Origin of the sequence: Streptococcus sp. HF-2466 (genome assembly GCF_015594645.1) — a bacterium.
GTDB classification, from domain to species: domain Bacteria; phylum Bacillota; class Bacilli; order Lactobacillales; family Streptococcaceae; genus Streptococcus; species Streptococcus anginosus.
In genome coordinates, this window is the sequence record NZ_JADNQU010000009.1 from 1 (window position 1) to 57,671 (window position 57,671).

The 57,671-nt window shown below is 40.5% G+C and carries 51 protein-coding genes, 9 tRNA genes and 1 pseudogene (1 of these 61 running past the window's edge); 53 read left to right on the plus strand and 8 right to left on the minus strand.

What is annotated here, in order from left to right; translation table 11 throughout:
• Window positions 1-51: 51 nt before the first annotated feature.
• The 23 genes from IYQ91_RS07465 to purH all read left to right on the plus strand — a co-directional run bounded on the left by IYQ91_RS07465 (window position 52) and on the right by purH (window position 17,798).
• Window positions 52-125 (plus strand) — tRNA-Pro (locus IYQ91_RS07465).
• Between the two features lie 6 nt (window positions 126-131).
• Window positions 132-205 (plus strand) — tRNA-Met (locus IYQ91_RS07470).
• A gap of 14 nt (window positions 206-219) precedes the next feature.
• Window positions 220-293, plus strand: a tRNA-Ile gene (locus IYQ91_RS07475).
• 14 nt (window positions 294-307) lie between these two features.
• Window positions 308-397 (plus strand) — tRNA-Ser (locus IYQ91_RS07480).
• Between the two features lie 12 nt (window positions 398-409).
• A tRNA-Met gene (locus tag IYQ91_RS07485) sits at window positions 410-483 on the plus strand.
• Between the two features lie 6 nt (window positions 484-489).
• Window positions 490-562: transfer RNA gene (locus tag IYQ91_RS07490), tRNA-Phe, on the plus strand.
• A gap of 15 nt (window positions 563-577) precedes the next feature.
• A tRNA-Gly gene (locus IYQ91_RS07495) sits at window positions 578-648 on the plus strand.
• Between the two features lie 35 nt (window positions 649-683).
• Window positions 684-757 (plus strand) — tRNA-Ile (locus tag IYQ91_RS07500).
• Window positions 758-767: 10 nt separating this feature from the next.
• Window positions 768-855: transfer RNA gene (locus tag IYQ91_RS07505), tRNA-Ser, on the plus strand.
• Between the two features lie 94 nt (window positions 856-949).
• A complete protein-coding gene (mreC, locus tag IYQ91_RS07510; RefSeq protein WP_022526466.1) occupies window positions 950-1,756 on the plus strand; it encodes a rod shape-determining protein MreC in 807 nt (268 codons plus the stop codon).
• Between the two features lies 1 nt (window position 1,757).
• On the plus strand, window positions 1,758-2,258 hold the full coding sequence (gene mreD / locus IYQ91_RS07515; protein WP_195673496.1) for a rod shape-determining protein MreD: 501 nt from the start codon (window positions 1,758-1,760) through the stop codon (window positions 2,256-2,258).
• A 109-nt stretch (window positions 2,259-2,367) separates the two neighbouring features.
• Complete coding sequence (gene pcsB / locus IYQ91_RS07520; RefSeq protein ID WP_022526464.1) at window positions 2,368-3,594, plus strand: peptidoglycan hydrolase PcsB; 1,227 nt, start codon at window positions 2,368-2,370, stop codon at window positions 3,592-3,594.
• Window positions 3,595-3,726: 132 nt separating this feature from the next.
• Window positions 3,727-4,695, plus strand: coding sequence for a ribose-phosphate diphosphokinase (locus tag IYQ91_RS07525; RefSeq protein WP_003027164.1), 969 nt, complete (start codon window positions 3,727-3,729; stop codon window positions 4,693-4,695).
• A gap of 151 nt (window positions 4,696-4,846) precedes the next feature.
• Window positions 4,847-6,034, plus strand: coding sequence for a pyridoxal phosphate-dependent aminotransferase (locus tag IYQ91_RS07530; protein WP_195673497.1), 1,188 nt, complete (start codon window positions 4,847-4,849; stop codon window positions 6,032-6,034).
• Complete coding sequence (recO, locus tag IYQ91_RS07535) at window positions 6,012-6,785, plus strand: DNA repair protein RecO (RefSeq protein ID WP_126466345.1); 774 nt, start codon at window positions 6,012-6,014, stop codon at window positions 6,783-6,785. The genes IYQ91_RS07530 and recO overlap by 23 nt, the downstream gene beginning before the upstream one ends.
• Entirely contained in the window at window positions 6,782-7,780 is a 999-nt protein-coding gene (gene plsX, locus IYQ91_RS07540; protein WP_195673498.1) for a phosphate acyltransferase PlsX, read from the plus strand. The genes recO and plsX overlap by 4 nt, the downstream gene beginning before the upstream one ends.
• A complete protein-coding gene (locus IYQ91_RS07545) occupies window positions 7,777-8,022 on the plus strand; it encodes an acyl carrier protein (RefSeq protein ID WP_003036910.1) in 246 nt (81 codons plus the stop codon). The genes plsX and IYQ91_RS07545 overlap by 4 nt, the downstream gene beginning before the upstream one ends.
• Before the next feature lie 158 nt (window positions 8,023-8,180).
• Window positions 8,181-8,888: a phosphoribosylaminoimidazolesuccinocarboxamide synthase gene (purC, locus tag IYQ91_RS07550; protein ID WP_195673499.1), complete on the plus strand. Its 708-nt coding sequence runs from the start codon at window positions 8,181-8,183 to the stop codon at window positions 8,886-8,888.
• Between the two features lie 51 nt (window positions 8,889-8,939).
• Window positions 8,940-12,665, plus strand: coding sequence for a phosphoribosylformylglycinamidine synthase (locus IYQ91_RS07555; RefSeq protein ID WP_195673500.1), 3,726 nt, complete (start codon window positions 8,940-8,942; stop codon window positions 12,663-12,665).
• Between the two features lie 90 nt (window positions 12,666-12,755).
• Window positions 12,756-14,219, plus strand: a complete 1,464-nt coding sequence (purF, locus tag IYQ91_RS07560; RefSeq protein WP_195673542.1) for an amidophosphoribosyltransferase — start codon at window positions 12,756-12,758, stop codon at window positions 14,217-14,219.
• A gap of 41 nt (window positions 14,220-14,260) precedes the next feature.
• Entirely contained in the window at window positions 14,261-15,283 is a 1,023-nt protein-coding gene (gene purM / locus IYQ91_RS07565) for a phosphoribosylformylglycinamidine cyclo-ligase (protein ID WP_195673541.1), read from the plus strand.
• A gap of 175 nt (window positions 15,284-15,458) precedes the next feature.
• Window positions 15,459-16,010: a phosphoribosylglycinamide formyltransferase gene (purN, locus tag IYQ91_RS07570; RefSeq protein WP_195673501.1), complete on the plus strand. Its 552-nt coding sequence runs from the start codon at window positions 15,459-15,461 to the stop codon at window positions 16,008-16,010.
• A 240-nt stretch (window positions 16,011-16,250) separates the two neighbouring features.
• Window positions 16,251-17,798: a bifunctional phosphoribosylaminoimidazolecarboxamide formyltransferase/IMP cyclohydrolase gene (purH, locus tag IYQ91_RS07575; RefSeq protein WP_195673502.1), complete on the plus strand. Its 1,548-nt coding sequence runs from the start codon at window positions 16,251-16,253 to the stop codon at window positions 17,796-17,798.
• Window positions 17,799-17,856: 58 nt separating this feature from the next.
• Here the strand turns inward: purH and IYQ91_RS07580 are convergent.
• A pseudogene (locus IYQ91_RS07580) lies at window positions 17,857-19,790 on the minus strand (GBS Bsp-like repeat-containing protein).
• A gap of 196 nt (window positions 19,791-19,986) precedes the next feature.
• Here IYQ91_RS07580 and purD point away from each other — a divergent pair.
• From purD to purB, 7 genes are all read left to right on the plus strand, one after another.
• Window positions 19,987-21,252 carry a phosphoribosylamine--glycine ligase gene (gene purD, locus IYQ91_RS07585; RefSeq protein WP_195673503.1) on the plus strand — a complete coding sequence of 422 codons (1,266 nt, stop codon included), beginning with the start codon at window positions 19,987-19,989 and terminating at the stop codon, window positions 21,250-21,252.
• Window positions 21,242-21,676 (plus strand): DUF523 domain-containing protein, encoded by a 435-nt coding sequence (locus tag IYQ91_RS07590; RefSeq protein WP_195673504.1) that lies wholly within the window; start codon window positions 21,242-21,244, stop codon window positions 21,674-21,676. Before purD ends, IYQ91_RS07590 begins: the two co-directional genes overlap by 11 nt.
• A 237-nt stretch (window positions 21,677-21,913) precedes the next feature.
• On the plus strand, window positions 21,914-22,402 hold the full coding sequence (gene purE / locus IYQ91_RS07595; RefSeq protein WP_117645129.1) for a 5-(carboxyamino)imidazole ribonucleotide mutase: 489 nt from the start codon (window positions 21,914-21,916) through the stop codon (window positions 22,400-22,402).
• Window positions 22,389-23,477, plus strand: coding sequence for a 5-(carboxyamino)imidazole ribonucleotide synthase (purK, locus tag IYQ91_RS07600; protein WP_195673505.1), 1,089 nt, complete (start codon window positions 22,389-22,391; stop codon window positions 23,475-23,477). The genes purE and purK overlap by 14 nt, the downstream gene beginning before the upstream one ends.
• A gap of 11 nt (window positions 23,478-23,488) precedes the next feature.
• Complete coding sequence (locus IYQ91_RS07605) at window positions 23,489-23,710, plus strand: hypothetical protein (RefSeq protein WP_022526448.1); 222 nt, start codon at window positions 23,489-23,491, stop codon at window positions 23,708-23,710.
• A gap of 14 nt (window positions 23,711-23,724) precedes the next feature.
• Complete coding sequence (locus IYQ91_RS07610) at window positions 23,725-24,576, plus strand: hypothetical protein (RefSeq protein ID WP_195673506.1); 852 nt, start codon at window positions 23,725-23,727, stop codon at window positions 24,574-24,576.
• Window positions 24,577-24,597: 21 nt separating this feature from the next.
• Window positions 24,598-25,893 carry an adenylosuccinate lyase gene (gene purB, locus IYQ91_RS07615; protein WP_195673507.1) on the plus strand — a complete coding sequence of 432 codons (1,296 nt, stop codon included), beginning with the start codon at window positions 24,598-24,600 and terminating at the stop codon, window positions 25,891-25,893.
• 205 nt (window positions 25,894-26,098) lie between these two features.
• On the opposite strand, the gene IYQ91_RS07620 is transcribed toward purB, so the two are convergent.
• The 6 genes from IYQ91_RS07620 to dhaS all read right to left on the minus strand — a co-directional run bounded on the left by IYQ91_RS07620 (window position 26,099) and on the right by dhaS (window position 32,764).
• Entirely contained in the window at window positions 26,099-26,878 is a 780-nt protein-coding gene (locus tag IYQ91_RS07620; RefSeq protein WP_022526445.1) for a sulfite exporter TauE/SafE family protein, read from the minus strand.
• 145 nt (window positions 26,879-27,023) lie between these two features.
• Complete coding sequence (locus IYQ91_RS07625; protein ID WP_022526444.1) at window positions 27,024-28,481, minus strand: glycoside hydrolase family 1 protein; 1,458 nt, start codon at window positions 28,479-28,481, stop codon at window positions 27,024-27,026.
• Between the two features lie 11 nt (window positions 28,482-28,492).
• Window positions 28,493-29,878: a PTS transporter subunit EIIC gene (locus tag IYQ91_RS07630; protein ID WP_195673508.1), complete on the minus strand. Its 1,386-nt coding sequence runs from the start codon at window positions 29,876-29,878 to the stop codon at window positions 28,493-28,495.
• A gap of 146 nt (window positions 29,879-30,024) precedes the next feature.
• Window positions 30,025-30,906 (minus strand): MurR/RpiR family transcriptional regulator, encoded by an 882-nt coding sequence (locus tag IYQ91_RS07635; protein ID WP_022526442.1) that lies wholly within the window; start codon window positions 30,904-30,906, stop codon window positions 30,025-30,027.
• A 325-nt stretch (window positions 30,907-31,231) separates the two neighbouring features.
• The gene (gene dhaQ, locus IYQ91_RS07640) at window positions 31,232-32,218 is read right to left on the minus strand and encodes a DhaKLM operon coactivator DhaQ (RefSeq protein WP_195673509.1); all 987 of its coding nucleotides are present in this window, start codon (window positions 32,216-32,218) and stop codon (window positions 31,232-31,234) included.
• 9 nt (window positions 32,219-32,227) lie between these two features.
• Entirely contained in the window at window positions 32,228-32,764 is a 537-nt protein-coding gene (gene dhaS / locus IYQ91_RS07645; RefSeq protein ID WP_195673510.1) for a dihydroxyacetone kinase transcriptional activator DhaS, read from the minus strand.
• Window positions 32,765-32,920: 156 nt separating this feature from the next.
• On the opposite strand from dhaS, the gene dhaK reads away from it, so the two are divergent.
• The 5 genes from dhaK to IYQ91_RS07670 all read left to right on the plus strand — a co-directional run bounded on the left by dhaK (window position 32,921) and on the right by IYQ91_RS07670 (window position 36,135).
• Window positions 32,921-33,910 (plus strand): dihydroxyacetone kinase subunit DhaK, encoded by a 990-nt coding sequence (gene dhaK, locus IYQ91_RS07650; protein WP_195673511.1) that lies wholly within the window; start codon window positions 32,921-32,923, stop codon window positions 33,908-33,910.
• Between the two features lie 10 nt (window positions 33,911-33,920).
• Complete coding sequence (gene dhaL / locus IYQ91_RS07655; protein WP_003027194.1) at window positions 33,921-34,502, plus strand: dihydroxyacetone kinase subunit DhaL; 582 nt, start codon at window positions 33,921-33,923, stop codon at window positions 34,500-34,502.
• Entirely contained in the window at window positions 34,499-34,873 is a 375-nt protein-coding gene (dhaM, locus tag IYQ91_RS07660) for a dihydroxyacetone kinase phosphoryl donor subunit DhaM (RefSeq protein ID WP_195673512.1), read from the plus strand. Before dhaL ends, dhaM begins: the two co-directional genes overlap by 4 nt.
• 12 nt (window positions 34,874-34,885) lie before the next feature.
• A complete protein-coding gene (locus tag IYQ91_RS07665) occupies window positions 34,886-35,599 on the plus strand; it encodes an MIP/aquaporin family protein (RefSeq protein WP_126466364.1) in 714 nt (237 codons plus the stop codon).
• Between the two features lie 98 nt (window positions 35,600-35,697).
• Window positions 35,698-36,135 (plus strand): bacteriocin transporter, encoded by a 438-nt coding sequence (locus IYQ91_RS07670; RefSeq protein WP_195673513.1) that lies wholly within the window; start codon window positions 35,698-35,700, stop codon window positions 36,133-36,135.
• 122 nt (window positions 36,136-36,257) lie between these two features.
• On the opposite strand, the gene IYQ91_RS07675 is transcribed toward IYQ91_RS07670, so the two are convergent.
• Window positions 36,258-36,974 carry a GntR family transcriptional regulator gene (locus IYQ91_RS07675; protein WP_003027201.1) on the minus strand — a complete coding sequence of 239 codons (717 nt, stop codon included), beginning with the start codon at window positions 36,972-36,974 and terminating at the stop codon, window positions 36,258-36,260.
• A 169-nt stretch (window positions 36,975-37,143) separates the two neighbouring features.
• Between IYQ91_RS07675 and IYQ91_RS07680 the strand changes: the two genes are divergently transcribed.
• The 18 genes from IYQ91_RS07680 to IYQ91_RS07765 all read left to right on the plus strand — a co-directional run.
• A complete protein-coding gene (locus tag IYQ91_RS07680) occupies window positions 37,144-38,931 on the plus strand; it encodes a glycoside hydrolase family 35 protein (RefSeq protein ID WP_195673514.1) in 1,788 nt (595 codons plus the stop codon).
• Window positions 38,928-39,404, plus strand: a complete 477-nt coding sequence (locus IYQ91_RS07685) for a PTS system mannose/fructose/N-acetylgalactosamine-transporter subunit IIB (RefSeq protein ID WP_106382618.1) — start codon at window positions 38,928-38,930, stop codon at window positions 39,402-39,404. The genes IYQ91_RS07680 and IYQ91_RS07685 overlap by 4 nt, the downstream gene beginning before the upstream one ends.
• A gap of 22 nt (window positions 39,405-39,426) precedes the next feature.
• Window positions 39,427-40,317, plus strand: a complete 891-nt coding sequence (locus IYQ91_RS07690; protein ID WP_126468017.1) for a PTS mannose/fructose/sorbose/N-acetylgalactosamine transporter subunit IIC — start codon at window positions 39,427-39,429, stop codon at window positions 40,315-40,317.
• Window positions 40,304-41,131 carry a PTS system mannose/fructose/sorbose family transporter subunit IID gene (locus tag IYQ91_RS07695; protein ID WP_049517244.1) on the plus strand — a complete coding sequence of 276 codons (828 nt, stop codon included), beginning with the start codon at window positions 40,304-40,306 and terminating at the stop codon, window positions 41,129-41,131. The genes IYQ91_RS07690 and IYQ91_RS07695 overlap by 14 nt, the downstream gene beginning before the upstream one ends.
• 17 nt (window positions 41,132-41,148) lie before the next feature.
• Window positions 41,149-41,553 carry a PTS sugar transporter subunit IIA gene (locus IYQ91_RS07700; protein WP_195673515.1) on the plus strand — a complete coding sequence of 135 codons (405 nt, stop codon included), beginning with the start codon at window positions 41,149-41,151 and terminating at the stop codon, window positions 41,551-41,553.
• Window positions 41,554-41,719: 166 nt separating this feature from the next.
• Entirely contained in the window at window positions 41,720-42,889 is a 1,170-nt protein-coding gene (locus IYQ91_RS07705; protein WP_195673516.1) for an SIS domain-containing protein, read from the plus strand.
• Between the two features lie 10 nt (window positions 42,890-42,899).
• Entirely contained in the window at window positions 42,900-43,901 is a 1,002-nt protein-coding gene (lacD, locus tag IYQ91_RS07710; RefSeq protein ID WP_126466369.1) for a tagatose-bisphosphate aldolase, read from the plus strand.
• A gap of 42 nt (window positions 43,902-43,943) precedes the next feature.
• A complete protein-coding gene (locus IYQ91_RS07715) occupies window positions 43,944-44,981 on the plus strand; it encodes an aldose epimerase family protein (protein WP_195673517.1) in 1,038 nt (345 codons plus the stop codon).
• A 159-nt stretch (window positions 44,982-45,140) separates the two neighbouring features.
• On the plus strand, window positions 45,141-46,139 hold the full coding sequence (gene ruvB, locus IYQ91_RS07720) for a Holliday junction branch migration DNA helicase RuvB (protein ID WP_195673518.1): 999 nt from the start codon (window positions 45,141-45,143) through the stop codon (window positions 46,137-46,139).
• Between the two features lies 1 nt (window position 46,140).
• On the plus strand, window positions 46,141-46,704 hold the full coding sequence (locus IYQ91_RS07725) for a nucleotidyltransferase family protein (protein WP_195673519.1): 564 nt from the start codon (window positions 46,141-46,143) through the stop codon (window positions 46,702-46,704).
• A gap of 236 nt (window positions 46,705-46,940) precedes the next feature.
• Window positions 46,941-47,369 carry a low molecular weight protein-tyrosine-phosphatase gene (locus IYQ91_RS07730; RefSeq protein ID WP_195673520.1) on the plus strand — a complete coding sequence of 143 codons (429 nt, stop codon included), beginning with the start codon at window positions 46,941-46,943 and terminating at the stop codon, window positions 47,367-47,369.
• An 8-nt stretch (window positions 47,370-47,377) separates the two neighbouring features.
• Complete coding sequence (locus tag IYQ91_RS07735; RefSeq protein WP_195673521.1) at window positions 47,378-47,791, plus strand: MORN repeat-containing protein; 414 nt, start codon at window positions 47,378-47,380, stop codon at window positions 47,789-47,791.
• Window positions 47,781-49,598, plus strand: a complete 1,818-nt coding sequence (locus tag IYQ91_RS07740) for an acyltransferase family protein (protein WP_195673522.1) — start codon at window positions 47,781-47,783, stop codon at window positions 49,596-49,598. The genes IYQ91_RS07735 and IYQ91_RS07740 overlap by 11 nt, the downstream gene beginning before the upstream one ends.
• Before the next feature lie 360 nt (window positions 49,599-49,958).
• The gene (adhE, locus tag IYQ91_RS07745; RefSeq protein ID WP_195673523.1) at window positions 49,959-52,610 is read left to right on the plus strand and encodes a bifunctional acetaldehyde-CoA/alcohol dehydrogenase; all 2,652 of its coding nucleotides are present in this window, start codon (window positions 49,959-49,961) and stop codon (window positions 52,608-52,610) included.
• Between the two features lie 423 nt (window positions 52,611-53,033).
• The gene (locus tag IYQ91_RS07750; protein ID WP_195673524.1) at window positions 53,034-54,185 is read left to right on the plus strand and encodes an iron-containing alcohol dehydrogenase; all 1,152 of its coding nucleotides are present in this window, start codon (window positions 53,034-53,036) and stop codon (window positions 54,183-54,185) included.
• A 626-nt stretch (window positions 54,186-54,811) separates the two neighbouring features.
• Window positions 54,812-55,516, plus strand: coding sequence for an N-acetylmannosamine-6-phosphate 2-epimerase (locus tag IYQ91_RS07755; protein WP_195673525.1), 705 nt, complete (start codon window positions 54,812-54,814; stop codon window positions 55,514-55,516).
• Window positions 55,517-55,561: 45 nt separating this feature from the next.
• Window positions 55,562-56,887, plus strand: coding sequence for an ABC transporter substrate-binding protein (locus IYQ91_RS07760; protein ID WP_037596356.1), 1,326 nt, complete (start codon window positions 55,562-55,564; stop codon window positions 56,885-56,887).
• Between the two features lie 111 nt (window positions 56,888-56,998).
• On the plus strand, window positions 56,999-57,671 hold the 5' portion of the coding sequence (locus IYQ91_RS07765; RefSeq protein ID WP_003074939.1) for a carbohydrate ABC transporter permease. The gene runs 215 nt beyond the window's last position; the window shows 673 of its 888 coding nt (coding positions 1-673); the start codon lies at window positions 56,999-57,001; its stop codon lies beyond the right edge, outside the window.

Consider the following 57,671-nt stretch of genomic DNA (forward strand, 5'->3'; position numbering starts at 1 on the left):
CTAGGGTGCATAGAAAAGAAGTCTCCTAGGACTTCATTTTTTCTATCCATACGGGAAGTAGCTCAGCTTGGTAGAGTACTTGGTTTGGGACCAAGGTGTCGCAGGTTCGAATCCTGTCTTCCCGATACTATGGCGGTGTAGCTCAGCTGGCTAGAGCGTCCGGTTCATACCCGGGAGGTCGGGGGTTCGATCCCCTTCGCCGCTATAATTGATCTTGTTGGACCTTTAGCTCAGCTGGTTAGAGCTCTCGGCTCATAACCGAGTGGTCGTAGGTTCAAGTCCTACAAGGTCCATTTTGTTATATTGTGGAGGATTACCCAAGCCCGGCTGAAGGGAACGGTCTTGAAAACCGTCAGGCGTGTAAAAGCGTGCGTGGGTTCGAATCCCACATCCTCCTTAGTAGGAATAGCGCGGGATGGAGCAGCTAGGTAGCTCGTCGGGCTCATAACCCGAAGGTCGTAGGTTCAAATCCTGCTCCCGCAATAGGTAGGCTCGGTAGCTCAGTTGGTAGAGCAATGGATTGAAGCTCCATGTGTCGGCGGTTCGATTCCGTCTCGCGCCATTTTTGAATAATTAAGCGGGTGTAGTTTAGTGGTAAAACTACAGCCTTCCAAGCTGTTGTCGCGAGTTCGATTCTCGTCACCCGCTTTGAACGGAGATGTTCACACCAAGTTTTTGAACTTGGGCGCGTAGCTCAGGTGGTTAGAGCGCACGCCTGATAAGCGTGAGGTCGGTGGTTCGAGTCCACTCGTGCCCATAATATTTTTGGAGAATTACTCAAGAGGCTGAAGAGGACGGTTTGCTAAATCGTTAGGTCGGGTAACTGGCGCGGGGGTTCGAATCCCCCATTCTCCGTATGTAAGGAGTGTAGCGATAGCTATCTCCTTTTCTGTTATCTGTGAATCTTGTGTGATAGATATTGTATCTATTTTGGAGTAGAGTGAATCATATGAAAAAATCCAAATTTCTTATTATGACTGCTGTTTTGATAATAATAACTTCTGTACTTTTGGTTACTACTCGTTCTTTAGGTGTGGTGAATGCAACTTCTAATGTTGTTTCTATTTTGGATAATATTATTTCAAAACCATTTAATTTTTTGGTGGATGTTAAATCAGATTTGACTGATTTATCACGGACATATAAAGAAAACAAGCAATTAAAAAAAGCTTTATTTAAAGCAGAAGAACAATCTGCTGATTCAGCTTCATTAAAAGATGAAAATGCTCAATTAAGACAACTATTAGAAATGAGAAATCTTTATGAGTCAAAAAAAACGGTTTCATCTGATGTTATCACGCGTATGCCTGTTTCTTGGTTATCTGAATTAACTGTCAATGCTGGTCGTCAAAATGGAATTCAAAATACAATGCTCGCGGTGGCAAACGGTGGCTTGATTGGTAGTGTGAAAGATGTCGCTTCTCATTCTAGCCAAGTAAATCTTTTAACAAATAATAAAAATGTTGATAATATTTCAGTAAGAATTCAAACGGAGACAAGCACAATTTATGGTGTGATTGTTGGCTACAGTAAAGAAAAATCTGCTTTTATTATCAGTCAGTTAAATAGTTCGGATACCATTAAAAAAGGTGAGAAAGTTGTGACCAGTGGTTTAGGAACGTACAACATTCCTAATATTCCGGTTGGAACAGTCCTTTCTGTTACTGAAAAATCGGACCATTTAACAAAAGAAGTCTTTGTAAAACCAAGTGCGGATTTATCAGATATTCGTGTGGTGACATTAGTAGGAAATTGATATGAAATTTTTTAAAAGCTACATTTTACCCTTTTTGGTTTTATTTGTTGTGATGTTAGTAGATGGCCATCTTTCAAATCTTTTAACTAATTTATTTCCAAATAATATCCACTTACTAAGTCATCTTTTGCTTATCTTTATTTTGTATATTTCGATAAATCTTTCAGAAAATACTAATTTTATCATGTTGCTGTTAATTGGTTTATTGTATGATGCGTATTATTTTCATATTATCGGCATTTCGACACTATTGTTGCCTTTAGTGGGGATTGTTATTAGTAAATATAATTCTGTTTTGATGTCTAATCGAGTTAGTCGTTTTTTAACAGTTGCCATTTTAGTATTTTTCTTTGAGGTGGCTATGTTCGCTTTGGCAAATGTTACCCATCTAGCTCAAATGTCTTTTGCAGATTTTGTCGTTTATACAATTGCTCCGACAATGGTCTCAAATTTACTATTCTTTTTGTTGCTTCAACCAATTTTGGAGAAGATATATTTATGATAAGATTTTATGATGAATTGGAAATAGAAATGTAACAAAGGCGTAACATACTCAGCGCCTTTTTTTGTTATACTTATAAATGTCTTATCGAATAGGAGTATAATTGTTTATGAAGAAAAAATTACTTACGTCAATCTTATTAAGTACAATGGTTTTTGCACAGGGAGCATCTCTTGTAAATGTACATGCAGATTCTACTGATGACAAAATCGCTGCACAAGATAGCAAAATTAATAGTTTGAATGATCAACAAAAATCAGCTCAAGCTCAAGTAGATCAAATTCAAGCTCAAGTTTCATCTATTCAATCTCAACAAGAAAAATTGAAAGCTGAAAACGAAAAACTTCAAGCTGAATCAACAAAATTATCGGCTGAAATCGAAACGTTGTCTAAGAATATTGTAGCGCGTAATGAATCATTGGCTAATCAAGCACGTAGTGCTCAAACGAGCGGTACAGCTACAAGCTATATCAATACAATTGTAAATTCAAAATCGATTACAGAAGCTATTTCACGTGTTTCTGCGATGAGTGAAATTGTTTCAGCAAACAATAAAATGTTGGAACAACAAAAACAAGATAAAAAAGCTATTTCTGAAAAACAAGTAGCAAATAATGAAGCGATAAATACTGTTATCGCAAATCAACAAACACTTGCAAATGATGCAAAAACATTGTCTACTAAGCAAGCTGAACTAAAAGCAGCGCAGTTGAATCTTGCTGCAGAAAAAGCAACTGCTGAAGGTGAAAAGAACTCATTGTTGGCACAAAAAGCAGCAGCACAAAAGGCAGCTGAAGAGGCAGCAGCACAAGAAGCAGCGTATAAAGCACAGCAGGCAGCGCAAGAACAAGCTGTAGCTTCTTCTGCTAATACAAGTTTTGCAGCCCAAGTACAAGCTGTAAACAACAATAGTGGTACAGCATCTACGCCAACTCAAACAAATGTGACGCAGCAAGCAGCAACAACTACTACTAGAACTGTGAGCCGTCCTACATATAGTTCATCTGCTTCAACTTATCCAGTTGGTCAATGTACATGGGGAGCAAAAACATTAGCTCCGTGGGCTGGTGATTATTGGGGCAATGGAGCTCAATGGGCAGCAAGTGCGGCTGCAGCTGGTTTCCGTACAGGTTCAACACCTCAAGTAGGTGCGATCATTTCATGGAACGATGGTGGTTATGGACACGTTGCTGTTGTAACAGCTGTTCAATCAGCTACAAGTATTCAAGTATCTGAAGCAAATTATGCAGGTAATCAAGCTATTGGAAATTACCGTGGTTGGTTCAATCCAGCTGCTGCAGGACAAGGCTCATTTACTTACATCTATCCAAATTAATGAATATAAAGATAAAAAGCGCATCTTGCGTTTTTTATTTTTAATTGAAAAATTCACTAAAAAGGGTTACAATGTTAAGTGGAGAAATTTGTAACTGACTTACAAAGAAACGAATATATACTGGAGGAAATCATGTCGTTTTCTGATTTAAAGCTTTTTGCTCTTTCATCTAACCAGGAACTGGCTAAACGTGTTGCTCAAGAGATTGGTATGGAGCTTGGAAAGTCAACTGTGCGTCAATTTTCTGATGGGGAGATTCAAGTAAATATCGAAGAATCTATCCGCGGAAAACATGTTTTTATCTTGCAGTCAACGAGCTCGCCCGTCAATGATAATTTGATGGAAATTTTAATCATGGTGGATGCTTTAAAGCGTGCAAGTGCTGAATCAATCAATGTTGTAATGCCTTATTATGGCTATGCTCGTCAAGACCGAAAGGCACGTGCTCGTGAGCCAATTACTTCAAAATTAGTTGCAAATATGTTGCAAGTGGCTGGTGTTGATCGTTTGCTGACAATTGATTTGCATGCGGCTCAAATTCAAGGATTTTTTGATATTCCAGTAGATCATCTTATGGGGGCTCCTCTCATTGCGGATTATTTTGAACGTCGTGGGATGACAGGTAGCGATTATGTAGTTGTTAGCCCTGACCACGGTGGTGTGACGCGCGCTCGTAAATTAGCTGAATTTTTGAAAACACCGATTGCTATTATTGATAAGCGCCGTAGTGTAGATAAGATGAATACGAGTGAGGTGATGAATATCATCGGTAAAGTAGAAGGCAAAACTTGTATTTTAATTGACGATATGATTGATACAGCTGGGACAATTTGCCATGCTGCTGATGCGCTTGCTGAGGCAGGTGCGGTAGAAGTTTATGCAAGCTGTACTCATCCAGTACTTTCGGGTCCTGCTATGGATAATATTCAGAAATCAGCGATTAAAAAATTGGTCGTGTTAGATACAATTTATTTGCCAGAAGAACGTTTAATTGATAAAATTGAACAAATTTCGATTGCTCATCTTTTGGCAGAGGCGATTGTACGTATCCATGAAAAACGTCCTCTTTCGCCATTATTTGAAACTTTAACGGCTCTTTAATAAGAAATCTAGAAGGGAATCACTCTGATAGCTGGAGTGATTCTTTTGCTTCAATCAGATGATAAGTGATGAATTTTCTCAATATTATGATATTTTTGCTATGACTTAGGTTTTATAGTATAATAGTTCTATCAGATTTTGGAGGTAAGATATGGATTTGGCGAAACGTTTTAACAAAAATTTAGATAAAATTGAAGTTTCTTTGATTCGGCAATTTGATCAATCTATTTCGAACATTCCTGGAGTTCTTCGTTTGACATTGGGAGAGCCTGATTTTACAACTCCAGATCATGTAAAAGAAGCTGCGAAAGCGGCAATTGATGCAAACGAGAGTCATTATACGGGCATGAGTGGGTTGTTAGAATTGCGTCAGGCAGCTAGTCAATTTGTAAACGAAAAATACAATCTTTCTTATGACCCTGAAACAGAAATTTTAGTGACAATTGGGGCAACCGAAGCTTTATCTGCTACGTTGACAGCTATCTTAGAAGAAGGAGACAAGGTACTTTTGCCTGCACCTGCTTATCCAGGATATGAACCAATTGTGAATCTTGTGGGAGCAGAAATTGTCGAGATTGATACGACAGACAATGACTTTGTTTTAACGCCTGAAATACTGGAAAAGGCTATCTTGGAGCAAGGTAATCAGCTTAAAGCAGTGATTTTAAATTATCCAGCTAATCCGACAGGAGTGACTTATTCACGAGAACAAATGACTGCGTTAGCCGATGTATTGAAAAAGTATGATGTCTTTGTTGTTTGTGATGAAGTGTATTCTGAGCTGACTTATACCGAGCAACCACATGTATCTATTGCAGAATTTTTACCAGAGCAAACGATTGTGATTAATGGTTTGTCTAAATCGCATGCGATGACAGGCTGGCGTCTAGGTTTCACCTTTGCCCCAGCTGCTTTTACGGCTCAATTGATTAAAAGTCACCAATATTTGGTGACAGCCGCAAACACGATGGCTCAATTTGCAGGAGTGGAGGCATTGACAGCGGGTAAAGACGATGCAGAGCCAATGAAAAGGGAATATATTGAGCGTCGCGATTACATTATCGAAAAAATGACGGAGCTGGGTTTTAAGATTATCAAACCAGATGGTGCATTTTACATTTTTGCCAAGATTCCAGCTGGCTACAATCAAGATTCTTTTGCTTTTTTAAAGGATTTTGCACAAAAAAAAGCAGTTGCTTTCATTCCTGGTGCTGCTTTTGGTCAGTATGGGGAAGGTTATGTACGTCTTTCTTATGCGGCCAGCATGGATACGATAAAAGAAGCTATGAAGCGGCTTGAGGAATATATGGAGGAGTATGCTGAAATCCATCACAAGTAAAGGTTTGGTTCTCTATAATCGTAATTTCCGAGAAAATGATAAGCTGGTCAAAATTTTCACAGAGCAGGCTGGTAAGCGAATGTTTTTCGTGAAACATGCTAGAAATTCTAAGTTGAATCCGGTTGTCCAACCATTGGTAGTGGCCGATTTTTTGATGAAAATAAATGATGACGGTTTGAGTTATATCGATGATTATCAAGAGGTTACGACTTTCCAGCATATCAATCATGATTTGTTTACAATGGCTTATGCAACTTATGTGGTAGCTCTGGCAGACGCCAGTATTCAGGATAATGAAATAGATTCGGCTCTCTTTGCTTTTTTGCAAAAAACGTTGGAATTGATGGAGCAGGGCTTGGATTATGAGGTGCTGACCAATATTTTTGAAATTCAAATTTTGTCACGTTTTGGTGTTTCTTTGAATTTCCATGAATGCTGCTTTTGCCACCGAATAGGATTACCGTTTGATTTTTCTTTTACTTATAACGGCGTTTTATGTCCGGAGCATTACGACAAGGACGAGCGACGGAGTCATTTGGATCCCAACATTCCTTATTTATTAGACCAATTTCAAGCGGTTCAATATAGTGAATTGGAGACTATTTCTTTGAATCCTGAGTTAAAACGACAATTACGAAAAGTGATTGATCAAATTTATGAAGAATATGTTGGGATTCATCTAAAGCCCAAAAAATTTATTGATTCTCTGGGAGACTGGGGAGAAATTTTAAAGAACAAGGAGTCGAAATGAAAAAAATAGCAATTGATGCCATGGGTGGCGATTATGCTCCACAATCTGTCGTAGAGGGGGTTAATCGAGCACTGAACGATTTTTCGGATATTGAAGTCATCCTTTATGGAGATGAAGCAAAAATCAAGCAGTATTTAAAGGCAAGTGAGCGAGTTCGCATTGTTCATACGGATGAAAAAATCAACTCGGACGATGAGCCAACTAAAGCAATTCGCAAGAAGAAAAATGCCAGCATGGTGCTAGCGGCAAAAGCAGTAAAGGACGGAGAAGCTGATGCCGTTCTTTCAGCGGGGAATACTGGCGCACTCTTGGCCGCGGGATTCTTCATTGTTGGCCGTATCAAGAATATTGATCGTCCGGGATTGATGTCTACGTTACCAACGACAGATGGCAAAGGCTTTGATATGTTGGATTTGGGGGCTAATGCGGAAAATACAGCTCATCATTTGCATCAGTATGCTATTTTAGGGTCATTTTATGCTGAAAATGTACGTGGAATCAAACAACCACGCGTAGGGCTTTTAAACAATGGAACAGAAGCGAGCAAGGGTGATCCGCTTCGTAAGGAAGTGTATGATTTGTTAGCAGCGGACTCCTCGCTAAATTTTATTGGAAATGTGGAAGCGCGTGATTTAATGGATCATGTAGCAGATGTTGTGGTAGCGGACGGATTTACAGGTAATGCTGTGTTGAAAGCCATGGAGGGAACAGCCATGGGGATTATGAGCCAGCTTAAAAAATCTATTTTAGATGGTGGCTGGAAAGCAAAACTAGGTGCAATGTTACTGAAAGACAGTCTAAAGTCTTTGAAGAGTAGTTTAAATTATTCTGATGTAGGCGGTGCTGTTTTGTTTGGAGTGAAAGCACCTGTTGTTAAAACACATGGAGCGAGTGATGCAAAAGCGGTTTACAGCACGATTCGTCAAATTCGTACAATGTTAGAAACAGATGTTGTAGGAAAAGCAGTAAATGAATTTTCGGGAGAGGCAAAATGACAGAACAAGAAATTTACGAAAAAATTGTAGAGATTATTCAGGAAAGTCGTGGAAAGGAATTTCAAGTTTCTCAAACACTTAGTTTGAAAGATGACCTGCAGGCAGATTCTGTTGATTTGATGGAATTTATTCTAACTGTGGAGGATGAATTTGGTATTGAAATTTCAGACGAAGATATAGATGAGTTGAAGAATGTGAGTGATGTTGTCGCTTGCGTGCAGAAAAATTTGAAGAAAGCATAAAAACGAACTTTTTATTGACTAAATAAAGAAAATATGAGAAAACAGTTGAAACCCCAGCTGTTTTTTTGATGTTTGCGAATATTGTACGGCATTTTCTTGAAAATCCTTTTTGAATATGATAGACTTAAGTCAGAAAAACGTGAAAGGCGAATATTAAAATGACAGGTGATTTGTTATATTCGGGAAAAGCTAAAGATTTATTTTTGACAGATGATGAAAATCTTATTATTGCACATTACAAAGACCAAGCGACCATGCTTAATGGCGCTCGTAAAGAGACGATTAAAGGAAAGGGTGTTCTTAATAATCAAATCTCATCTTTCATTTTTACGAAATTGAATGAATCAGGTGTGGCAACTCACTTTGTTAAACAATTGTCAGAAACCGAACAATTGAATAAAAAAGTGGATATCATTCCACTTGAAGTTGTTTTGCGTAATGTCACTGCAGGCTCATTCTCAAAACGTTTTGGGGTAGAAGAAGGTATTGAATTAGATACTCCAATCGTTGAATTTTACTATAAAAATGATGATTTGGATGACCCATTTATCAATGATGAGCACGTAAAATTCCTTGGTATTGCAAGTGATGAAGATATTGCTTATATTAAAGCAGAAACACGTCGTATTAATGAACTTTTGAAAGATTGGTTCAGCCAAATTGGTCTTAATTTGATTGATTTCAAATTGGAATTTGGGAAGGACAAAGATGGCAAAATTATTCTTGCGGATGAATTTTCACCAGATAACTGCCGTCTTTGGGATGCTGAAGGTCATCACATGGATAAAGATGTTTTTCGCCGTGATTTAGGTAGTTTGACAGATGTTTACGAAGTTGTCCTTAAAAAACTCAAAGGGCTTAACTAAAAACTGTGATTTCTAATTAAGTAGAAAGAAGAATTCTAAAAAGGGTAAAAAATGAATAAACGAATTTTCGTTGAGAAAAAATCAAATTTTAACATTAAGGCTCAGGCGCTTGTTAAAGAACTCAAACACAATCTTCAATTAACGAGTTTGACCGATTTGCGTATTATTCAAGTGTATGATGTGTTTGGTTTGGCAAATTCGCTTTTTGAGCGTGCTGAAAAGCACATCTTCTCTGAACAGGTAACTGATACTATTTTGGCTGAAAGTGATGTGGTTGCTGAACTTGCTAACTATGCTTTCTTTGCCATCGAATCACTTCCAGGTCAATTTGATCAGCGTGCGGCTTCATCACAAGAAGCATTACTCCTTCTTGGCAGCAGTAATGATGTAACAGTTAATACGGCTCAACTTTATCTTGTTAACAAAGATATTGATACTGCTGAACTTGATGCGGTTAAGAATTATCTTCTTAATCCAGTAGATTCTCGTTTTAAAGATATTACGACAGGAATTGCACCGCAAGCATTTTCAGAGTCGGACAAAACGATTCCAAATCTTGATTTCTTCAAGACTTATACAGCAGTTGAATTTGCTAATTATAAAACTGAGCAAGGTTTGGCAATGGAAGTGGATGACCTTGTCTTCATCCAAGATTATTTCAAATCCATCGGGCGCGTGCCAACGGAAACAGAATTGAAAGTGTTGGATACTTACTGGTCAGACCATTGCCGCCACACAACTTTTGAAACTGAGCTGAAGCATATTGACTTCTCAGCGTCTAAATTCCAAAAACAATTACAGGCAACTTATGATAAATATATTGCTATGCGTGATGAACTTGGACGTTCTGAAAAGCCGCAAACGCTTATGGATATGGCAACTATTTTTGGTCGTTACGAGCGTGCCAATGGCCGTTTGGATGACATGGAAGTATCAGACGAGATCAATGCTTGTTCGGTTGAAATCGAAGTTGATGTGAACGGTGTTAAAGAACCATGGCTTTTGATGTTCAAGAATGAAACACACAATCACCCAACAGAAATTGAACCATTTGGTGGTGCCGCAACGTGTATCGGTGGTGCAATCCGCGACCCATTGTCAGGACGTTCTTATGTTTATCAAGCAATGCGTATTTCAGGTACTGGTGATATTACAACACCGATTGCTGAGACGCGTGCCGGCAAATTGCCGCAGCAAGTGATTTCTAAGACAGCGGCACATGGTTATTCTTCATATGGGAATCAAATCGGTCTTGCCACAACTTACGTTAAAGAATACTTCCACCCAGGATTCGTCGCTAAACGTATGGAACTTGGTGCCGTTGTCGGTGCAGCTCCTAAAGGGAATGTTGTTCGTGAAAAACCAGAAGCTGGTGATGTGGTTATTCTTCTCGGTGGTAAAACAGGCCGTGACGGTATTGGTGGAGCCACAGGATCATCTAAGGTTCAAACCGTTGAATCTGTTGAAACAGCTGGCGCAGAAGTTCAAAAAGGGAATGCCATTGAAGAACGTAAGATTCAACGTCTTTTCCGCAATGGCAATGTCACTCGTCTCATCAAGAAATCAAATGACTTTGGTGCTGGCGGCGTCTGTGTGGCTATTGGTGAATTGGCAGATGGTCTTGAAATTGACTTGGACAAAGTGCCACTTAAATACCAAGGGCTTAACGGAACTGAAATTGCTATTTCTGAATCACAAGAACGGATGGCTGTTGTGGTTCGTCCCAAAGATGTTGATGCTTTTATCATTGAATGTTATAAAGAAAATATTGACGCGGTAGTGGTTGCCACAGTTACTGAAAAACCAAATCTTGTTATGACTTGGAATGGTCAAACAATCGTTGATATTGAACGTCGTTTCCTTGATACAAACGGTGTGCGCGTGGTGGTTGATGCTAATGTTGTTGACAGTCAAGTTGACATGCCAGAACAACGTACCACCTCAGCTGCGACACTTGAATCTGATACTGTAAATGCTCTTTCTGACCTTAATCACGCTAGTCAAAAAGGTTTACAAACCATCTTTGATAGCTCTGTTGGTCGTTCAACGGTCAATCATCCGATTGGTGGTCGTTATCAAATCACACCAACAGAAAGTTCAGTTCAAAAACTTCCTGTTCAAAACGGTGTAACAACAACAGCGTCAGTTATGGCACAGGGATTCAATCCTTATATTGCAGAGTGGTCACCTTATCATGGTGCAGCTTACGCTGTTATTGAAGCAACAGCTCGTTTGGTCGCAACTGGTGCGAATTGGTCTAAAGCACGCTTTTCTTATCAAGAGTATTTCCAACGTATGGATAAACAAGCTGAACGCTTTGGACAACCAGTTTCAGCCCTTCTTGGGTCAATCGAAGCACAATTACAACTAGGTTTACCATCAATCGGTGGTAAAGATTCAATGTCTGGTACCTTTGAAGAATTGACAGTACCACCAACATTGGTTGCCTTTGGTGTGACAACGGCTGATAGTCGTAATGTTCTTTCGCCAGAATTTAAAACAGCTGGTGAATACATTTACTACATTCCAGGGCAAGCTATTTCACAAGACATCGATTTTGACTTGATTAAAGCTAACTTTGCTAAATTTGAAGCGATTCAAAAAGCACATTCTATCACATCAGCTTCAGCTGTTAAATACGGTGGTGTGGTGGAAAGTTTGGCACTTGCTGCTTTTGGTAACCATATCGGTGCTAAAGTAGAATTGGCAGAGCTTGCGACTAGCTTGACAGCACAACTCGGTGGCTTTATCTTTACATCTACTGAAGAAATCGCTGAAGCTAGCAAAATCGGTGAAACTACAGCTGACTTTACACTTACTGTCAACGGTGTCAACCTTGCGGGCGATAAACTTTTGTCAGCCTTTGAAAGCAAACTCGAAGATGTTTACCCAACTGAATTTGAACAAAGTACAAAACTCGAAGATGTTCCAGCAGTTGCTTCCGATGCTGTCATTAAAGCAAGTAAGAAAGTGGCAGAGCCGCTTGTTTACATTCCAGTCTTCCCTGGTACAAACTCAGAGTACGATTCAGCTAAAGCCTTTGGACAAGCAGGTGCAAAAGTTAACTTGGTACCATTTGTAACACTTGATGAAGCAGCTATTGAAGCATCTGTTGACACAATGGTTGACAATATCAGTAAAGCTAACATCATCTTCTTTGCAGGTGGTTTCTCAGCTGCTGATGAACCAGACGGTTCGGCTAAATTCATTGTCAACATCTTGTTGAACCAAAAAGTCCGCGCAGCTATTGACAGCTTTATTGAAAAAGGTGGCCTTATCATCGGTATCTGTAATGGATTCCAAGCACTTGTGAAATCAGGTCTTCTTCCATACGGTAACTTTGAAGACGCGACTGAAACAAGCCCAACTCTTTTCTACAATGATGCTAACCAACACGTGGCGAAAATGGTTGAAACACGTATTGCCAATACGAATTCACCTTGGCTTCTTGGTGTTGAAGTGGATGACGTTCATGCTATTCCAGTATCACATGGTGAAGGTAAATTCGTCGTAACAGATGAAGAATTTGCAGAACTTCGTGATAATGGACAAATCTTCAGCCAATATGTTGACTTTGACGGTAAACCAAGTATGGATTCTAAATACAATCCAAACGGTTCTATTAATGCGATTGAAGGGATTACCAGCAAGAACGGTCAAATCATTGGTAAAATGGGACATTCAGAACGCTGGGAAGACGGTCTTTTCCAAAATATCCCAGGAAATAAAGACCAACACTTGTTCCGTAGCGCTGTGAAATACTTTACAGGGGAATAATACTCGTCAAATATCAAAAGAAACTATGATTTCGGATTCTTTTGATAATGATTGAACATAAAAATGACAGAAAAATAAGAGGAAATGTCAGTGACATACGAAGTGAAATCTCTTAATGAAGAATGTGGAGTTTTTGGGATTTGGGGACATCCTCAAGCTGCTCAAGTGACTTATTTTGGACTCCATAGTCTTCAACACCGCGGTCAGGAAGGTGCTGGTATCGTGACAAACGATAAGGGCAAACTTCTTCAGTACCGTAATACAGGTCTACTTTCAGAAGTATTTAAAAATCCTGCCGATTTGGAAAAATTGACCGGGTATGCTGCAATTGGACATGTTCGCTATGCGACAGCAGGCTCGGCTTCTATTAACAACATTCAGCCATTTCTTTACAATTTTACAGATGAACAGTTTGGCCTTTGTCATAATGGAAATCTGACAAATGCTTTGTCGCTGAAAAAAGAACTGGAGGACCAAGGAGCGATTTTTAATGCCTCATCTGATACTGAAATTCTAATGCATTTGATTCGCCGTAGCCATAATCCTGAATTTATCGGTAAAGTCAAAGAAGCGTTGAACACTGTCAAAGGTGGCTTTGCTTACCTTTTGATGACAGAAGATAAATTGATTGCTGCGCTTGACCCGAACGGATTTCGTCCCTTATCAATCGGTCAGACGAAAAATGGGGCTTGGGTGGTTGCAAGTGAAACGTGTGCCTTTGAAGTGGTTGGTGCTAAATGGGTTCGTGATGTAAAACCAGGAGAACTTGTTATCATTGATGACAATGGCATTCAGTACGATACCTACACGACGGACACTCAGCTTGCCATTTGCTCGATGGAATACGTGTATTTTGCACGGCCTGACAGTGATATTTACGGTGTTAATGTCCACACCGCCCGTAAAAATATGGGAAAGCGTCTGGCACAGGAATTCCAGCATGAAGCAGATATCGTTGTTGGGGTGCCGAATTCATCACTTTCAGCAGCAATGGGATTTGCTGAAGAATCAGGTCTCCCAAATGAAATGGGCTTGGTGAAAAATCAGTACACACAACGTACTTTCATTCAACCGACACAAGATTTGCGTGAGCAAGGTGTTCGCATGAAGCTCTCAGCCGTATCTGGTGTTGTTAAAGGTAAGCGCGTGGTCATGGTTGATGATTCTATCGTGCGTGGAACTACATCACGCCGTATCGTTCGTTTGCTTCGTGAAGCTGGTGCGACAGAAGTTCATGTGGCAATCGGTAGTCCAGAATTGAAATACCCATGTTTCTACGGTATCGATATTCAAAATCGTCGTGAATTGATTTCAGCTAACCACACTAAAGATGAAGTTTGTGAGATTATCGGTGCTGATAGCTTGACTTACTTGTCAATTGACGGTTTGATTGAATCAATCGGTCTGGATACAGATGCGCCTAATGGTGGTTTGTGTGTGGCTTACTTTGACGGTAAGTATCCAACACCACTTTACGATTACGAAAAACCTTACCTCAAGAGCTTAGAAGAAAAAACAAGCTTCTATATTCATGAAGTTAATGAAAATAAATAGAACTGTTTAATAGCTCTGCTATTTCCCAAAAGGAGAAAAATATTATGACAAAAAATGCTTACGCTCAATCTGGTGTTGATGTTGAGGCGGGATACGAGGTTGTTGCTCGGATTAAGAAACATGTGGCGCGTACGGAGCGTCTTGGTGTTCTGGGGGCTCTCGGTGGCTTCGGTGGGATGTTTGATTTGTCCCAGCTGGATGTCAAAGAGCCTGTCTTGATTTCAGGAACTGATGGTGTGGGAACAAAACTCATGCTTGCCATCAAATATGATAAACACGATACAATCGGTCAAGACTGTGTTGCCATGTGTGTCAATGACATCATTGCAGCTGGGGCAGAGCCGCTTTACTTCCTAGATTACATTGCTACGGGTAAAAATGAACCTGCAAAGCTTGAACAAGTCGTTGCAGGTGTTGCGGAAGGTTGTGTTCAATCTGGTGCAGCTCTTATCGGTGGCGAAACGGCTGAGATGCCTGGTATGTATGGTGAAGACGACTATGATTTAGCTGGTTTTGCGGTTGGTGTCGCTGAAAAAAACCAAATCATTGACGGGTCAAAAGTTTCTGATGGTGATGTTCTTCTTGGACTTGCTTCCAGCGGTATTCACTCAAACGGTTATTCGCTTGTCCGTCGTGTCTTTGCTGATTACACAGGTGAAGAAGTACTTCCAGAACTTGAAGGCAAAAAATTGAAAGAAGTGCTGCTTGAACCAACACGTATCTATGTCAAAGCGGTGCTTCCGCTTATCAAAGAAGAATTGGTTAACGGTATTGCTCACATCACTGGTGGCGGCTTCGTTGAAAATGTTCCACGGATGTTTGCGGATGATTTAGCTGCTGAAATCGAAGAGGATAAAGTTCCGGTTCTTCCAATTTTCAAAGCTCTTGAAAAATATGGCAGCATCAAACACGAAGAAATGTTTGAAATCTTCAACATGGGTATTGGTTTGATGTTGGCAGTTAGCCCTGATAAGGTTGAGCGCGTGAAAGAATTGCTTGACGAACCAGTTTACGAACTTGGTCGTATTGTTAAAAAAGCTGATGCAAGTGTGGTGATGAAGTAGCACATTTTGCATAGAAAGATTGAGGAAAGGAGTGTTCGGTTTATTTGCTGAACTGAACACGGGACTAATTTTCTAGGAAAAAAGATAAACAGATTTGTGTGCGAGCACTCTTCATCTATTTCCTATTTTCTACGAAGATTTTCGGCAAGCCGAAACGTCCCTTTGTATCGAATTTATGAAAAAAATTGCCGTTTTTGCGAGTGGTAATGGGTCAAATTTTCAAGTCATTGCGGAGCAATTTCCAGTTGAATTTGTCTTTTCAGACCACCGAGATGCATATGTCTTAGAACGTGCAGAAAAACTCGGTGTGACAGCTCATGCTTTTGAACTCAAAGAGTTTGATAATAAAGCAGCTTACGAAGAAGCTATTGTTACTTTGCTTGAAAAATATGATATTGATGTGGTTTGCCTAGCTGGTTATATGAAGATTGTTGGTCCGACTTTGCTAGCAGCTTACGAAGGTCGTATCATCAATATTCACCCAGCTTATCTGCCAGAATTTCCAGGGGCTCATGGTATTGATGATGCTTGGGAAGCAGGTGTTGACCAATCTGGTGTTACCATTCACTGGGTTGACAATGGTGTTGATACGGGAAAAGTGATTAAACAAGTTCGTGTGCCTCGTCTGGCTGATGATACCATTGACAGTTTTGAAGCTCGCATTCATGAAGCAGAGTATAAACTCTATCCAGATGTTTTGGAGAGCTTAGGAGTTAAGAAAAAGTAGTCCGTGTATTTGATAGCGTAGTTAGCTATTAGTATGCTGCCTTATAAGGAGATTATGATGATAAAAAAGATTTTGGTGTTTGTATTAACTTTTATTGTCGTTGCCTTTATAGTAAATGTACTTATTTGGTAATCTTGAAAATCCGTTACGCCTTTGCTTGGCTTATTCTATCGGGCTTATTGCCAGTATTGCTATTTAGTGGTTTATATTTTACAAAAAGAAGTAGAAAGTAGGACTGAAATGACAAAACGTGCACTAATCAGTGTTTCAGACAAAGCGGGCATTGTTGAATTTGCTCAAGAATTAAAAAAACTTGGTTGGGATATTATCTCAACTGGCGGAACAAAAGTTACGCTTGATAAAGCAGGCGTTGATACTATCGCCATTGATGATGTAACGGGCTTCCCAGAAATGATGGACGGTCGTGTGAAAACACTTCATCCAAATATTCACGGCGGCCTTTTGGCTCGTCGCGATCTTGACAGTCATCTTCAAGCCGCAAAAGATAACCACATTGAATTGATTGACCTTGTTGTGGTTAACCTTTACCCATTCAAAGAAACTATTCTGAAATCAGATGTGACTTACGCTGATGCGGTTGAAAATATTGATATCGGTGGTCCTTCCATGCTTCGCTCTGCTGCTAAAAACCATGCTAGTGTTACAGTTGTCGTTGACCCAGCTGATTACGCTGTTGTTTTGGATGAATTGTCAGCTAATGGTGAAACAAACTTTGAAACTCGTAGGCGCCTGGCAGCAAAAGTTTTCCGTCATACAGCAGCTTATGACGCTTTAATTGCAGAATATTTCACAAAACAAATTGGTGAAACAAAACCTGAAAAACTCACAATCACTTACGATTTGAAACAACCAATGCGCTATGGTGAAAACCCTCAACAAGACGCTGATTTCTACCAAAAAGCTTTGCCAACAGATTACTCAATTGCTTCTGCTAAACAATTGAATGGTAAAGAATTGTCATTTAACAACATCCGTGACGCTGACGCTGCAATCCGCATTATCCGTGATTTCAAAGACCGTCCCACTGTTGTTGCCCTTAAACACATGAATCCGTGTGGTATCGGACAAGCTGATGATATTGAAACAGCTTGGGACTACGCTTATGAATCAGACCCAGTTTCAATCTTTGGTGGTATTGTTGTGCTGAATCGTGAAGTTGACGCCGCAACAGCTAAGAAAATGCACGCTATCTTCCTTGAAATCATCATTGCACCAAGTTATTCAGAAGAAGCCCTTGAAATCTTGACAACTAAGAAGAAAAATTTGCGTATTCTTCAATTGCCATTTGAAGCTCAAGAAGCTAGCCAAGTTGAAAAAGAATACACGGGTGTTGTCGGTGGGCTTTTGGTTCAAAACCAAGATGTTATTGAAGAAAATCCAGCGGATTGGAAGGTTGTAACCAAACGACAACCAAACGACCAAGAAAAAACAGCACTTGAATTTGCTTGGAAAGCGATCAAATATGTGAAATCGAATGGTATCATCGTGACAAATGATCACATGACATTGGGTGTCGGTCCGGGTCAGACCAATCGTGTCGCTTCTGTTCGTATCGCTCTTGACCAAGCCAAAGACCGCCTTGACGGGGCTGTTCTTGCTTCTGACGCTTTCTTCCCATTTGCTGATAACGTTGAAGAAATCGCAGCTGCTGGGATCAAAGCAATCATCCAGCCAGGTGGCTCCGTCCGTGACCAAGAGTCTATCGACATGGCTGATAAATACGGCATTGCCATGGTGTTTACAGGCGTACGGCATTTTAGACATTGAAAATAGTATAAAAACCTTGGATTGATTTTCCAAGGTTTTTTAAGTTGTTCAGAGGGACTTATTTTGGATAAATGTAACTAACTGCTCCTTGTCCAGCTGCATGAGGATTGAACCAGCCGCGGAAGTTGCCAATATACTGTTTTCCAGCGTAGTTGGCCTCTTGAATCTGAATGCGTGTGTTTGAGGCAACGTGAGTAACAACTCCAACGTGACCGTAACTACCGTCTGTCCAACAAATAATAGCCCCTACTTGTGGAGTTGTACCGGTTTTAAAACCAGCTCGTCTGGCACTAGCAGCCCAGTCACCACCGTTGCCCCAGTAGTTACCAGCCCAAGGCGCAAGAGCTTTGGCGCCCCAAGTGCATTGCCCTTTTGGATAAGTCGTTGCTGCGGCATAATTTGGTTGGAAAGAGATAGCAGGCTTCTCTACTTGATAGCTCGTACCTGTTAGTCCAATTATTTGACCGTTGAGATTGCGGTAAACATGTGTATGGAAAAGGCCACTGCCAGTGTGTTTTTGCGTATCAACTGTGAATTTGTAAATTCCATTTCCAGCTTTAGTAGCGGTGTACCACTGAATATCATCTTGGCCGTTGACTTCAGACCAAGTCGGTAGGGTAATTGTTCCGTCACCGTAGGCATCTGTCACTGTCACCTCATAAAGATAAGTTGAGCGCTTATTGACAGATACTTTGGTTTTAATTTTTTCTGTGGACATAGCAACCGAATCCGTTGCGTAACTATGCTCGCTACCGTCTTTATATTTCACATAAATATGATTGGTGTACGTTCCGGACAAAACTTGATGATTGCGAATATCAAAGCTTGTCGTAAAGTTCCATCACCGTGATTAGTGGCTGCATACCACTTGATATTGCTTTGATTGCTCGTGCTCCAAATAGGTACTCGGACAGATTGAATCGGTTTGGACTTTGAAGTTTCACTAACTTTGACGGTATAAGTCCCTTGTTCTTGATTGATATTTTCAACAGAGAAGAATGGTTTTTGCTCTTCTTCAGAAGGCAATTTATCAGCATCAACTTGGGCAGTGATTCCAGCTAAGCCAGTAAACTCTGGTTTGACATAGCTTTCTCCGTAAAGATGAATGTGATAAGTTCCTGTGTCATAGTTGTGTTTTTTTAGCTCAACTCTAACATTGTAGCTTCCATCAGGATTTTTAGTAGCTGCATACCATTGAAGATCATCCTGTCCGTTGCGGTCAGACCAAGCCGGAACAGTTAGTTTGTAGATTGTTTTAGGAACATTTTTGATCTGAATATCCATGATACCAGGCTCAGGGAAGCTAGTCTGAATAGTAGGATTTGGTTTTTCAAGGTTAAAAGTGGTGCCATTTAATCCAATCATCTTTCCGTTTTTACTTTCATAAGTATGAACATGGTAAACACCGTATCCTTTATGATTGGATAAGTCAATTTCTGTTGTGTCTTGCCCTGCCGTATACCACTTGATGTCATCTTGTCCTTTTTCGTCAGACCAAACAGCGTGTAAAATATTGGCATTTGTTTGATCTTTGTTTCGAGTAAAGGATATTTGAGCAGTCTTTCCTAAAACGGTTGTAGAAACCGTGCCGCTAGTTGGTTTTTCTACTTTGAAAGTCGTTCCGTTTAAACCAACCATTTTTCCATTGATATTGATATAAGTGTGAACATGAAAGGTTCCATAACCAGTGTGCTGACGCAAATCAATAGCTGTAGTTGGTGTCTGAGGCGCAGAATACCATTTGATATCGTCTTGCCCATTTTCATCAGACCAAACAGCGTGGTAAATGGTGTAAGGAACTTGTGTCTGTGAGCGTGTGTAGTTAATAGAAGCTGTATTTCCAGAAACATTGACGGTAATGTTGCTAGCAAGAATTGCTGGATTTGAGCTTTTTTGAGCATTATCTGCTTCCGAGGCTTGAGCAGTTAGTTGAGCAGAAAAAACGCTCAACACAGCGCTGGATAGTAAAAATAATTGATTGTATTTTTTCATAAATCTCCTTTGAATAAATAATTTGGATAGTTCCATTTAGATTATTCGGGAAAAGATGAGAAAAATGGTAAGTTGGATTGAAAAATTAGAAAATGATAGCGAGATTTCATTGTTATCGAAATATTTCACGATAAACAAAGGCATAAACGAACATTTGTGGTATAATTGATATAAATAATTCGCAAAGAGGATAATCATGAAACTTTTGGTTGTTGGCTCAGGTGGACGCGAGCATGCTATTGCCAAGAAATTGTTAGAATCTCCGCAGGTGGAGCAGGTCTTTGTGGCTCCCGGAAATGACGGGATGACGCTTGATGGGCTGGATTTGGTCAATATCGGAATTTCCGAACATTCCAAGCTAATTGACTTTGCCAAAGAAAATGGCATTGCTTGGACTTTCATTGGTCCAGATGACGCTTTAGCTGCAGGTATCGTTGATGATTTTGAAGCCGCCGGTCTCAAGGCTTTTGGACCGACTCGGCTAGCTGCTGAGCTGGAATGGTCCAAGGATTTTGCCAAGTCTATCATGAAAAAATACGGTGTGCCGACAGCACGCTACGAAACTTTTTCAGACTTTGAAAAAGCTAAATCCTATATCGAAAATCAAGGTACTCCCATTGTGGTCAAAGCAGATGGTCTGGCGCTAGGAAAAGGTGTGGTCGTGGCCGAAACTGTGGAGCAAGCAGTGGATGCAGTGCACGAAATGTTGCTGGACAATAAATTCGGCGATTCTGGTGCGCGTGTAGTTATTGAAGAATTTCTTGAAGGAGAAGAGTTTTCTCTTTTTGCCTTTGTTAATGGTGATAAGTTTTACATCATGCCAACAGCTCAGGACCACAAACGTGCTTATGACGGTGACAAGGGCCCTAATACAGGCGGTATGGGCGCTTATGCACCGGTACCACAGCTGTCGCAAGCGATAGTTACTCAGTCGGTTGACACTATTGTCCAGCCGGTACTGAAAGGTATGATAGCAGAAGGGCGCTCTTACCTCGGCGTGCTTTATGCGGGGCTTATTTTGACTGCGGATGGACCCAAGGTCATTGAGTTCAATGCTCGCTTTGGCGATCCTGAGACGCAGGTTATTCTGCCGCGCCTAACCTCTGATTTTGCGCAGAATATCGCGGACATTTTGGAGGGCAAGGAGCCGGACATGACCTGGGCGGACAGCGGTGTGACATTGGGCGTTGTCGTGGCTTCTGAAGGTTATCCACTTGCCTACGAAAAAGGTGTGGTTCTGCCAGAAAAGACCGACGGTGGCATCATCACTTACTATGCAGGGGCTAAGTTTGATGAAAATGGCAAAGATCTGCTGTCCAATGGTGGACGGGTCTATATGCTAGTCACCACAGCTGACAGCGTCCAGGCTGCGCAGGAAAAAATTTATGCCCAACTCGACAAACAAGACACAGCTGGACTGTTCTACAGAACTGATATTGGGAGCAAGGCTCTTGAAAAATAAAAAATGTATACTAGTTAGTGCCTGTTTGCTTGGAGAAAATTGCAAGTACAATGGAGGCAATAATTATAATCAAGCTGTTATTGACTTTGTTGCGGATAAAGATGTCTTAGTAGTGTGCCCAGAAGTTGCGGGCGGTTTACCAGTTCCAAGAGAGCCAGTAGAGATTTTAAAAGGGCGGCCATGTGATGTCAATGGGAATTTTTATGATAAAGAATTTCAAGTAGGAATTGATCGCACATTGTCTAGCTTAGCTGAAAAAAACATTGACTTTGCTATTCTTCAGTCCCGAAGTCCCTCTTGCGGTGTCAATCAGATTTACGATGGTCGTTTTACTGGTCGAAAAATAGAGGGCAGTGGCCTTTTTGCGCAAGCATTAAAGAAACGAGGCTACAGAGTTATTGATGCTGAAGATATAATTACATAAAGTATAACGCTAGCTCAAGCGACCAAAGGTCGTTATGAAACTATGTCTGCTATTGCTGTGGTATTTTAGGAAAATTTATAGCTCAAAGGTCTACAAACGTAGTCAAGAAGATTTTTTAGATGTGATGCTAGCCTTTCCTCGACTTTTAAGAAAAGATGAGAAAAAGTGTAACATCACACGCAAGAAAGCTCACAACGACCTCACACAGCCTAAGGCAGGTTTGAAAAAAGGAGAATTATGCAACCAATTATTTCTATTATCATGGGTTCCAAATCCGACTGGGAAACGATGAAAAAGGCAGCCCAAGTTCTGGAGGACTTCGGTGTCGCTTATGAAAAAAAGGTGGTCTCAGCTCACCGTACGCCAGACCTTATGTTCCGATATGCTGAGGAAGCACGCGTACGTGGAATCAAGGTTATCATTGCAGGTGCTGGCGGTGCAGCTCACCTGCCTGGTATGGTAGCAGCTAAAACAACGTTGCCGGTTATCGGTGTGCCTGTCAAATCTCGTGCTTTGAGCGGAGTGGACTCGCTTTACTCTATTGTGCAAATGCCGGGTGGCGTGCCTGTGGCAACGATGGCTATCGGCGAAGCAGGCGCAACTAATGCAGCGCTCTTTGCTTTGCGCTTGCTGTCTGTTGAAGATGCTAAAATCGCTCAAGCACTGGCTGACTTTACAGAAAAACAAGGAAAGATTGCTGAGGAGTCTAGCAATGAACTCAACTAAAACGATCGGAATTATCGGTGGCGGTCAATTAGGGCAAATGATGGCGATTGCTGCAATTTATCGAGGTCACAAGGTCATTACACTAGATCCAGCTGCTAATTGTCCAGCTGCTCGTGTCAGCGAGGTCATCGTTGCCCCTTATAATGATGTGGCGGCTCTTCGTCAATTGGCTGAGCGCTGTGATGTCCTGACTTATGAATTTGAAAATGTCGATGCGGACAGCCTAGATGCGGTAGCTGATTTGGCAGATTTGCCACAAGGAACGAGGCTGCTACGTATCTCTCAAAACCGAGTACACGAGAAAGAGTTTCTTTCAAGCACAGGCGTGAATTTGGCTCCTTATCGCGTCATTCGCTCGTCTTCAGACTTGGGAAATTATGATTTTTCTGTCAAGCGTGTACTAAAGACAGCAACGGGTGGCTACGACGGTCACGGTCAAGTCGTCATTAGAGACGAGGAGAGTTTAGCGACTGCGCGTGATTTAGCAGACAAGACTCTTTGCGTGTTGGAAGATTTTGTCCCCTTCAGCATGGAAATATCGGTTATTGTGTCTGGAAATGGCACGGATTTGACTCTTTTTCCTGTTCAGGAAAATATCCACCGCAACAATATCCTTTCTAAAACGATTGTCCCAGCGCGGATTTCCCAAGATTTAGCGGACAAGGCGCTGCAAATGGCAAGAAAAATTGCCACAGAAGTCCAACTTTCTGGTACACTATGTATAGAGATGTTTGTGGCTGGCAGCCAGATTTTGGTCAATGAAATCGCACCGCGCCCGCATAATTCAGGGCATTATTCTATCGAAGCCTGTGATTTCTCACAGTTTGATACTCATATCTTGGGTATTTTGGGTCAGCCCCTGCCAGAAGTGACCCTTCATGCCCCAGCCGTCATGCTCAATGTTCTTGGTCAGCACATGGAAAAAGCTGCACAGTACGTCGCAGAACACCCTAGCGCCCACCTTCATTTCTATGGCAAAGAAGAAGCTAAACACAACCGCAAGATGGGACATGTGACCCTGTTTAGTGAAGGGCCAGATGAGGTGAGAGAACTAGGTGAGGGAATAGATTTTTAGAGGAGTTTGTTATGATTCAAATCATTGTTCATGCCTTTATTGAAAATGGAAAAGCAGGAATCGTTGAAGTGCTCTTTGCCAGCAAAGACGCTGACAAAATCCAAGCCAAATATGAGGAGCTGCAAAAACAGTACCCAGCAGACTACCTAGCAATCTATGACCTGCCACTGGATACAGACTTGAACACCTTAGAGCATTATCCATCGGTAGCGATAGGGAAAGAGGAATTTTAGGAGAAAGAAGAATAATGATTTTAGATATATTTAATAATGAAAATAATACTATTGAAACTGATACTCTTAGCATAAAAGAACATGCAATAGCTACTCAAAATGATGTTATTCAGATAGATAATATTTCTATGATGACAAAAGCAACATTGAATTTTAGGATTTCTTGGAAAGAAATAGTTTTTGTAATTGTAATGTTAATAATGTTTCCGATAGATTTTGTCCCGAATATAATTCCGATTGTTTTTTTAGCTTTGTATTGCTATATTGTATACAAACGTTACGAGAAACATCTCACAACAAAATATTACATAGAATTCAATTTAGGGTCCAGTAAAAGTTCTTATTTGTTTTTTAAGGAAGAAAAATTTCGAGATAAAGTATATGAAGTAATTAAAAAATCTTTTGGTGATAAAAATCAGGTTACTTTTATTGATATAAAACACCAACAAATTGGTGGGGAACAAAATATTTTTGAAACAGGTTCATATAAAACAATTGTATCAGGTAATGATAATTTAATTGGGAATGATTTTGGTTCAGATAATAATATTACCCTTAAAGGGGATAATAATATTAACTCGAATATTGTTACAGATTCTATTTTAGAAAAATCTAATATGAATATTGAGTTTCCATGGTCAGAACTTTCTAAACAACTTCAACAGATTGTTAATAATTCTTCAGTTCTATCTGAACAATCTGTTGAAATTTTAAAGAAGTTACTTGCTGCATCTGATAAAAATAAGGAGACTGAATTTACTATAATTGTTAAAGAAAATGCTTCGTTCTTTGATCAACAATTTATTAAAGATATAATATCAGGTACTTTAGGTGGTGTCATTTCATCAATACTATCAGGTAGATAAAATTTAAGGAGAAACAATAACATGATCAACCGTTACTCTCGCCCTGAGATGGCGAACATTTGGACTGAGGAAAATAAGTACCGTGCTTGGCTTGAGGTGGAAATTTTAGCTGATGAGGCTTGGACTGAGCTAGGTGAGATTCCTAAGGAAGATGTGGCTAAAATCCGTGCTAATGCAGACTTTGATATTGACCGCATTTTGGAAATTGAGCAGGAAACCCGCCACGATGTGGTGGCCTTTACTCGTGCAGTATCTGAAACGCTTGGCGAAGAGCGCAAGTGGGTTCACTATGGCTTGACGTCTACTGATGTAGTGGATACAGCCTATGGTTATCTCTACAAGCAAGCAAACGACATCATTCGCAAAGATTTGGATCATTTCCTCAACATCGTAGCGGACAAGGCGCGTGAGCACAAGTTTACCATCATGATGGGACGTACTCATGGGGTGCATGCGGAGCCTACGACTTTTGGGCTCAAGCTCGCGACTTGGTACAGTGAAATGAAGCGCAACATTGAGCGTTTTGAACATGCTGCCGCTGGTGTGGAAGCAGGTAAAATTTCAGGTGCAGTTGGAAACTTTGCCAACATTCCGCCATTTGTGGAAAAATATGTCTGTGATAAGTTAGGCATCCGTGCGCAAGAAATTTCAACGCAAGTCCTGCCACGTGACCTGCACGCTGAGTATTTTGCGGTACTTGCTAGTATTGCTACATCAATCGAGCGTATGGCGACTGAAATCCGTGGTCTGCAAAAATCTGAGCAACGTGAAGTAGAAGAGTTCTTTGCCAAGGGGCAAAAAGGCAGCTCTGCTATGCCTCACAAACGCAACCCGATTGGTTCTGAAAACATGACAGGTCTGGCTCGTGTCATTCGCGGTCACATGGTGACGGCTTATGAAAATGTGTCTCTCTGGCACGAACGTGATATTTCGCATTCTTCAGCGGAGCGTATCATCACACCTGATACGACGATTCTGATTGACTATATGCTTAATCGCTTTGGCAATATCGTTAAGAATCTGACTGTTTTCCCTGAAAATATGCGCCGCAATATGAACTCAACTTTTGGTCTTATTTACAGCCAGCGCGTTATGCTGAGCTTGATTGAAAAAGGCATGACACGTGAAGAGGCTTATGACTTGGTACAGCCAAAGACGGCTTATTCTTGGGACAATCAAACAGATTTTCGTCCGTTACTAGAAGCTGATGAAGCTGTGACCTCTCGTTTAACACCAGAGGAAATTGACGACATTTTTAACCCAATTTACTATACTAAGCGCGTGGATGATATTTTCCACCGTATAGGTTTGGATTAATATAAAATTAAAAATATCTTGAGGTAAAAACGTCTCCAAGATAAATAAAAAAGCAACGGAATTTACGCTGTTGCTTTCAGAATGTAAACAAAGTCGTAAAACCTTTTTTACGACTTTTCTATTGCTAAAGGAGCATTCAAGTGGTTTTCGTATACTTTATTTATTTTTGATAATTTGGACAGCTCTAATTGGTAGGAACTTTCATTTAAAAATTACTGATAATATTGGTTAAACAAGTTAGCAGTAACCCTAGCATCATCAAAGTGTACATATTGGTAACTTGTTTTTCGTTAAAGTGATGATTGAGATGGGTACCGATATTACCACCAACCACTGCCGCTATGACAATCAAGGGAATGAGTGTCAGATTAAAAGAGTATAGATGTGGCTGCAGAAGTAGTTTGAGAATTTTTGGAATCTGAGCAAAGAAAATCATGGCGATAGAGTAGGGAACCGACTCCTTCGCGGAATAGGACATAAAGCCCATCAGTATGATAATGTTCAGAGGCCCGCCGCCGATACCCAAAAAGACCGAAATAAGCCCCGCAGCAAAACCTGCAGCCAATGAAAAGAAAAGATTTCGCCACTTCGCTTTAGGTATCCTTTCACTGAAGCGTGTAAAAATCAGAACAGAAAATAGTACTAAAAAAAGAAAGATAGACTGGATGAATGTGACTCGCTCGTTAGGAATGCTGTCTGTGACTACTTTAAAGACAGTGTCCCCCAGTAAACCGCCTGCTAAAGAACCAATAGATAGTCCAAGCATGATTTTTTTCTGTAAAACAATTCCGCTTTTTGAGTGTTTGTAAATAGAGGAGAGACACATAGAAAAAACAGCAATCGTTGAATAAACACTAATGGTACCGGCGGTATCCATTCCAACCAAATCAAAAACTGGTTTGATAATAGCGCCGCCTCCGGCTCCTGTCACAGCTCCTAAAGCTGTCGCAAACAGTACAATCAGTGTATAAAGAATTATTTCCATTGCATCCCCTCTTTTAATTTATACTCAAACCAGATGAAACCACACAAGATAGAAGCACATTCCCTTTATCCGCAACTTTCCACTGTCTATCGGACAGTGGAAAAAATCGAAGCTGATGACATGTAGGTCTAAAATAGAAAGAATATCAGATTTTCTCTCCATTTGTCCGAATTACCTCTTTATACCAGTCAAAAGACTTCTTTTTCAGCCGTTTAAAACTACCCTGTCCTCTATCGTCCACATCTACATAAATAAATCCATAGCGTTTTTTCATCTCGCCTGTTGACCAAGCAACCAAATCAATGCAGCCCCAAGAGGTATAACCCATCAATTCAACGCCATCTAGCTCAACGGCATCCTTCATTGCCTTGATATGCTCCCGCAGATAATCAATCCGATAATCATCTTGAATACTATCGTCTGCTTCTAATCTGTCTACAGCCCCCAAACCATTTTCAACGATAAAGAGCGGAACATGATAGCGGTCGTACATCTGGCAAAGGGCAATGCGCAGCCCAAGCGGATCCAGAGACCAGCCCCATTCTGATGTTTTCAGATAGGGATTTTTGTAAGCCATGACATTATTTCCTGGTGTTTTGGGAACGCTGGTATCTATCGTTGACATGGTCGACATATAGTAGCTGAAACTGATAAAATCAACGGTTCCTTCTCTCAAAAGAGATAGATCGCCTTCTTCCATGGCAAGTTCAATCCCATTTCGCTCAAATTCCTTGAGTTTATAGGCTGGATAGTAACCTCTGACCTGCACATCCAGATAAAATTCAACCTTACGTTGGTACTGAATGTTTTCCATCACATCTTCGGGCTTAGCAGTCATCGCGTAACTTGGAGCGTACATGACCATATTACCGATTTGAGCATTGGGAATGATGGCATGACAGAGCTTGACAGCTTGGGCAGAGGCCAAAAAGATATGGTGCAGAGCCTGATATTTGGTCTGCTCATCATTTTGATGAATGCCCATCTGCAGCCAGGAGCGTAGCACATTGATTTCATTAAAAGTCAGCCAATATTTGACTTTATGGCGGTAGTGGGTAAAGACGGTTTCACAGTAATGGTTGAAAAAATCAATCACCTTCCTGTCAGACCAGCCGTCAAAATGATCCGCCAAGTAGAGTGGCATGTCAAAGTGACACAGAGTCACAACCGGCTCGATGCCGTATTTCAGACATTCGTCAAACACCTTGTCATAGAAAGCCAGACCTGATTCATTGGGGGTGTCTTCCGTGCCTGTCGGAAAAATCCGTGTCCAAGAAAGGGACATTCGGTAAGCTTTAAAGCCCATTTCCGCGAAGAGCCGAATATCCTCTTTGTAGTGATTGTAAAAGTCAATCCCTGTGTGTGAAGGATAAAACTCTCCCGTATCAATGTATCCGACGGAGCTGGCTGGAATTGCAGACAGACGTTCGGACTTTTCAATTTTTCCTTCAAGAGTCTGATAAGTAATGCAGCGAGGATGGTCAAAATCCCCTACTGTCAGAGTATCCATCGTGGTCAGACCGCGGCCGTCCATATCAAAAGCGCCTTCGATCTGATTAGCAGCGGTCGCCCCGCCCCATAAAAAATCTTTCGCAAATGGCATCCTACACCTCTCTATTCTTCTGTTACACCAAGGAATAACTCAGCGATAAAAGCTATTACAAAGGCAATGGCACTGGCAATCGCAGCATGGAGAATATTACTCGGAGCATTCTCACTAAAGAAACTTGGCAATGCCAGAAGTCCTGGAGCCACCTGAGCAAAGCGACCGACATTCATCAATCCAAGATAAAGACCTGCGGCACCCCCGCCAATCATCGCAGCATACAGAGGCCTTTTGAATTTCAGATTAATCCCATAAAGGGCTGGCTCTGTAATTCCTAAAACTGCGGAAATACCCGTTGAGATAGCAAGTGATTTGGTCGTTGCTTTCTTTGTTTTTACTGCTGTTGCAAGCGCTGCTCCGCCCTGAGCAATATTGGATACCAGCATACCAGGACCGGCAACGGTATCCACACCTGTTGTTGCTAGCATATTGATGCCGATAGGAATCAAACCGTAGTGCATCCCCGTCATGACTAATAACGGAGTTGTCGCACCAACCACGGTCGGTACCAACCATGGTACATAGCTATTCATCCAGTTAATCAAGAGAGACAGTCCGTCTCCCAGCCATGTCCCCAGAGGACCAATCACAATAAAAGTCAAAGGCAGCACAATCAGCAGGGTCACCATCGGCGTTCCAAAAATCCGAATGACATTGGGCATATATTTGTCTACAAACCGTTCCACATAGGACAGCAGCCACACAGCTAGAATAATCGGAATAACAGAAGAGCTGTAACTAGCCAAGGTAACCGGCAGACCAAAAAAGTCAAGACCCGTTCCGTTTTCTCTGGCAGTTGTCACCAGACCGATGAAGGTCGGGCTGATTAAAGCAGCTCCTACGGTCATAGCCAAGTATTGATTGGTCTTAAATTTTTTCGCTGCTGACGTGGCCAAAATAATTGGCAGGAAGTAAAACACGGTATCACCGAATAGATTTAATAGCTGATAAGTACTGCTATCTTTAGGTAGCCAATTCATCATGCCGACCAAGGCGACTAATGCCTTAATCATTCCAGCTCCCGCCATCACCGGGACAATCGGCACGAACATCCCAGCAATTGTATCAAGAATCTTCGCTATCCGACTTTTTTCCTCTTCTTCAGCAGATGCTTCGCTTGCCGTACTTTCCTTGCCGCCAAAATCTGCCTGCTGCCAAATGGCGTCGAATACAAAGTTGACATCGCCTCCGATGATAATCTGGTACTGCCCTCCGTTTAATACGACCCCCAGTACCCCATCTGTTTCTTTTAGGGCTTCTGTCTGAGCCTTACTTTCATCTTTGAGGTTGAAGCGCAGCCGTGTCGCACAGTGTACTAGAGAAGTGACATTGTCCTCGCCTCCCACAAGCTGAAGAATTTTCTTGCCTAATTGAGCATAATCTTTTGCCATCATTGACTCCTTTGTCTTTGGTTTATTTTATGTTTTTATTGTAATCCCTTTCAAAACTCTCTGCAATAGAATCAAGACATTTATCACCTTTGTTGCTTATTTCCTACATTGGAGTATCAAAAAAGCGCAACACTGTTGCGCAGATAGACTTAAGAATCTCTGATAAGGGGATTTTTTGACTTCCTCGCCTGTTCAAACTCGTAGGCAGCACGGATACGATTCTCATAATTTTCCTGCCTGCAGGTATTGAAAATACTGGCATATAGCACATCCAGAATAAAATGAACAGAAAGAAGGGAGCTAAAATTACCTAGGTTTTCAACCAATTTTTCATGAGTGGATATATATAAAACTGTCTCAAATAGCTGCGATAGTTGATTGTCTCCGTAGGAAGTAATCACGATTGTAGGAATCTGTCTCTCCCTCAACTTCTCTGCCACTTTTAGAATCATAGCTGTTTCCCCAGAATAGGAAATTAAGATGAAGCAAGAGTCATTAGGTGCATAGCATGCCTGATAGAAAAGATTGTCATTTCTTATTTCGACCGTTACCTTTTTCCCGATTTTCAGGCAGCGGTTTTTAAAGACATTGGCCAAATCAAAGGTATCACCTGCACTTCCCACATATAGCTCTCTTGCAGTATGCAGCATACGCTCAGCTTTTTGCAAGGAATCATGATGTAAAAGCTCCACCGTGTCTTCAATTGTCTCTTTATACAAAGCCCCCACTTTGCTAGCTAGCCGTTTGTTTTTATCTATCTCGTTAAAAGGCTGATTTGGGTCAATGGATTGAAATTTAGACTCTAAATAACGAATTTCTTCTAGATAGTGTTGCTGAAATTCTGAAAAGCCACTGAAGCCTATCAGCTGGCAAAAACGGCTAACCGTTGACGGAGAGATAAAGAGTTCCTTAGCAATGGATCGAGTACTCTTGTTCTTGATGTCATGCCCTATATTTAGCAGATACTGCGCAATGTTAATTTCAGTCTCTGTCATTTTCTGCTGATTGGATAGTTTTTCTACAATTAACATAATTGTCTCCTTTTGGTCACCTTAGATTTTGCATATATATGTGCGCGTTTAAAGTGTTCGATCTATTTCGATAGCATTTCATCATAAAAGCTTTTCGTGAAGAATACAGAATCCTTCAGTGAACAATCAATATTCTTTTCTTTGCCACAATAAGTCTCTGTATTAGTGTGACAATCCTTTTTCTTCAAATCCGCCAAACAGTGCAAAAGAATTCCACTTCATCTGAGCCAAATGTTCCAAAATCAACTGTTGAAATGATTAAGCCATTATTCGTTGTATGATTTTTCATCATTCCCTTATGTCTGCCTCACTCCCTTTTGTTCTCTCACCAAGCAAAAGCATTGGTTGGGGTTTCTAAGGCTTTTAGCCAGGAGCTGTCGGAAACACGGCAGAGGGTAACAGAAAGTCCTGCCATATCTAGGCTTGTGATGAGGTGACCTGTTTTGACAAAGGGCAGTTTCAAGCCTTCTATATCCAACAGTTGAAGAATGTCATCTGTGAAAACGAGTTCTTCCAATTTTGAAGTGCCGCCTAAGTTATTGATGAGGAGAATAAATTCTTGCCCTTCTTGCCACTTGAATTTCATTTTGATTTTGTTGACGAGCTCCACAGCAAGTAGCTCGGAAGATTCAAACGGAACCATTCGATAACCAGGTTCGCCATGGATTCCAATTCCGTAGGAAATTTGACCTTGGGGCAAATCAAAGATAGGCAACTGCTTGCTTGGCAAGGTGGCAGATTTTGTAGCTACTCCTAGTGTCGCAATGGAGGTGGACAGAGAAAGAGCGAGTTTTTCCAACTCATCCAGACTGGCTCCTTCTTTGGCAGCTTGCCCGAGAATTTTATGTAAAAGAATTGTTCCTGCAACTCCACGGTGACGGATTTGGAAGTTGCTTTTTTCGACTGAAATATCATCATGGGAAATGATGTATTTGACTGGAATTCCTTCCTTGCGTGCTTGATAAATGGCTTGGGAAAATTCTTTAATATCAGCATCGAAGTTTTTAATAATGACAAAAACGCCCTTGCCTTGATGCAGAAAACGAATGGTTTCTAAAATATGCTCCGCACAAGGTGGCACAAAAATGGGGCCACTAATAGCAGCGGTTAACATACCATCGCCCACATAGCCAAAATGAGCTGGTTCATGACCGCTGCCGCCACCCGAAATAATGGGCACGACAGAAGAATCGTGCTGATTATGATAAATGACGGGCAGTTGTTTCAGCTGTGAAAGGTGAGGATACATGCGGGTAATTGCATTGATGTTTTGCTGAATGCTTGAATGAATTGAATTGATAATGTGAACCATATACTTGCCTTAATTTTCTATAGCTGTTTTGATTAGTTGTGTTAAAAGTTGCGCCTGTTGCTGGTAATCTTGCTCAGATAAATCCAGCAGATGTTTGATAGCATTCGCAAGCGCTTGACTGTGATAATGAATGAAAAACTGATACTCCATTTCAGAATGGAAAGGACGGGAATGATATTCTCTGACGAGTTTGGCTACAAGTTGTTGGCAGTAGGTTTGAAAATAAGAAGAAAAGTCATTTTGGTCAACAATGTCAAATAATTGTGCATAAAAACTCTTATTGACGTTAAAATAGTGCAGCAATTCTTGCAGCAGCTGATAGCCAGAGATATATTCCAGATTATCTGTGACTTGCTCTCGCAACTCCGTCTGAAAAATCCATTCTAATAATTCATACTTGTCCAGAAAATGATTGTAAAACGTTTGCCTGCGAATACCGGCGTCTTCCATAATTTGCCGAACAGAGATTTTTTCAAAAGCTTGTTCGGTCAGTAATTTTTTAAAGGATTTGGCAATCCTTTTTTTCGTGATTAAGGATGTTGCCATCTTCCCTCCTCAGTCTTTTTAGTTCTATTCTTAGTTTATCATGAATGATGCAATAGGAAAACTAAAAAGAGGGACATATTCCTAATTTTGTCCGTTCCAAAATGGAGCAAAGAATTTTACAATAGAAATAAGAAAAATAAAGCAAAGGAGAAACTCATGAAAAAAATTATCAATCAACCAACAGCTGTTGTGGACGAAATGCTAGACGGTCTGGCTTATATCCACAGTGATTTGGTGCATCGTGTAGAAGGCTTTGACATTATTGCTCGAAATAGCGAAAAATCTGGCAAGGTAGCGATTATCTCAGGTGGCGGTAGCGGTCATGAGCCTGCTCATGCTGGCTTTGTGGGCGACGGTATGTTGTCAGCTGCGATTTGCGGGGCGGTCTTTACTTCCCCAACTCCTGACCAAGTCTTGCAGGCAATCAAAGAAGCAGACGAGGGTGCAGGAGTGTTCATGGTTATCAAGAATTATTCTGGCGACATCATGAACTTTGAAATGGCGCAGGATATGGCAGAAATGGAAGGCATTGAGGTGGCAAGTGTTGTTGTAGATGACGATATTGCTGTTGAGGACAGCCTTTACACGCAAGGCCGCCGTGGAGTTGCTGGTACCATTTTGGTTCATAAGATTTTGGGAAATGCTGCGCGTGCTGGAAAATCACTGAGTGAAATCAAGGCCTTGGCTGACGAATTGGTTCCTCAGATTCATACGGTTGGGCTGGCTCTCAGTGGAGCGACCGTTCCTGAAGTCGGAAAACCCGGCTTTGTGCTTGCTGATGATGAAATTGAATTTGGCATCGGCATTCATGGAGAACCCGGCTATCGCAAAGAAAAAATGCAGCCATCTAAAGACTTGGCACAAGAATTGGTGGCGAAATTAAAAGATTCTTTTGAATTCAAAGCAGGAGATAAAATCGGAATCCTTATCAATGGTATGGGGGCAACGCCGCTCATGGAACAATACGTCTTTGCCAACGATGTGGCTGGAATTCTCGCAGCAGCAGGTCTGGAAGTTGTTTACAAGAAATTAGGAAATTACATGACATCTATTGACATGGCAGGCATTTCTCTGACCTTTGTCAAATTAGAACGTGAAGACTGGCTGGAAGCTTTGAACAGTCCAGTTGCAACGATTGCTTGGTAGGAGGTACGATATGGATGCAGCATTAGCAAAGAAATGGATGCTTCTCTTTAATGAAAAAATTCAAGCCAACAAAGACTACTTGTCAGAGTTAGACACGCCCATTGGTGACGGAGACCACGGAGGAAATATGGCGCGTGGCATGGCAGCTGTCGTTGAAAATCTGGAAGGAAAGGATTTTGCCAATTCAGCAGAAGTCTTTCAAGTTGTCTCCATGCAATTGCTTAGCAAGGTTGGCGGGGCTTCTGGCCCCCTTTATGGCTCAGCCTTTATGGGAATAATGAAGGCTGAAAAAGAGGGTACTAGCTTGGCGGATGCTGTTCAAGCAGGGCTTGATATGATTCAAAAGCGAGGAAAGGCTGTTCCGGGTGAAAAAACCATGGTGGATGTCTGGTCTGGTGTGGTGATGGCTCTTCAAAAAGGAGAATTGACCAAAGAAACCATTCATACTTTGGTTGAAGCGACGAAAGATATGAAAGCAACGAAGGGTCGGGCTTCTTATGTCGGAGAGCGCTCTATCGGACATATTGACCCCGGTTCGTATTCATCAGGCTTACTTTTTGAAGCCTTGCTAGAAGTGGAGGAAAAAGCATGACAGAAGTTGGGATTGTCATCGTTTCTCATTCAAAATGGATCGCTCAAGGCCTTGTAGATTTAATTTCAGAAGTTGCCAAGGATGTCTTGCTGACCTATGTAGGTGGTACAGAAGATGGCGGCATTGGTACAAGTTTTGAACAAGTCCAAACGGTTGTGGAAGCCAACAAAGCGGAGAAGATTTTAGCTTTCTTTGATCTTGGATCAGCTCGCATGAATCTGGAGCTGGTGGCAGATTTTTCAGATAAGGACATCATCATTAACAATGTTCCCATTGTTGAAGGGGCTTATACTGCAGCTGCTCTCTTGCAAGCTGGTGCAGATTTGGCAACTATCCAAGAACAATTGAAAGAATTGAAGATTAAGAAATAAAGGAGTTTGATTATGATTCAGTATCTCGGTGAATTTTTAGGAACTTTTATCCTAGTATTGCTTGGTGATGGGGTTGTTGCTGGGAATGTTTTGAGCAAGACGAAAGAAGAAGGAACCGGCTGGGTTGCTATCGTTTTAGGCTGGGGGATTGCCTGTACCGTAGCGGTTTATGTATCCGGATTTTTTAGTCCAGCTCACTTGAATCCAGCGGTCACATTCGCAATGGCCTCTATTGGAGCGATTAGTTGGGGGCAAGTCTTTCCGTTTATTCTTGCACAAATGCTGGGTGCAATGGTTGCAGCTTTGGTTTTATGGCTTCACTATTATCCTCATTGGGCAGAAACGAAAGATTCCGGTTTGATTTTAGCCAGCTTTTCAACGGGTCCAGCCATTCGCCACTCGGCTTCCAACTTTTTGGGGGAAGCACTAGGAACGGCCATTCTTGTCATCACGATTATGGCAATTGGTCCAAATAAAGTTGCTGCTGGTTTGGGTCCAATCATCGTAGGAACGGTTATTTTTGCAGTCGGTTTCTCACTCGGACCAACGACAGGCTATGCGATCAATCCTGCACGGGATTTGGGACCGCGTATCATGCATGCTGTTTTACCAATTGCAAATAAAGGAGATTCTGACTGGTCCTATGCTTGGATTCCAGTTTTGGGTCCAATTGTCGGCGGTGTCGTAGGGGCTTTGCTCTACAATATCATTTTGGGTGTCATTTAAAAATAGTCAAAAGTAGGTTTCGGCCTACTTTTGTTGTCTCTTCTTGTGCTTCTTGTCTGAATTTTTTATAATAGCTGTATAGAATAGCGAGGATAGAGATGGCAAAGAAGCATTGGCTGAAATTACTTGGAGTGTTTTTGATTTTCGGAATAGTTGCCTGTCATTCAGTTTTGCTAGATCCAACTGAACGAATAGATGAACAAAAAGAGTATCAAGCTATTGTAGCGAAATTTCATCAGATAACCGTTCCTGAACTCAAAGAAAAGCAGGATCAGAGTGAAAATTTTTATCTCTACATCGGGAGAGGAACTTGTCCACACTGTAGGCGATTTGTGAAACAACTGGAACGAATCAAAACAAAATCTTTTTATTATTTAGATAGTGAGAAAAAGACACCAGAGTTAGTTGCTTTTCGTGAGGCATATAAGATAAAATTTGTTCCTTATTTTGGGAAATTTAGTGGTTTTACAGAAGAAAAAGTGCTACAAATCAAGAAAAATATGACTGCTAAAGAAATTGAGAATTTTAATAAATAAGAGAAAAATTGATAAATAAAAAATAACAAAATACTTTTCAAAATTGGTCTAGATAGGTTATAATGATGTCAAGATATAAAAAAAGAACAACTGAATGCCAGGTGTTCTTTACGTAAAAATAATTAGTGATTTCCACTGCGTGACACGAACTTGATTTTAAAGAAATCGCCACGTTTGTAGGCTTCGCTATACTCTAAAATTTGTCCTGTACTTTCTAACTGTGTTGTTTTTACTTGGAAGACGGTCGGGAAGTTTGTGTCAATGTCCAGTAATGTTGCAACAGTTTCTGGTGTCGGGAAGATAATTTCATTAGTTTCTTCAAAATGCTCGTCATTCATGTGAATATGATAGTCTTGTTTGAAGCGATTGTAGATAGAGCTGTAATATTCAAGATTTGGATAATTTGCATTGATATATTGCTCTGGGATATAGGATTGATGATAGATGTAAGGGGTATCTTTTGCTTTACGAAGTCTCTCGATTTTATAGTAAAATTGATGTCCCTTCAAATCTAACTTATCAAGAAATTTCAAGTCGTTTCCGCGCTCGATCGATAAAACGGTCACTTGATCATTTTGGGTAGGAAATATCTCAACGTCAGAAAATTCAACGAGTTTGTGCTTACGCGCGCGCGAAACAAATGTTCCTTTTCCTTGCTGGCGAATGATATATCCGTCTTTTGCTAGCTCATTTAAAGCTCTGACAACAGTAATAGAACTCACATCGTACATTGTGATTAGCTCAGCTTCTGTATAAAATTTATCTCCATTCTCAAATTGACCTGAGATAATCTTGCTTTTGAGTTCGTCTTTAATGTATTGGTATTTAGGGATTGCCATGTTATTCACCTCTCTTTCGCTTCCCTCTCATAAAAAATTTTACCATAATTTTTCTTAAAATGGTTAAATTTATTAAATTTTTCAAAAACTATTGACATTTCATACAAAATATATTATATTAACCTATGTAACCGATTACAAAAATTGTTATGTGAAAGAAGGAAATGGTTTGGCAAGATTTGAGATTAAAGAAGAATTTTATCTGAATCAACAGCCTTTTAAAATATTGTCTGGTGCCATTCATTATTTTCGGATTCAGCCAGATGATTGGTATCATTCGCTTTATAATTTGAAAGCTCTAGGCTTTAATACGGTAGAAACCTACATTCCATGGAACGTCCATGAACCTCAGAAAGGGCAGTTTTGCTTTGAGGGGATCTTGGATTTGGAGAAATTTCTTCAAATTGCTCAAGATTTAGGCTTGTATGCCTTGCTTCGTCCGTCACCTTATATTTGTGCAGAATGGGAATTCGGTGGTTTGCCGGCTTGGCTTTTAGAAGAAGATATGAGAATCCGTTCTTCTGACCCTGCTTATTTTGCCGCAGTTGCTAGCTATTATGATGAATTGCTTCCGCGCTTAGTCCCGCATCTTTTGGAAAATGGCGGCAACATTCTCATGATGCAGGTCGAAAATGAATATGGCTCGTATGGCGAAGATAAGGAATATTTGAGAGCTGTTCGAGATATGATGCTAGAGCGAGGTGTGACTTGTCCGCTCTTTACGTCAGACGGACCTTGGCGAGGCACTTTGCGGGCAGGGACGCTTATTGAGGATGATGTGTTTGTAACGGGGAACTTTGGCTCCAAAGCAAAAGAAAATTTCGCGCAAATGCAGGAATTCTTTGATGAACATGGCAAGAAGTGGCCGCTCATGTGTATGGAATTTTGGGACGGTTGGTTCAATCGTTGGAAGGAGCCAGTTGTCACGCGAGATCCAGAAGAGTTGGCTGAAGCGGTTCACGAAGTCTTGCAACAAGGCAGTATCAATCTTTATATGTTTCACGGGGGAACAAACTTTGGTTTTATGAATGGCTGTTCAGCGCGAGGAAACATTGATCTGCCGCAAGTGACGTCTTATGATTACGAAGCTCTCCTTGATGAACAAGGAAATCCAACACCTAAATACTTTGCTATTCAGCAAATGTTAAAAAAATATTATCCAGAGTATCCACAAATGGAGCCTTTGGTAAAAGAATCGTTTGAGTTAAAGAATATTCCGCTCAGTGAGAAAGTTAGTTTATTTGAGACTTTAGAAGATGTAGCGCAGCCAATCGAGAGCTTGTATCCTATGAAAATGGAGGAGTTGGGCCAAAATGTTGGTTATCTGCTCTATCGTACAGAAGCGGAATGGGATGCGGACGAGGAACGGATTCGTGTCATTGATGCGCGTGACCGCATGCAGCTTTTTGTCGATGAAGAGCTTGTCGTCAATCAGTATCAAATGGAAATTGGTGAAGACATCTTTGTTCCCCGGCAGAAGCAATCCACGCATCAGATTGATATTTTTATAGAAAATATGGGGCGCGTCAATTATGGGCACAAACTGTTGGCAGAGACGCAACACAAGGGCATTCGGACTGGAGTCTGCAAGGATTTGCACTTTATACTCCATTGGAAACAGTATCCATTAGAGTTGAAAAATCCAGAAAAAATTGATTTTACGAAAGAATGGCATGAAAAACAGCCAGTTTTCTATGCGTTTGATGTCGAATTGAAAGCGCTTAAAGACACGTATATTGATTTGACCCACTTTGGCAAAGGAATTGTTTTTGTCAACGGTGTCAATATCGGTCGCTTCTGGGAAGTCGGACCGACCTTATCGCTTTATATTCCACATAGTTTGTTAAAACTCGGACAAAATCGAATTATCATTTTTGAAACTGAAGGGAAATACAGCGAATTCATTCATTTAGTTCACAAACCTACATTTAAAACGATAAAGGGGGTAAATTTATGACAATCGTAGGTAATCGAATCGACGGACGTTTGATTCATGGACAGGTAGCTAATCTTTGGACTACAAAATTAAACATCTCACGTATCATGGTCGTAGATGATGAAGTAGCAGAAAATGCTATTGAAAAAAGCGGCTTGAAATTGGCGACACCAGCTGGTGTGAAATTGAGTGTGTTACCAGTTGCAAAAGCGGCAGAAAATATCCTAGCAGGCAAATACGATAGCCAGCGTCTGCTCATCGTGGCTAGAAAACCAGACCGCTTTTTGAAATTAGTAGAAGCAGGCGTACCAATCGAAACGCTCAATGTGGGCAATATGTCGCAGACATCTGAAACGCGTTCTATCACACGCTCAATTAACGTGGTAGATGAAGACGTAGCAGTATTTAACAAGTTGCATGAAAAAGGTGTAACTCTAACGGCTCAAATGGTTCCAAATGATCCAGTTGAAGACTTTATGAAATTATTGAAATAAATTTAGGAGGTCATTGTTATGGATACAATGGTGGCAAATTCTCTTACTGACGCTATATTCAGCGTATCAAATTTTGGATGAGTTGACGATTAACTCATCAGCTGGCTCCCCTGTTTTTGCAGGTTTTATCACTGGTCTGGTCATGGGAGATTTGAAGACTGGTTTGTTTATTGGTGGTAGTCTCCAACTCGTTGTGCTTGGGGTTGGTACATTCGGTGGTGCCTCTCGGATTGATGCAACTTCTGGTGCGGTTCTTGCAACAGCATTCTCTGTGGCAACAGGTATGAAATCAGAACTCGCTATTTCAGCTATTGCCGTTCCGGTAGCAGCCTTGCTAGTTTATACAGACGTCCTTGGACGGTTCTCTACGACTTACTTTGCACATCGTATTGATGCAGCGGTTGAAAAAATTGACTATAAAGGCATTGAACGCAATTACTTACTAGGTGCTATTCCATGGGGACTTTCACGTGCCCTTCCAGTATTTCTGGCTTTGTGGCTCGGTGGAGACGCTGTAAAAGCCTTCTCAGACTGGCTTGCCAATAATGCACAATGGATTGCAGACGGATTGATTCTTGCAGGTAAAATGCTTCCTGGTGTCGGTTTTGCAATTTTGCTTCGTTACCTTCCAGTCAAGAAAAATCTCCATTACCTTGGTTTAGGTTTTGCCATTACAGCTATGTTGAAAGTTGTTTTTGATTATATTTCAACATTGGCAGCTGCTTCAGGAGCTGTCAAACAAATCGCCACAGCTCTTGGTGGTGCAAAATTTGAAGGCCTACCAATGATTGGAATTGCGATTATTGGCTTTGCCTTGGCAACAATCAATTATAAAAATGCAACTAATAAACAAGTGGTGACTGTTGCTGCAGAACAATCAGAAAGTGGGGAAATTGACGATGACGAACTCTAATTACAAATTAACAAAAGAAGATTTTAAACAAATCAACCGTCGTAGTCTCTTTACTTTCCAATGGGGTTGGAACTACGAGCGTATGCAAGCGTCAGGCTATCTTTATATGATTTTGCCACAATTGCGCAAGATATATGGAGACGGTACGCCAGAATTAAAAGAAATGATGCGGACACATACGCAATTCTTCAACACCTCTAACTTTTTCCATACTTTAGTAACAGGGATTGACCTAGCACTTGAAGAAAATGAAGGAGTTGCGGCTAAAGATACCGTTACAGGGATTAAAACTGGTTTAATGGGGCCATTTGCCGCGATTGGCGATGCGATTTTTGGTTCTACTATTCCTGCTATTATGGGTGGTCTGGCTGCTGGACTTGCTGTTGAAGGCAATCCTCTTGGAATTTTCCTTTGGATAGCTGTGACAATCGCAATCAATGTCTTCCGTTGGAAACAATTAGAGTTTGCCCACAAAGAAGGGGTGAAATTAGTTACAACCATGCAGGACAAATTGTCTGCCATCACAGATGCTGCAACAGTTCTTGGTGTTTTCATGGTGGCGGCCTTGATTGCTACGATGATTAACTTTAAGTTTACCTATACACAAAGTTTCGGTGGTGTAACCTTCAATCTTCAAGAAACATTGGATAAAATCTTCCCACGTTTGGTGCCAGCATTGTTTACAGGTTTTGTTTATTGGCTGCTTGGTAAGAAAGGCATGAATTCAACAAAAGCAATCTTTATCGTGATTATTATTGCAATTGGTGTTTCTGCACTTTCACACTTTACTCATACACCAATCTTAGGTGTCTAAAAGGAGCTTCTCTATAAATGACAAAACAACTTGTATTGGTTAGTCACGGTCACTTTTGTGAAGAATTGAAAAAAAGCACCGAAATGATTATGGGGCCACTGGACTTCATTCATACAGTTCCTCTGCTTCCAGAGGAAGGAATAGACGACTTTACTGCTAAAGTTTCAGCGACTGTAAAAGATTTAGATGATTATATCGTCTTTGCCGACCTGCTTGGTGGAACACCTTGCAATGTCGTTAGCCGTCTGATTTTGGAAGGACTCCAAATTGAACTTTATGCAGGGATGAATATGCCAATGGTGATTGAATTTATCAATTCTGCCCTGACTGGCGTAGAAGCAAAATATATCGAAAAAGCGAACAAATACATCGTGAAAGTCAATGATGTATTAGCAGAAATGAACGATGACGAAGATGAATAAAGGAGTGTCCAGCTAATAGTCGCTGAAAAACACGTCCTTGCTTGAATTGCTCCAATGAGCAATCTGTATAACTAAGGGGGCTGGGGCAAGAAAATGGATTTCTTTGAAATCATCATTTTCTCACTCCCTTTCTTTTAGTTAGCATTGCAAAGTAGAAAGGAGAACCATGCTAGATTATACAAAGGAAGACTTGATTGAATTAGGTGCGGAAATCACCACACGGGAAATCTATCAACAGCCACAAGTTTGGCAGACGGCTTTTGAAAATTATAAAGCGCAATCTGATGAGATTGTAGCTTTTCTAAATGGGATTGGTGAAAAGCATGATTATATCAAGGTTATTTTGACAGGGGCTGGAACTTCAGCCTATGTCGGGGAGACACTTCTCCCTTATTTCAGAAAGATTTACGATGAACGCAAGTGGAACTTTAATGCCATTGCAACGACAGATATTGTAGCAAATCCTTTGGCTTATCTGCACAAGGAAGTGACGACCATTTTGGTTTCCTTTGCTCGTAGCGGCAATTCACCAGAGAGTGTTGCGGTAGTTGACTTGGCAAAAGACATAGTTGAGGAACTTTACCAAATCACGATTACATGCGCCGAAGAAGGTAAATTAGCCCAGCAAGCACACGGTGACGAACGCAATTTGCTCTTGCTCCAACCTGCACCGTCAAATGATGCTGGCTTTGCCATGACATCGAGCTTTACGTCTATGATGTTGACAGCTTTGCTCGTCTTTGATAAAGCAGATTTGGTTGCAAAAGCCGAAAAAGTTTCTGCATTGATGACATTGAGTCAAGAAGTGCTGGACTCAGCAGAAGCGATTCAAGAGATTGTTTCCTTAGATTACAACCGTGTCATTTACTTAGGAGCAGGTCCCTTCTTTGGCTTGGCGCATGAAGCTCAGCTGAAAATTTTAGAATTGACCGCAGGACAAGTGGCGACCATGTATGAAAGCCCAGTCGGATTCCGTCACGGTCCAAAGTCGTTAGTGAATGAAAAGACAGTCGTTGTGGTGTTTGGCTCGACAGATTCCTACACCAAATTATACGACCTTGACTTAGTACGAGAAGTAGCCGGAGATGAGATTGCCCGCAAGGTGATTCTATTGACAGATCAAAAAGAAGATTTGGAAAATGTTGAACAAGTCATTTTTTCTAGTCAACAGCTAGCAGATGATGTTTATCGCGTATTCCCTTATATTGTTTATGGTCAATTATTTGCCTTGTTGACAGCCCTCAAGGTGAAAAATCGTCCAGACACACCGTCTCCGACAGGCACCGTCAACCGTGTTGTGCAGGGTGTTATCATTCACTCATTTGACAAAGAATAGGAAGGAATCCATGGAAAAATTAAGAATTAGTCACGAAAAATTAGCACACTTAAAAAAACTTTCAGATGAAAATGATATTATTGGAGCTTTGGCGATTGACCAGAGAGGTTCGTTGAAAAAAATGCTGGCAAGTGGCGCACATGCTGTATCAGGAAATGAAGCGCTCATTGAATTTAAACAATTGATTTCCAGTCAGTTGACTCCGTATGCAACTTCTATCCTTTTGGATCCAGAATTCGGTGTACCTGCTACCAAATTACGTGCGCCAGAATGCGGTCTTATTGTTGCCTATGAAAAAACAGGCTATGATGCGACGACAGAAGGGCGCCTGCCAGACTTGCTACCAAATTGGTCAGCTAAACGCATGAAAGAGTTAGGCGCTGACGCAGTCAAAGTTTTGATTTACTATGATATAGATGACAAACCTGAAATCAACGACATCAAACAAGCTTGGGTAGAGCGCGTAGGAAGTGAATGTGTGGCAGAACACATTCCTTACTTCCTTGAAATCTTGACGTATGATGCAAAGCGTGATAATGTAGTAGATGCAGATTATGCGAAAGTAAAACCACACAAAGTCAATGAAGCTATGAAACTCTTTTCAGATCCACGTTACAATGTAGATGTTTTGAAAGTAGAAGTACCGGTCAATATGAATTTTGTCGAAGAGTTTACGAAAGGCGGAGTTGAAGCTGTCTACAACCTCGCGGAAGCCAAGACATTTTTCAAAGAGCAGTCTGATGCAACTCATCTGCCCTTTATTTTCTTGAGTGCTGGAGTTAGTGCAGAACTTTTCCAGGAAACGCTCAAAGTGGCGCGTGAGGCAGGCTCTCAATTTAACGGTGTCCTTTGTGGCCGTGCTACTTGGAAAGACGCAGTTACGGTCTTTGCAGATCAAGGAGCGGATGCAGCTAAAGCTTGGCTAGATGAAGCGGGGCGTCAAAATATTGAAGACTTGAATCGTGTTTTACGTGAAACAGCTGTTTCGTGGACGGAAAAACTAAAAATTTAAAATAGGAAAACATAAATTTGTAATAAAAATAAGGAAAGTTGTATGAAATCTTATCAAGAAGCTATTTTTGGAACATTTCAAGGAAAAGATATTGTTGCTTATACATTTGAAAATGACTTGGGCTATCGTTTGAAAGTCATGACTTATGGTGCGACTGTCTTAGAGTATGTCACTCCGGATAAAAATCATGAATTTGCAAATATCGTGGTGGGGTTTGATCATTTTGATGCCTATGTAGGCAACAGCCCTAAATATGGTGCAAGCGTCGGACCAGTTGCAGGACGGATTGCAAAAGCACAGTTTGAGCTGAATGGCGAAACCTATCAGTTAGAAGTCAACAACGCAGAAAATTGCAATCATAGCGGTTCTACTGGCTGGGACAGTGCTATTTTTCAAGTTGAGGAAGTCACAAATGAAGGCGTCACTTTCTATACCGAACGTGCAGATGGAACGGGTGGTTTTCCGGGAAATCTGAAAGTCTGGGTTTCTTATACTTTAACGGAACTAGGTGAGTTAGAGATTTCTTACCAAGTTCAGACGGACAAGGATACCTTGGTCAATCCAACCAATCACAGTTACTTCAACTTATCAGGTGATTTCAGCCAACCAATTGATAACTGTATCTTGCAGTTGAATACCTTAGGTGTATTTCCAATCGCACCGGACGGCGTGCCTGCTAAAATGTCAGATTCAGAGCGGGGGTTTGTCAAAGATCTAACAAAAGGTGTGGCTTTTAAAGATATTTTTGCCAATCAAGATGAGCAGATTCAGATTGTGTTCGGCTTGGATCATCCGTTTGCATTGAAAAAAGGAGAGAAAGAAGCAGGTTCCTTGTATGATCCTAAATCCGGTCGCCTTTTGACATTTAAAACAAGTGCGCCATGCCTAGTGACTTACTCAGCAAACTTTGTAGATGATACGGTCATTTTAAATGGACAATCCATGATTCAACACAATGGCTTGGCTCTTGAAACCCAAGCCCTACCAGATGCCATTCACAGCGACCTGAAAGCTGATGTTATCTTGAAAGCAGGTGAGGTTTTTACCAGCACAACCATTTATCATGCAACAGGCAAATGAAAATGAATATTAAAAACGGCAGTACATTTTTCTGTCGTTTTTGATTTAAGACATTTAGTATCATCAAACATCATCATAATCTCACTTCCTTTGATTTCTATTTGTAAAATCTAAGGTTAAACCAGCTTACCAACCTGATTTTTTGCTATAATAGTATTTATGAGTAGAATTTTGGATAATGAATTGATGGGAGACGAGGAGCTCGTAGAGCGCACATTGCGTCCCCAGTATTTACAAGAATATATTGGGCAAGACAAGGTCAAAAATCAGCTGAAAATTTTCATTGAGGCAGCTAAAATGCGAGATGAAGCGCTAGATCACACGTTGCTTTTTGGACCTCCAGGGTTGGGAAAAACCACTATGGCTTTTGTCATTGCCAATGAACTGGGAGTCAATCTCAAGCAAACTTCGGGTCCAGTTGTTGAGAAAGCGGGCGATTTGGTGGCAATCTTGAACGATTTGGAGCCGGGAGATGTTCTCTTTATTGATGAGATTCACCGCTTGCCTATGTCTGTTGAAGAGGTGCTCTATAGCGCTATGGAGGACTTTTACATTGATATTATGATTGGCTCTGGCGAGACCAGTCGTAGTGTTCACTTGGATTTGCCACCGTTTACCTTGATTGGCGCTACGACCAGAGCTGGTATGCTGTCCAATCCTTTACGGGCTCGTTTTGGCATTACTGGTCACATGGAATATTATGCAGAAGCAGATTTGACGGAGATTGTGGAGCGGACGGCAGACATCTTTGAAATGGAGATTACGCATGAAGCAGCTGAAGAATTAGCACTGCGTAGCCGAGGCACGCCTCGGATTGCCAATCGACTTCTTAAACGCGTACGAGATTTTGCTCAGATTATGGGTGACGGGCTGATTGATGACCAAATTACTGATCAAGCCCTGACGATGCTGGATGTGGATCAGGAAGGTCTAGATTATGTGGATCAGAAGATTCTCAAGACCATGATTGAAGTGTATGGCGGCGGACCAGTTGGTCTGGGGACTCTGTCTGTCAATATCGCAGAAGAGCAAGAAACGGTCGAAGACATGTATGAGCCTTATTTGATCCAGAAAGGCTTTGTTATGCGAACTCGAACAGGGCGCGTGGCAACTCGTAAAGCTTACGAGCATTTGGGTTATGAATATTTGGAGAAATAACATGCTGTCCGAAAAAGAGATTTTACATGCGTTTTCATCAGACCAAGATATGATGACTATCTTACAGATTATCTATGACTTGCAATTGAAAGACAGCTGGCTTTGTGCTGGTTCGGTGCGAAATTTCATCTGGAATATCCTGTCGGACAAGCCCGGCTTTGATACAGAGACGGATGTGGATGTAATCTTCTTTGACCCAGATATTTCTTACGAGGAAACGCTCAATATTGAAAATCGACTCAAGCGAGAATTTCCACATTACCATTGGGAAGTCAATAATCAAGTCTATATGCATATCTACAGTCCAAATACCCAATCTTATACTAACTCGCAAGATGCCATGAGTAAATATCCAGAGCGCTGTACAGCTGTGGGTTTACGTTTGTTGGATAATAGACAGCTGGAACTCTTTGCGCCTTATGGCTTAGACGACATTCTCCATTTTCGTGTTCAGCCGACTCCGCATTTCTTAACAGATCCAGCGAGAAAAGCTCTTTATGAACAACGACTGAGCAAAAAGAATTGGCAGAAGAAGTGGAACAATCTTCAAATTGAATTTCTTTAAAATTTCTCAAAAATAGTAAAATCTTTAAGAAAAATTTAAGTCAGAATCGGTATACTATAATCACAAGTTGAGAAGAACTTAACTTGAACTCCTAAAAACTTTTCTTTTTCATAATAATCTCCCTATAAGAGTCGCCCAATCGGCGGCTTTTGTGTTTTTAAAAGAATTCAAAAATTCTCAGGGGTTTAAATTCCTATTTTTTTAGATTTTGTTATAATAGTAAAGAGGTCTATGCTATGAAAAAAATTGTGTTTGTTTGCTTGGGAAATATCTGTCGCAGTCCAATGGCAGAATTTGTGATGAAAGATTTGACAGATGGTGTTTATGTTGAAAGTCGTGCGACTTCGGATTGGGAGCATGGTAATCCAATCCATTCGGGAACGCAGGCGATTTTTAAGAAATATGCCATTCCTTACGACCAAAGCAAAACTTCTCAACAAATTTCACAGCAGGATTTTGTAGACTTTGATTATATTATAGGAATGGACGAATCCAATTTTCAAGATTTAAGGAAAATCGCACCGGGAAAATATCTGGAGAAAGTATTTCAATTTGAAGAGAGAAGTGTGCCAGATCCTTGGTACACAGGTGATTTTGACGAGACTTACCACCTTGTTTTGGTAGGTTGTCAGAAATGGATTGAGCGCATAAAGAGCGAAGATTAGTGGAGAGAATGGACATATTAAAAGAATTTTACGAAAAGTACAAAATTTATCTCACAAGGCATAATTTAGAGTTGCTAACAGTAACAGTTATTGTCATATCAGCGATTGTTGCCTTTACATCAGGGATTCCAAGTCAAGGGGCTTTGACGTTGGATAAAGGAGCAATCAAGTACAATGGCAGCCTTGTTCGTGGGAAAATGAGTGGACAAGGAACCTTGACTTTTAAAAATGGCGATGTCTATAAAGGGCATTTTAAAAATGGAACGTTTAATGGGCAAGGAACTTTTACCGCTAAAGCTGGCTGGAAGTATGAAGGAAATTTTGTAAATGGTCAAGCAGATGGTCAAGGAAAATTGACGACAGAGGACAATGTTGTCTACAAGGGAAAGTTTAAACAGGGGATTTATCAAAATGCGCGTTAAATGGTTTTCATTAGTGAGGATTACAGGGTTACTTCTGGTCCTGCTCTACCATTTCTTCCAGAAAGCTTTTCCTGGCGGTTTTATTGGTGTGGATATTTTCTTCACTTTCTCAGGCTTTTTGATTACATCTCTCTTGATTGATGAATTTGCCAGAAACAAGGGAATTGACATCAAAGGATTTCTGAGACGGCGATTTTATCGGATTGTGCCGCCGCTTGTGCTAATGATTTTGGTTGTTATGCCTTTCACGCTTTTAATTCGGAGAGATTTTGTGGCGGGGATTGGAACGCAAATCGCTGCTGCCTTCGGCTTTATGACCAATTTCTATGAAATCTTGTCCGGTGGAAATTACGAAAGCCAATTCATCCCGCACCTTTTTGTGCACACTTGGAGCTTGGCTTTGGAAATGCACTACTATATTTTATGGGGGTTGGCAACATGGTATTTAGCAAAGAAAAGTAAGAACGTTGGACAATTTCGTGGTGTCATCTTTCTTGTTTCGTCTGCTTTGTTCTTCATTAGTTTTCTTTCTATGTTTGTCAGAGGTTTTTTCTCTTCAAACTTTTCTGTGATTTACTTTTCGAGTTTTACTCATATCTTCCCATTTTTTGTAGGAAGTGTTCTAGCTACGGTTTCAGGTGTGAGCGACTTGGGAGCACCTTTCCATAAAATAGAGCAAGCGCTTGATTTGAAAAAAACCTTTTATCTACTTGGTGGAAGTTTTGTAGCTTTGCTACTGTTGACTTTTCTTCTGAGGTTTGACAATTTATTGACTTATCTGTTTGGTTTTCTTCTTGCAACGGTATTTTCAGTAGTGATGATTTTAGCAACACGTGTGCTCCATGAGAAGACGCCACATGTTGATGAGCCACCGATTATAACTTTCATTGCAGATACGAGCTACGGTGTCTATTTGTTCCATTGGCCATTCTATATCATTTTCTCTCAATTGATGAGCAATGGTTTAGCTGTGCTTTTGACAACCATTCTCTCCTTTGTTTTCGCTGCTGGCTCTTTTTACCTTTTGGAGCCAACATTAGCAGGTAAAGAGCCCAAAGTATTTGGCTTGAAAATGAATATTAAGCAGATCACAACACCTGTATTTTATAGTTTAATTCCTTTTACCTTGATAACATTGATCATTATGATAACTGCTCCCAAAATCGGTGCCTTTGAAGAAAATTTATTGGTCAATGGACTCAATCAAGCTGATAATAAAATGCAAATCACTCGTACACAGGTTGATCATGCGACAGCCAGCCAATACAATGTTACGAAAGGAACAACTGTTATCGGAGATTCTGTTGCTTTACGGGCAAGTGAATGGCTCAAACAAGCTATGCCAGAGGCTCAAGTAGATGCAGCTGTTAGCCGTAATTTAGCATCAGGATTGGAGGTTTATCAAACAGATATTTCCAATAAAGTGCTTCTGGAAAATGTTGTGCTAGCGTTGGGCGCTAATACTGTTGACAACTATGAAAGTCTGCTCAATCAATTTATTGCAAAATTACCGAAAGGTCATCGCTTAATCTTGGTAACGCCTTATGACGGACGCACAGCGCATGATGGGACCAGTATCGCTGTAAAAACACGTCAGTATGAATTGGAATTGGCTAAAAAATACGATTATGTCTTTGTAGCAGATTGGTATCAGGTAGCTATCGAACATCCTGAAATTTGGTACGGTACAGACTACGTACACTTTGGTTCAGAGTCGACTACAATCACCAAGGGTGGAGAACTTTATGCTCAAACCGTCAAACAAACGATTGAGGAGGCAACGAAAAAAGGAACCGTTAAGAAATAATAGTAAATAAATTAGGAGTCATGGATTGCATTGCGATTCATGGCTTTTGTGTAGCGTAAGAAGTGAGTGTCATGTGAGCGGAGTAAATAAGGCAGCAAAAAAGGCTCTTTGATACAATCTTTTCGCCTATAAAACCTTGGCTCAAGTATGTGAAATATATTTTTTGTGTTTTGAAATTCACAAACAATGCTTTAAGACACAGCAGAAAACACATATTTTGAAACAAATTCACAATATAAAAGAAAAAGTTTGTGAAGTTTACTTGAAAGTGTTTACAAGAGAAAGAAAATAAGGTATAATAATCTTGTGAAAAAATTAACAAAGGATTTTTAAAAATCCTGAGAACCATTGGAGGAACACATGGCTGATAAAAAAACATTAACTCCCGAAGAAAAAAAGTTAGCTGCTGAAAAGCATGTTGACGAACTTGTTCAAAAAGGGCTAATTGCTCTAGAAGAAATGAGAAAATTAAATCAAGAACAAGTAGACTACATTGTTGCAAAAGCTTCAGTTGCTGCTCTTGATGCACATGGTATCTTAGCAGAACATGCTGTTAAAGAAACAGGTCGCGGTGTCTTTGAAGACAAAGCAACAAAAAACCTTTTTGCCTGCGAACATGTTGTTAACAATATGCGTGGTGTTAAAACTGTTGGTGTGATTGAAGATGATCCTATTACAGGTTTAACGAAAATTGCTGAACCAGTCGGAGTAATCTGCGGAATCACTCCAACGACCAACCCAACTTCAACAGCGATTTTTAAATCATTGATTTCGTTGAAAACGCGGAATCCAATTATCTTTGCTTTCCACCCATCTGCTCAAGAATCTTCTGCTCATGCGGCACAAATCGTACGTGATGCAGCGATTGCAGCAGGTGCACCTGAAAACTGTGTTCAATGGATTACACAGCCATCTATGGAAGCAACAACAGCTTTGATGAACCACGAAGGGATTGCAACAATCCTTGCGACTGGTGGGAACGCCATGGTAAAAGCTGCTTATTCATGCGGCAAACCTGCTCTTGGAGTTGGTGCTGGTAATGTTCCAGCTTACGTTGAAAAATCAGCAAATATCCGCCAAGCAGCACATGATATCGTGATGTCCAAATCATTTGATAATGGTATGGTCTGTGCATCTGAGCAAGCCGTGATCATTGATAAAGAAATCTATGATGAATTTGTAGAAGAATTCAAATCTTACCATACTTACTTTGTCAACAAAAAAGAAAAAGCGCTTTTGGAAGAATTCTGTTTTGGTGCAAAAGCCAACAGCAAGAACTGCGCTGGTGCAAAATTGAACCCAAATATTGTTGGTAAACCAGCTACATGGATTGCTGAGCAAGCAGGATTCAAAGTACCAAAAGGTACAAATATCTTGGCTGCTGAATGTGCAGAAGTTGGAATTAAAGAACCATTGACTCGTGAAAAATTATCACCTGTTATTGCAGTTTTGAAAGCTGAAGATACTGAAGATGGACTTAAAAAAGCTCGTCAAATGGTTGAATTTAATGGTCTAGGACACTCAGCTGCTATCCATACAAAAGACGAAGCTCTTGCAAAACGTTTCGGTACGGAAATAAAGGCAATGCGTATCATCTGGAACTCTCCATCTACCTTTGGTGGTATCGGTGATGTATATAACGCCTTCATTCCATCATTAACACTTGGATGTGGTTCATACGGACACAACTCAGTTGGTGATAACGTATCAGCTATCAACCTTCTTAACATCAAGAAAGTAGGGAAACGTAGAAATAATATGCAATGGTTTAAAGTTCCTTCAAAAATCTACTTCGAACGTAACTCAATCCAATACCTTCAAACTTGCGAAGGTATCGAACGTGTCATGATTGTTACCGATAAATCAATTGAAAAACTCGGTTTTGTACAACGTGTGATTGACCAATTGAATCTTCGTAAAAACAAAGTCACGATTCAAGTCTTCTCAGATGTTGAACCAGATCCAGATATCACAACAGTTCGTCGTGGTGTTGAAGTAATGCGCTCGTTTGAACCAGATACTATCATTGCCCTTGGTGGTGGCTCACCAATGGATGCGGCTAAAGGTATGTGGATGTTCTATGAACAGCCAGACGTTGACTTCGGTGACCTCGTTCAAAAATTCATGGATATCCGTAAACGTGCCTTCAAATTCCCATCACTTGGTAAGAAAGCTCAATATATTGGTATTCCAACAACATCTGGTACAGGTTCAGAAGTAACACCGTTTGCAGTTATCTCTGATAAGGCAAATAATCGTAAATACCCTATCACTGACTATGCATTGACACCAACCATTGCAATTGTTGATCCTGCTTTGGTAGAATCTGTTCCAGCATTTATTGCTGCTGACACAGGTATGGATGTCTTGACACACGCAACTGAAGCTTATACTTCTAACTTTGCCAATGACTATACAGATGGTATTGCTCTTCAAACTATCAAGTTAGTCTTCAAATACTTGGAAAAATCTGTAAAAACGGCTGACTCAGAAGCCCGTGAAAAGATGCACAATGCCTCTACAATGGCTGGTATGGCTTTTGCAAATGCCTTCCTTGGAATGAGTCACTCAATGGCGCATAAGATTGGTGCTGTTCACCACACCATTCACGGACGTACAAATGCTATTTTACTTCCTTATGTTATCCGTTATAATGGAACTCGTCCATCTAAAACTACAACATGGCCTAAGTACAATTACTGGAAAGCTGATGAAAAATTCCAAGATATCGCTCGTATGCTAGGTCTTCCTTGCTCAACACCAGAAGAAGCGGTTGAAGCGTATGCTAAAGCTGTTTATGACCTTGGTGTAGCGGTTGGTATCAAGATGAACTTTAAAGATCAAGGTATTGATGAAAAAACTTGGAAAGATAGCTTACATGATATTGCCGTTCTTGCTTATGAAGACCAATGTTCACCAGCAAATCCACGCTTGCCAATAGTTACTGACATGGAAGAAATTATGGCTGATGCCTACTATGGCTATGCAGAACGTCCAGGACGTCGTAAATAGACAGTAAAGTTTGTTCTAATTTGAATCGTTCGTCATTGTACAGACAATGTATTCAGATTTTTAGACATAAATCAGTTTATCAGTCACCATCTCCCTGCTTTTGTAGGGAGATTTTTCTATTTGGAGAGAGTGTCCTTTCTCTTGCTTAATATTGTATGCGTTTTCCTGTAAACTAGTTGTGAAAAAAGGAGGGCGGTCATGTTTCAATTGTTGGTATTTGATAGGGACGATGTCATTGTGGATACAGAAAATCTTATACTTCTCTTTTCCCTAAAATATCATAATAGACTGATAAGTTTTGAATCTGTAAATTTGATACTAAAATAATGAAAAGTTGATGTTAAAGCATTATGAGTGTTATAATATAATTGTGTAAACGGTTTCTAAAATGGATGATATTTATAAAAATAAGGAGGAAATATAATGTCAGTATTTTATGTTCCATCAGTTAATCTTATTGGTTGTGGTGTGATTAATGAAATAGGTGGTCATATCAAAGAGTTGGGGTATAAGAAAGCTCTCTTGGTGACAGACCATTATATTGCAAGTAGTGACATTTTACCTAAGGTAACTGCACCACTTGATAAGGAAGGCATTGAGTATGTCGTTTTTAGTGATGTTGAGCCAAATCCAACTGTTAAAAATGTTGAAGATGGTTTAGCTGTTTTGCGAGATAATAATTGTGATTTTATTATTTCACTTGGTGGTGGTTCGCCGCAAGATGCTGCAAGTAGTATTTCAATTCTTGCAACGAATGGTGGGCGTCCGCAAGATTACGAAGGTGTTCACAAATCAAAGGAAAAAGGCTTGCCGGTTGTAGCAATCAATACGACAGCAGGAACATCAGCTGAAATCACGATTAACTATGTTATTACTGATGAAGAGCGTAAAGTGAAAATGGTTATGGTTGATAAGAATAGCCTTGCGCTCCTGTCAGTAAATGATCCGGAATTGATGATTTCAAAACCAAAAGCTTTGACAGCTGCCACGGGTATGGATGCCCTTACACATGCGGTTGAAGCTTTGGTAACACCAGGTGCGTACAATGTGACGAAAAAATTATCTATTGGTGCCATTGAGTTAATTAAAGAATTTTTACCACGTGCTGTTGAAAATGGCCATGACATTGAAGCACGCGAAGCGATGGTTAATGCGATTTTCCTAGGTGGTATGGCCTTTAATAATGCTGGGCTAGGTTATGTACATTCTATGGCTCATCAACTTGGAGCAGTTTACAATCTTCCTCACGGTGTTTGTTGTGCCATGCTTTTACCGATTGTAGAGCGTGAAAATGCAAAACGTGTGCCAGAAGCATTCCGAAATGTTGCAAAAGCTCTTGGTCTCCATACGGAAGGCAAAAGTGATAAAGAATGCGCTGATTATGCCATTTCTGAAATTGAAAAATTATCAGCAACTGTGGGTATTCCGAAAAAATTGACAGAACTGGACATTAAAGAAGAGGAATTTGATTTTGAATACCTTTCTAAAAATGCACTCGTTGATGCTTGTGCACCAGGAAATCCATTTATGCCGACGCTAGAAGAAACGATTGCTCTTTACAAAGAATTGTTTTAAGCACTGATTTGTCATAAAAATAAGCTACCGATGAAATTTTCGGTAGCTTATTTACGTTTTCAATTTTTATGCTTGCCCAATATGTCCCCTACCTCTGGTTCGTTCGTAAAATAAAATTGGCAAATATTGACTGATAATCTTTTGTGAGAAGTCGCGTGGCATAAAATATTATAAAACACTTCAACGGACTTTTTAAAAAGAAATTTAGACGGACGCCAGGACAATATCGCAAAGAACACCAGCACTGAGAAACTTTTAAACTTTTATTCAAAAGCGACTCTGGCTGATACTCCTGAAAAAAGTGTTCCCCCTTGCTAATTCTATTATAAGGTCTCCATTCTGGAAAATTCTTGGGGGAAAGCTTGTGACGATATGGTAGATAGCACTCGCAGAGATGTAGTCTTTTTGCATGCCTCAGAGGCAATTTGATATGATTATAATATCATGTCAATATAATTTATTCTCTGAAACTACTTTCAAGATTTAAGAGAAAAGTAATTGTTATTAGAAATTAGAACCAAAATCTCAGATATTGTTGAAAGCGCTTCGAAAAATGGTTATAATAACACCGTGAGATTGAAAGCGCTTTAAAAACTGATCTACAATAGCAAAGGAGAAAGCTGTCTATGGCACAAATGACAAAAGACGAGCTGATTGCCAAAATAAAAGATGGCATCATTGTTTCCTGTCAAGCCTTGCCACACGAACCGCTATATACTGAAGCAGGTGGAGTTATTCCCCTTTTGGTAAAAGCGGCTGAACAAGGAGGAGCTGTTGGCATTCGAGCTAATAGTGTTCGGGATATTAAGGAAATTAAAGAGGTTACTTCGCTGCCAATCATCGGCATTATCAAGCGAGATTATCCACCTCAAGAGCCATTTATTACCGCAACGATGCGAGAAATTGATGAACTAGCAGCTCTGGATATTGAAGTAATTGCTTTTGATTGTACAAAGCGGGAGCGTTTTGATGGTTTAAAGATTGCGGATTTCATCAAGCAAGTGAAGGAGAAATATCCTCATCAATTGTTCATGGCAGATGTGAGTACCTTTGAAGAGGGAGCTGCTGCGGTAGAAGCGGGTGTGGACTTTGTAGGGACAACTTTGTCGGGCTACACTTCTTATAGTTTGCAATGTGAGGGGCCGGATTTTGATCTGATAAAAAATTTATGTGATGCAGGTTTGGATGTTATCGCGGAAGGAAAAATTCATTATCCAAGTGAAGCTAAAACGATTCATGACTTAGGTGTTAGAGGAATTGTAGTAGGTGGTGCCATTACGCGTCCAAAAGAAATTACAGAGCGTTTTGTTGCAGCAGTAAGTGAAAAGTAGGAACAATTTTATCCTAAAAAGGATGACAATAAAAGGAGAAACAATATGAGGATGAAGAAAATACTTTGTTCGTTAGTTGCAGGAGCTGCAATTTTATCTTTGGCAGCATGTGGAAATTCAGGTGGTTCAAACAAGTCGGCTGATTCAGGTAATTCTTCTGGTAAGACAGAGATTACTTGGTGGGCTTTCCCAGTCTTCACGCAAGAAAAAGCAAACGATGGTGTTGGAACTTATGAAAAAGAAATTATCAAAGCATTTGAAAAAGCCAATCCAGATATTAAAGTGAAACTAGAAACAATTGATTTCAAATCTGGTCCAGAAAAAATCACAACGGCGATTGAAGCAGGAACAGCACCAGATGTCCTCTTTGACGCACCGGGTCGGATCATTCAATATGGTAAAAATGGTAAATTGGCAGAATTGAACGATCTCTTTACAAATGATTTTGTCAAAGATGTCAATAACAATCAAATCATTCAAGCCAGCAAAGCTGGTGACAAAGCTTATATGTATCCAATTAGCTCTGCGCCATTTTACATGGCATTGAACAAGAAAATGCTGAAAGAAGCTGGTGTGTTAGACCTTGTTAAAGAGGGTTGGACAACTGCTGACTTTGAAAAAGTATTAAAAGCATTGAAAGCTAAAGGGTATACTCCTGGCTCACTCTTCAGTAATGGTCAAGGTGGTGACCAAGGTACACGTGCTTTCATTTCAAATCTTTATGGTGGTTCTGTAACAGATGATAAGGTGACAAAATATACAACGGACAGTCCAAACTTTGTCAAAGGTTTGAACAAAGCAGTGAGCTGGATTAAAGATGGTTTGATGACAAACGGCTCTCAATTCGATGGTGGAGCAGATATTCAAAACTTTGCGAATGGGCAAACTTCTTATACTGTTCTTTGGGCACCTGCGCAAAAAGGCATCCAAGCTAAACTCTTGAAAGCCAGTGGCGTCGAAGTTGTGGAAGTGCCATTCCCATCAGATAACGGAAAACCTGCTTTGGAATACCTTGTAAATGGTTTTGGTATCTTTAACAATAAAGATAAAAAGAAAGTAGAAGCTGCTAAAAAGTTTGTCAAATTTATTGCGGATGATAAAAAGTGGGGGCCAAAAAATGTTGTTCGTACAGGTGCCTTCCCAGTCCGTTCCTCATTTGGAAAATTGTATAATGACAAACGGATGGAAACAATCAGCACTTGGACAAAATATTATTCACCATATTACAATACGATTGATGGATTTGCAGAAATGAGAACACTCTGGTTCCCAATGTTGCAATCTGTTTCAAATGGCGATGAAAAAGTTGAATCTGCTTTGAAGACCTTTACAGAAAAAGCAAATGAAACCATTAAAAAAAGTAAAAAATAAATAATGTAACGATTTCCCTTTTTCTGTTGTTGGTTTCATAAAATAGGAAAAGGGAATTTTTTATCAAAAAGAGGAGGTCAGTATCTCCTCTAGCTAAATGAGGTGTTGAATGTGAAAGTGAATAAAATAAGAATGAGAGAAACGGTGATTTCCTATGCTTTTTTGGCACCAGTTCTATTATTCTTTATTGTCTTTGTATTGGCACCGATGGTGATGGGATTTGTAACGAGTTTCTTTAATTATTCTATGACATCCTTTTCATTCGTTGGATTGGACAATTACTCACGAATGTTTAAAGATCCAGTCTTTATTAAATCTCTCATTAATACGGTGATTATCGTTATTGGTTCGGTACCAATTGTTGTGTTGTTCTCTTTGTTTGTGGCTTCTCAAACCTATAGTCAGAATGCGATTGCACGGTCATTTTATCGGTTTGTCTTCTTCCTGCCAGTGGTGACAGGGAGTGTAGCTGTAACGGTTGTATGGAAATGGATTTACGACCCACTGTCAGGGATTTTGAATTTCGTCCTGAAGTCGGGTCATGTCATCAATCAGAATATTTCTTGGCTGGGTGATAAGCATTGGGCGTTGATGGCGATTATTGTGATTTTGCTGACAACTTCTGTCGGGCAGCCTATTATTCTCTATATTGCTGCTATGGGAAATATTGACAATTCATTGGTGGAAGCTGCGCGTGTTGATGGAGCGACAGAGCTGCAAGTTTTCTGGAAGATTAAATGGCCAAGTCTTTTGCCAACAACTCTGTATATTGCGATCATTACAA

What these genes read in the sequence shown, in the direction of transcription:
- mreC (WP_022526466.1), top strand. Translation starts at nt 950, where the DNA reads ATGAAAAAATCCAAATTTCTTATTATGACTGCTGTTTTGATAATAATA.
- mreD (WP_195673496.1), top strand. Translation starts at nt 1,758, where the DNA reads ATGAAATTTTTTAAAAGCTACATTTTACCCTTTTTGGTTTTATTTGTT.
- pcsB (WP_022526464.1), top strand. Translation starts at nt 2,368, where the DNA reads ATGAAGAAAAAATTACTTACGTCAATCTTATTAAGTACAATGGTTTTT.
- IYQ91_RS07525 (WP_003027164.1), top strand. Translation starts at nt 3,727, where the DNA reads ATGTCGTTTTCTGATTTAAAGCTTTTTGCTCTTTCATCTAACCAGGAA.
- IYQ91_RS07530 (WP_195673497.1), top strand. Translation starts at nt 4,847, where the DNA reads ATGGATTTGGCGAAACGTTTTAACAAAAATTTAGATAAAATTGAAGTT.
- recO (WP_126466345.1), top strand. Translation starts at nt 6,012, where the DNA reads ATGCTGAAATCCATCACAAGTAAAGGTTTGGTTCTCTATAATCGTAAT.
- plsX (WP_195673498.1), top strand. Translation starts at nt 6,782, where the DNA reads ATGAAAAAAATAGCAATTGATGCCATGGGTGGCGATTATGCTCCACAA.
- IYQ91_RS07545 (WP_003036910.1), top strand. Translation starts at nt 7,777, where the DNA reads ATGACAGAACAAGAAATTTACGAAAAAATTGTAGAGATTATTCAGGAA.
- purC (WP_195673499.1), top strand. Translation starts at nt 8,181, where the DNA reads ATGACAGGTGATTTGTTATATTCGGGAAAAGCTAAAGATTTATTTTTG.
- IYQ91_RS07555 (WP_195673500.1), top strand. Translation starts at nt 8,940, where the DNA reads ATGAATAAACGAATTTTCGTTGAGAAAAAATCAAATTTTAACATTAAG.
- purN (WP_195673501.1), top strand. Translation starts at nt 15,459, where the DNA reads ATGAAAAAAATTGCCGTTTTTGCGAGTGGTAATGGGTCAAATTTTCAA.
- purH (WP_195673502.1), top strand. Translation starts at nt 16,251, where the DNA reads ATGACAAAACGTGCACTAATCAGTGTTTCAGACAAAGCGGGCATTGTT.
- purD (WP_195673503.1), top strand. Translation starts at nt 19,987, where the DNA reads ATGAAACTTTTGGTTGTTGGCTCAGGTGGACGCGAGCATGCTATTGCC.
- purE (WP_117645129.1), top strand. Translation starts at nt 21,914, where the DNA reads ATGCAACCAATTATTTCTATTATCATGGGTTCCAAATCCGACTGGGAA.
- purK (WP_195673505.1), top strand. Translation starts at nt 22,389, where the DNA reads ATGAACTCAACTAAAACGATCGGAATTATCGGTGGCGGTCAATTAGGG.
- IYQ91_RS07605 (WP_022526448.1), top strand. Translation starts at nt 23,489, where the DNA reads ATGATTCAAATCATTGTTCATGCCTTTATTGAAAATGGAAAAGCAGGA.
- IYQ91_RS07610 (WP_195673506.1), top strand. Translation starts at nt 23,725, where the DNA reads ATGATTTTAGATATATTTAATAATGAAAATAATACTATTGAAACTGAT.
- purB (WP_195673507.1), top strand. Translation starts at nt 24,598, where the DNA reads ATGATCAACCGTTACTCTCGCCCTGAGATGGCGAACATTTGGACTGAG.
- IYQ91_RS07620 (WP_022526445.1), bottom strand. Translation starts at nt 26,878, where the DNA reads ATGGAAATAATTCTTTATACACTGATTGTACTGTTTGCGACAGCTTTA.
- IYQ91_RS07625 (WP_022526444.1), bottom strand. Translation starts at nt 28,481, where the DNA reads ATGCCATTTGCGAAAGATTTTTTATGGGGCGGGGCGACCGCTGCTAAT.
- IYQ91_RS07630 (WP_195673508.1), bottom strand. Translation starts at nt 29,878, where the DNA reads ATGATGGCAAAAGATTATGCTCAATTAGGCAAGAAAATTCTTCAGCTT.
- IYQ91_RS07635 (WP_022526442.1), bottom strand. Translation starts at nt 30,906, where the DNA reads ATGTTAATTGTAGAAAAACTATCCAATCAGCAGAAAATGACAGAGACT.
- dhaQ (WP_195673509.1), bottom strand. Translation starts at nt 32,218, where the DNA reads ATGGTTCACATTATCAATTCAATTCATTCAAGCATTCAGCAAAACATC.
- dhaS (WP_195673510.1), bottom strand. Translation starts at nt 32,764, where the DNA reads ATGGCAACATCCTTAATCACGAAAAAAAGGATTGCCAAATCCTTTAAA.
- dhaK (WP_195673511.1), top strand. Translation starts at nt 32,921, where the DNA reads ATGAAAAAAATTATCAATCAACCAACAGCTGTTGTGGACGAAATGCTA.
- dhaL (WP_003027194.1), top strand. Translation starts at nt 33,921, where the DNA reads ATGGATGCAGCATTAGCAAAGAAATGGATGCTTCTCTTTAATGAAAAA.
- dhaM (WP_195673512.1), top strand. Translation starts at nt 34,499, where the DNA reads ATGACAGAAGTTGGGATTGTCATCGTTTCTCATTCAAAATGGATCGCT.
- IYQ91_RS07665 (WP_126466364.1), top strand. Translation starts at nt 34,886, where the DNA reads ATGATTCAGTATCTCGGTGAATTTTTAGGAACTTTTATCCTAGTATTG.
- IYQ91_RS07670 (WP_195673513.1), top strand. Translation starts at nt 35,698, where the DNA reads ATGGCAAAGAAGCATTGGCTGAAATTACTTGGAGTGTTTTTGATTTTC.
- IYQ91_RS07675 (WP_003027201.1), bottom strand. Translation starts at nt 36,974, where the DNA reads ATGGCAATCCCTAAATACCAATACATTAAAGACGAACTCAAAAGCAAG.
- IYQ91_RS07685 (WP_106382618.1), top strand. Translation starts at nt 38,928, where the DNA reads ATGACAATCGTAGGTAATCGAATCGACGGACGTTTGATTCATGGACAG.
- IYQ91_RS07695 (WP_049517244.1), top strand. Translation starts at nt 40,304, where the DNA reads ATGACGAACTCTAATTACAAATTAACAAAAGAAGATTTTAAACAAATC.
- IYQ91_RS07700 (WP_195673515.1), top strand. Translation starts at nt 41,149, where the DNA reads ATGACAAAACAACTTGTATTGGTTAGTCACGGTCACTTTTGTGAAGAA.
- IYQ91_RS07705 (WP_195673516.1), top strand. Translation starts at nt 41,720, where the DNA reads ATGCTAGATTATACAAAGGAAGACTTGATTGAATTAGGTGCGGAAATC.
- lacD (WP_126466369.1), top strand. Translation starts at nt 42,900, where the DNA reads ATGGAAAAATTAAGAATTAGTCACGAAAAATTAGCACACTTAAAAAAA.
- IYQ91_RS07715 (WP_195673517.1), top strand. Translation starts at nt 43,944, where the DNA reads ATGAAATCTTATCAAGAAGCTATTTTTGGAACATTTCAAGGAAAAGAT.
- ruvB (WP_195673518.1), top strand. Translation starts at nt 45,141, where the DNA reads ATGAGTAGAATTTTGGATAATGAATTGATGGGAGACGAGGAGCTCGTA.
- IYQ91_RS07725 (WP_195673519.1), top strand. Translation starts at nt 46,141, where the DNA reads ATGCTGTCCGAAAAAGAGATTTTACATGCGTTTTCATCAGACCAAGAT.
- IYQ91_RS07730 (WP_195673520.1), top strand. Translation starts at nt 46,941, where the DNA reads ATGAAAAAAATTGTGTTTGTTTGCTTGGGAAATATCTGTCGCAGTCCA.
- IYQ91_RS07735 (WP_195673521.1), top strand. Translation starts at nt 47,378, where the DNA reads ATGGACATATTAAAAGAATTTTACGAAAAGTACAAAATTTATCTCACA.
- IYQ91_RS07740 (WP_195673522.1), top strand. Translation starts at nt 47,781, where the DNA reads ATGCGCGTTAAATGGTTTTCATTAGTGAGGATTACAGGGTTACTTCTG.
- adhE (WP_195673523.1), top strand. Translation starts at nt 49,959, where the DNA reads ATGGCTGATAAAAAAACATTAACTCCCGAAGAAAAAAAGTTAGCTGCT.
- IYQ91_RS07750 (WP_195673524.1), top strand. Translation starts at nt 53,034, where the DNA reads ATGTCAGTATTTTATGTTCCATCAGTTAATCTTATTGGTTGTGGTGTG.
- IYQ91_RS07755 (WP_195673525.1), top strand. Translation starts at nt 54,812, where the DNA reads ATGGCACAAATGACAAAAGACGAGCTGATTGCCAAAATAAAAGATGGC.
- IYQ91_RS07760 (WP_037596356.1), top strand. Translation starts at nt 55,562, where the DNA reads ATGAGGATGAAGAAAATACTTTGTTCGTTAGTTGCAGGAGCTGCAATT.